Annotated in this window: 56 protein-coding genes; 32 read left to right on the top strand and 24 right to left on the bottom strand. The window is 72.7% G+C overall.

What is annotated here, in order from left to right; genetic code table 11:
• Positions 1 to 351 precede the first annotated feature (351 nt).
• Complete coding sequence (locus AC07BS_RS17165) at positions 352 to 1,806, top strand: MFS transporter (protein WP_478932931.1); 1,455 nt, start codon at positions 352 to 354, stop codon at positions 1,804 to 1,806.
• A gap of 27 nt (positions 1,807 to 1,833) precedes the next feature.
• Here the strand turns inward: AC07BS_RS17165 and AC07BS_RS17170 are convergent, their stop codons facing one another.
• The gene (locus AC07BS_RS17170) at positions 1,834 to 2,949 is read right to left on the bottom strand and encodes a diaminopropionate ammonia-lyase (protein WP_478932933.1); all 1,116 of its coding nucleotides are present in this window, start codon (positions 2,947 to 2,949) and stop codon (positions 1,834 to 1,836) included.
• 95 nt (positions 2,950 to 3,044) lie between these two features.
• Between AC07BS_RS17170 and AC07BS_RS17175 the strand changes: the two genes are divergently transcribed.
• On the top strand, positions 3,045 to 3,962 hold the full coding sequence (locus tag AC07BS_RS17175) for a LysR substrate-binding domain-containing protein (RefSeq protein WP_478932935.1): 918 nt from the start codon (positions 3,045 to 3,047) through the stop codon (positions 3,960 to 3,962).
• 10 nt (positions 3,963 to 3,972) lie between these two features.
• On the opposite strand, the gene AC07BS_RS17180 is transcribed toward AC07BS_RS17175, so the two are convergent.
• Positions 3,973 to 4,554 carry a 50S ribosomal protein L25/general stress protein Ctc gene (locus AC07BS_RS17180; protein WP_478932937.1) on the bottom strand — a complete coding sequence of 194 codons (582 nt, stop codon included), beginning with the start codon at positions 4,552 to 4,554 and terminating at the stop codon, positions 3,973 to 3,975.
• A gap of 220 nt (positions 4,555 to 4,774) precedes the next feature.
• Here AC07BS_RS17180 and AC07BS_RS17185 point away from each other — a divergent pair, with 220 nt between their 5' ends.
• Positions 4,775 to 5,566 carry a maleylpyruvate isomerase family mycothiol-dependent enzyme gene (locus AC07BS_RS17185; RefSeq protein ID WP_478932939.1) on the top strand — a complete coding sequence of 264 codons (792 nt, stop codon included), beginning with the start codon at positions 4,775 to 4,777 and terminating at the stop codon, positions 5,564 to 5,566.
• Positions 5,567 to 5,599: 33 nt separating this feature from the next.
• Here AC07BS_RS17185 and AC07BS_RS17190 read toward each other — a convergent pair whose 3' ends face one another.
• Positions 5,600 to 6,031 (bottom strand): cupin domain-containing protein, encoded by a 432-nt coding sequence (locus AC07BS_RS17190; RefSeq protein WP_478932941.1) that lies wholly within the window; start codon positions 6,029 to 6,031, stop codon positions 5,600 to 5,602.
• Between the two features lie 243 nt (positions 6,032 to 6,274).
• Here AC07BS_RS17190 and AC07BS_RS17195 point away from each other — a divergent pair, with 243 nt between their 5' ends.
• Complete coding sequence (locus AC07BS_RS17195) at positions 6,275 to 6,817, top strand: RICIN domain-containing protein (protein WP_478643309.1); 543 nt, start codon at positions 6,275 to 6,277, stop codon at positions 6,815 to 6,817.
• An 80-nt stretch (positions 6,818 to 6,897) separates the two neighbouring features.
• Here AC07BS_RS17195 and AC07BS_RS17200 read toward each other — a convergent pair whose 3' ends face one another.
• From AC07BS_RS17200 to AC07BS_RS17210, 3 genes are read right to left on the bottom strand one after another with little or no spacing between them, the layout of a single operon-like run.
• A complete protein-coding gene (locus AC07BS_RS17200) occupies positions 6,898 to 7,941 on the bottom strand; it encodes a serine hydrolase domain-containing protein (protein ID WP_478932943.1) in 1,044 nt (347 codons plus the stop codon).
• Positions 7,938 to 9,257, bottom strand: a complete 1,320-nt coding sequence (locus AC07BS_RS17205; RefSeq protein WP_478932945.1) for a UDP-N-acetylglucosamine 1-carboxyvinyltransferase — start codon at positions 9,255 to 9,257, stop codon at positions 7,938 to 7,940. The genes AC07BS_RS17200 and AC07BS_RS17205 overlap by 4 nt, the downstream gene beginning before the upstream one ends.
• Positions 9,258 to 9,260: 3 nt before the next feature.
• Complete coding sequence (locus tag AC07BS_RS17210) at positions 9,261 to 10,001, bottom strand: LbetaH domain-containing protein (RefSeq protein ID WP_478932947.1); 741 nt, start codon at positions 9,999 to 10,001, stop codon at positions 9,261 to 9,263.
• Between the two features lie 565 nt (positions 10,002 to 10,566).
• On the opposite strand from AC07BS_RS17210, the gene AC07BS_RS17215 reads away from it, so the two are divergent.
• The 3 genes from AC07BS_RS17215 to AC07BS_RS17225 all read left to right on the top strand — a co-directional run bounded on the left by AC07BS_RS17215 (position 10,567) and on the right by AC07BS_RS17225 (position 13,715).
• Positions 10,567 to 11,784, top strand: a complete 1,218-nt coding sequence (locus AC07BS_RS17215) for a twin-arginine translocation signal domain-containing protein (protein WP_478932948.1) — start codon at positions 10,567 to 10,569, stop codon at positions 11,782 to 11,784.
• A gap of 72 nt (positions 11,785 to 11,856) precedes the next feature.
• On the top strand, positions 11,857 to 12,822 hold the full coding sequence (locus AC07BS_RS17220) for an SMP-30/gluconolactonase/LRE family protein (protein WP_478932950.1): 966 nt from the start codon (positions 11,857 to 11,859) through the stop codon (positions 12,820 to 12,822).
• A gap of 80 nt (positions 12,823 to 12,902) precedes the next feature.
• Positions 12,903 to 13,715, top strand: coding sequence for a nucleotidyltransferase domain-containing protein (locus AC07BS_RS17225; RefSeq protein WP_478932952.1), 813 nt, complete (start codon positions 12,903 to 12,905; stop codon positions 13,713 to 13,715).
• A 20-nt stretch (positions 13,716 to 13,735) separates the two neighbouring features.
• Here the strand turns inward: AC07BS_RS17225 and AC07BS_RS17230 are convergent, their stop codons facing one another.
• The 6 genes from AC07BS_RS17230 to AC07BS_RS17255 all read right to left on the bottom strand — a co-directional run bounded on the left by AC07BS_RS17230 (position 13,736) and on the right by AC07BS_RS17255 (position 20,732).
• Positions 13,736 to 15,190: a transcriptional regulator gene (locus AC07BS_RS17230; protein WP_478643304.1), complete on the bottom strand. Its 1,455-nt coding sequence runs from the start codon at positions 15,188 to 15,190 to the stop codon at positions 13,736 to 13,738.
• Positions 15,191 to 15,316: 126 nt separating this feature from the next.
• A complete protein-coding gene (locus tag AC07BS_RS17235) occupies positions 15,317 to 16,186 on the bottom strand; it encodes an arylamine N-acetyltransferase family protein (RefSeq protein WP_478643301.1) in 870 nt (289 codons plus the stop codon).
• A gap of 123 nt (positions 16,187 to 16,309) precedes the next feature.
• On the bottom strand, positions 16,310 to 17,017 hold the full coding sequence (locus AC07BS_RS17240) for a ribonuclease H family protein (protein ID WP_478643300.1): 708 nt from the start codon (positions 17,015 to 17,017) through the stop codon (positions 16,310 to 16,312).
• Between the two features lie 75 nt (positions 17,018 to 17,092).
• On the bottom strand, positions 17,093 to 18,367 hold the full coding sequence (locus tag AC07BS_RS17245) for a hypothetical protein (protein WP_478932955.1): 1,275 nt from the start codon (positions 18,365 to 18,367) through the stop codon (positions 17,093 to 17,095).
• A gap of 107 nt (positions 18,368 to 18,474) precedes the next feature.
• Complete coding sequence (locus tag AC07BS_RS17250) at positions 18,475 to 20,628, bottom strand: PP2C family protein-serine/threonine phosphatase (RefSeq protein ID WP_478932957.1); 2,154 nt, start codon at positions 20,626 to 20,628, stop codon at positions 18,475 to 18,477.
• Positions 20,629 to 20,657: 29 nt separating this feature from the next.
• On the bottom strand, positions 20,658 to 20,732 hold the full coding sequence (locus tag AC07BS_RS17255; RefSeq protein ID WP_381671703.1) for a 50S ribosomal protein bL37: 75 nt from the start codon (positions 20,730 to 20,732) through the stop codon (positions 20,658 to 20,660).
• Positions 20,733 to 21,005: 273 nt separating this feature from the next.
• On the opposite strand from AC07BS_RS17255, the gene AC07BS_RS17260 reads away from it, so the two are divergent.
• The gene (locus AC07BS_RS17260) at positions 21,006 to 22,004 is read left to right on the top strand and encodes a LysR family transcriptional regulator (RefSeq protein WP_478932959.1); all 999 of its coding nucleotides are present in this window, start codon (positions 21,006 to 21,008) and stop codon (positions 22,002 to 22,004) included.
• Positions 22,005 to 22,037: 33 nt separating this feature from the next.
• Here the strand turns inward: AC07BS_RS17260 and AC07BS_RS17265 are convergent, their stop codons facing one another.
• Positions 22,038 to 22,979 carry an amidohydrolase family protein gene (locus AC07BS_RS17265; protein ID WP_478932961.1) on the bottom strand — a complete coding sequence of 314 codons (942 nt, stop codon included), beginning with the start codon at positions 22,977 to 22,979 and terminating at the stop codon, positions 22,038 to 22,040.
• A 196-nt stretch (positions 22,980 to 23,175) separates the two neighbouring features.
• On the opposite strand from AC07BS_RS17265, the gene AC07BS_RS17270 reads away from it, so the two are divergent.
• The 3 genes from AC07BS_RS17270 to AC07BS_RS17280 all read left to right on the top strand — a co-directional run bounded on the left by AC07BS_RS17270 (position 23,176) and on the right by AC07BS_RS17280 (position 24,304).
• Positions 23,176 to 23,619, top strand: a complete 444-nt coding sequence (locus AC07BS_RS17270; protein WP_478643292.1) for a hypothetical protein — start codon at positions 23,176 to 23,178, stop codon at positions 23,617 to 23,619.
• A gap of 166 nt (positions 23,620 to 23,785) precedes the next feature.
• The gene (locus AC07BS_RS17275) at positions 23,786 to 23,968 is read left to right on the top strand and encodes a hypothetical protein (RefSeq protein WP_478643290.1); all 183 of its coding nucleotides are present in this window, start codon (positions 23,786 to 23,788) and stop codon (positions 23,966 to 23,968) included.
• A 39-nt stretch (positions 23,969 to 24,007) separates the two neighbouring features.
• Positions 24,008 to 24,304 carry a hypothetical protein gene (locus tag AC07BS_RS17280; RefSeq protein WP_478643288.1) on the top strand — a complete coding sequence of 99 codons (297 nt, stop codon included), beginning with the start codon at positions 24,008 to 24,010 and terminating at the stop codon, positions 24,302 to 24,304.
• Between the two features lie 48 nt (positions 24,305 to 24,352).
• Here AC07BS_RS17280 and dmpI read toward each other — a convergent pair whose 3' ends face one another.
• Positions 24,353 to 24,535, bottom strand: a complete 183-nt coding sequence (gene dmpI / locus AC07BS_RS17285) for a 4-oxalocrotonate tautomerase DmpI (RefSeq protein ID WP_478643287.1) — start codon at positions 24,533 to 24,535, stop codon at positions 24,353 to 24,355.
• A 114-nt stretch (positions 24,536 to 24,649) separates the two neighbouring features.
• Positions 24,650 to 25,597 carry a LysR family transcriptional regulator gene (locus AC07BS_RS17290; RefSeq protein ID WP_478932964.1) on the bottom strand — a complete coding sequence of 316 codons (948 nt, stop codon included), beginning with the start codon at positions 25,595 to 25,597 and terminating at the stop codon, positions 24,650 to 24,652.
• 126 nt (positions 25,598 to 25,723) lie between these two features.
• Here AC07BS_RS17290 and AC07BS_RS17295 point away from each other — a divergent pair, with 126 nt between their 5' ends.
• The 3 genes from AC07BS_RS17295 to AC07BS_RS17305 all read left to right on the top strand — a co-directional run bounded on the left by AC07BS_RS17295 (position 25,724) and on the right by AC07BS_RS17305 (position 28,085).
• Positions 25,724 to 26,323 carry a DUF1707 SHOCT-like domain-containing protein gene (locus AC07BS_RS17295; RefSeq protein WP_478643283.1) on the top strand — a complete coding sequence of 200 codons (600 nt, stop codon included), beginning with the start codon at positions 25,724 to 25,726 and terminating at the stop codon, positions 26,321 to 26,323.
• 104 nt (positions 26,324 to 26,427) lie between these two features.
• Entirely contained in the window at positions 26,428 to 27,471 is a 1,044-nt protein-coding gene (locus AC07BS_RS17300) for an alcohol dehydrogenase (RefSeq protein WP_478932967.1), read from the top strand.
• On the top strand, positions 27,468 to 28,085 hold the full coding sequence (locus AC07BS_RS17305) for a GOLPH3/VPS74 family protein (RefSeq protein ID WP_478643278.1): 618 nt from the start codon (positions 27,468 to 27,470) through the stop codon (positions 28,083 to 28,085). The genes AC07BS_RS17300 and AC07BS_RS17305 overlap by 4 nt, the downstream gene beginning before the upstream one ends.
• A 30-nt stretch (positions 28,086 to 28,115) precedes the next feature.
• Here AC07BS_RS17305 and AC07BS_RS17310 read toward each other — a convergent pair whose 3' ends face one another.
• Positions 28,116 to 28,475: a hypothetical protein gene (locus tag AC07BS_RS17310; protein WP_478932969.1), complete on the bottom strand. Its 360-nt coding sequence runs from the start codon at positions 28,473 to 28,475 to the stop codon at positions 28,116 to 28,118.
• 118 nt (positions 28,476 to 28,593) lie between these two features.
• Here AC07BS_RS17310 and AC07BS_RS17315 point away from each other — a divergent pair, with 118 nt between their 5' ends.
• On the top strand, positions 28,594 to 29,616 hold the full coding sequence (locus AC07BS_RS17315; protein ID WP_478932971.1) for a hypothetical protein: 1,023 nt from the start codon (positions 28,594 to 28,596) through the stop codon (positions 29,614 to 29,616).
• On the opposite strand, the gene AC07BS_RS17320 is transcribed toward AC07BS_RS17315, so the two are convergent.
• Entirely contained in the window at positions 29,567 to 30,424 is an 858-nt protein-coding gene (locus AC07BS_RS17320; RefSeq protein WP_478932973.1) for a methyltransferase domain-containing protein, read from the bottom strand. The genes AC07BS_RS17315 and AC07BS_RS17320 overlap by 50 nt on opposite strands.
• Positions 30,425 to 30,615: 191 nt before the next feature.
• On the opposite strand from AC07BS_RS17320, the gene AC07BS_RS17325 reads away from it, so the two are divergent.
• From AC07BS_RS17325 to AC07BS_RS17340, 4 genes are all read left to right on the top strand, one after another.
• Positions 30,616 to 31,536, top strand: coding sequence for a zinc-binding dehydrogenase (locus AC07BS_RS17325; protein ID WP_478932975.1), 921 nt, complete (start codon positions 30,616 to 30,618; stop codon positions 31,534 to 31,536).
• Positions 31,533 to 32,546, top strand: coding sequence for an alpha/beta hydrolase family protein (locus AC07BS_RS17330; RefSeq protein WP_478932977.1), 1,014 nt, complete (start codon positions 31,533 to 31,535; stop codon positions 32,544 to 32,546). Before AC07BS_RS17325 ends, AC07BS_RS17330 begins: the two co-directional genes overlap by 4 nt.
• Before the next feature lie 292 nt (positions 32,547 to 32,838).
• The gene (locus AC07BS_RS17335; protein WP_478932979.1) at positions 32,839 to 33,561 is read left to right on the top strand and encodes a transglycosylase SLT domain-containing protein; all 723 of its coding nucleotides are present in this window, start codon (positions 32,839 to 32,841) and stop codon (positions 33,559 to 33,561) included.
• Between the two features lie 129 nt (positions 33,562 to 33,690).
• Positions 33,691 to 33,903 (top strand): hypothetical protein, encoded by a 213-nt coding sequence (locus AC07BS_RS17340; protein ID WP_478639364.1) that lies wholly within the window; start codon positions 33,691 to 33,693, stop codon positions 33,901 to 33,903.
• 4 nt (positions 33,904 to 33,907) lie between these two features.
• On the opposite strand, the gene AC07BS_RS17345 is transcribed toward AC07BS_RS17340, so the two are convergent.
• Positions 33,908 to 34,258, bottom strand: a complete 351-nt coding sequence (locus AC07BS_RS17345) for a carboxymuconolactone decarboxylase family protein (protein ID WP_478639361.1) — start codon at positions 34,256 to 34,258, stop codon at positions 33,908 to 33,910.
• A 154-nt stretch (positions 34,259 to 34,412) separates the two neighbouring features.
• Here AC07BS_RS17345 and AC07BS_RS17350 point away from each other — a divergent pair, with 154 nt between their 5' ends.
• Together AC07BS_RS17350 and AC07BS_RS17355 are read left to right on the top strand one after the other, a co-directional pair.
• Positions 34,413 to 35,282 carry a LysR family transcriptional regulator gene (locus AC07BS_RS17350; RefSeq protein WP_478932981.1) on the top strand — a complete coding sequence of 290 codons (870 nt, stop codon included), beginning with the start codon at positions 34,413 to 34,415 and terminating at the stop codon, positions 35,280 to 35,282.
• 83 nt (positions 35,283 to 35,365) lie between these two features.
• Entirely contained in the window at positions 35,366 to 35,965 is a 600-nt protein-coding gene (locus tag AC07BS_RS17355) for a TIGR03086 family metal-binding protein (RefSeq protein WP_478639358.1), read from the top strand.
• A 68-nt stretch (positions 35,966 to 36,033) separates the two neighbouring features.
• Here AC07BS_RS17355 and AC07BS_RS17360 read toward each other — a convergent pair whose 3' ends face one another.
• Positions 36,034 to 36,393 carry a hypothetical protein gene (locus tag AC07BS_RS17360; protein WP_478639357.1) on the bottom strand — a complete coding sequence of 120 codons (360 nt, stop codon included), beginning with the start codon at positions 36,391 to 36,393 and terminating at the stop codon, positions 36,034 to 36,036.
• 640 nt (positions 36,394 to 37,033) lie between these two features.
• Here AC07BS_RS17360 and AC07BS_RS17365 point away from each other — a divergent pair.
• The 4 genes from AC07BS_RS17365 (at position 37,034) to AC07BS_RS17380 (ending at position 42,604) form a co-directional block, all read left to right on the top strand.
• Positions 37,034 to 37,288, top strand: coding sequence for a hypothetical protein (locus tag AC07BS_RS17365; RefSeq protein ID WP_478639355.1), 255 nt, complete (start codon positions 37,034 to 37,036; stop codon positions 37,286 to 37,288).
• Entirely contained in the window at positions 37,285 to 38,220 is a 936-nt protein-coding gene (locus AC07BS_RS17370; protein ID WP_478639353.1) for a sigma factor-like helix-turn-helix DNA-binding protein, read from the top strand. The genes AC07BS_RS17365 and AC07BS_RS17370 overlap by 4 nt, the downstream gene beginning before the upstream one ends.
• Positions 38,217 to 39,134 (top strand): hypothetical protein, encoded by a 918-nt coding sequence (locus tag AC07BS_RS17375; protein ID WP_478639352.1) that lies wholly within the window; start codon positions 38,217 to 38,219, stop codon positions 39,132 to 39,134. Before AC07BS_RS17370 ends, AC07BS_RS17375 begins: the two co-directional genes overlap by 4 nt.
• 65 nt (positions 39,135 to 39,199) lie before the next feature.
• A complete protein-coding gene (locus AC07BS_RS17380; RefSeq protein WP_478932985.1) occupies positions 39,200 to 42,604 on the top strand; it encodes a hypothetical protein in 3,405 nt (1,134 codons plus the stop codon).
• Between the two features lie 40 nt (positions 42,605 to 42,644).
• On the opposite strand, the gene AC07BS_RS17385 is transcribed toward AC07BS_RS17380, so the two are convergent.
• Positions 42,645 to 42,893, bottom strand: coding sequence for an SCO4226 family nickel-binding protein (locus AC07BS_RS17385; RefSeq protein WP_478639347.1), 249 nt, complete (start codon positions 42,891 to 42,893; stop codon positions 42,645 to 42,647).
• A 314-nt stretch (positions 42,894 to 43,207) separates the two neighbouring features.
• On the opposite strand from AC07BS_RS17385, the gene AC07BS_RS17390 reads away from it, so the two are divergent.
• Genes AC07BS_RS17390 through AC07BS_RS17400 form a run of 3 tightly spaced genes read left to right on the top strand, consistent with a single transcriptional unit; the run spans position 43,208 to position 45,103 of the window.
• On the top strand, positions 43,208 to 43,750 hold the full coding sequence (locus AC07BS_RS17390) for a DUF6232 family protein (protein WP_478639346.1): 543 nt from the start codon (positions 43,208 to 43,210) through the stop codon (positions 43,748 to 43,750).
• Between the two features lie 27 nt (positions 43,751 to 43,777).
• Entirely contained in the window at positions 43,778 to 44,182 is a 405-nt protein-coding gene (locus tag AC07BS_RS17395) for a hypothetical protein (RefSeq protein ID WP_478639344.1), read from the top strand.
• A gap of 42 nt (positions 44,183 to 44,224) precedes the next feature.
• Positions 44,225 to 45,103 carry an endo alpha-1,4 polygalactosaminidase gene (locus AC07BS_RS17400; RefSeq protein WP_478639343.1) on the top strand — a complete coding sequence of 293 codons (879 nt, stop codon included), beginning with the start codon at positions 44,225 to 44,227 and terminating at the stop codon, positions 45,101 to 45,103.
• A gap of 37 nt (positions 45,104 to 45,140) precedes the next feature.
• On the opposite strand, the gene AC07BS_RS17405 is transcribed toward AC07BS_RS17400, so the two are convergent.
• The 3 genes from AC07BS_RS17405 to AC07BS_RS17415 are packed head-to-tail and all read right to left on the bottom strand — an operon-like array spanning position 45,141 to position 49,056.
• The gene (locus AC07BS_RS17405) at positions 45,141 to 46,739 is read right to left on the bottom strand and encodes a S41 family peptidase (RefSeq protein ID WP_478639341.1); all 1,599 of its coding nucleotides are present in this window, start codon (positions 46,737 to 46,739) and stop codon (positions 45,141 to 45,143) included.
• Positions 46,736 to 48,289 carry an amidohydrolase family protein gene (locus tag AC07BS_RS17410; protein ID WP_478932989.1) on the bottom strand — a complete coding sequence of 518 codons (1,554 nt, stop codon included), beginning with the start codon at positions 48,287 to 48,289 and terminating at the stop codon, positions 46,736 to 46,738. Before AC07BS_RS17410 ends, AC07BS_RS17405 begins: the two co-directional genes overlap by 4 nt.
• Entirely contained in the window at positions 48,289 to 49,056 is a 768-nt protein-coding gene (locus AC07BS_RS17415; RefSeq protein ID WP_478932991.1) for a uracil-DNA glycosylase family protein, read from the bottom strand. Before AC07BS_RS17415 ends, AC07BS_RS17410 begins: the two co-directional genes overlap by 1 nt.
• Before the next feature lie 226 nt (positions 49,057 to 49,282).
• Between AC07BS_RS17415 and AC07BS_RS17420 the strand changes: the two genes are divergently transcribed.
• Complete coding sequence (locus AC07BS_RS17420) at positions 49,283 to 49,831, top strand: hypothetical protein (RefSeq protein ID WP_478639335.1); 549 nt, start codon at positions 49,283 to 49,285, stop codon at positions 49,829 to 49,831.
• 384 nt (positions 49,832 to 50,215) lie between these two features.
• Positions 50,216 to 51,505, top strand: a complete 1,290-nt coding sequence (locus AC07BS_RS17425) for a phosphatase PAP2 family protein (protein ID WP_478639435.1) — start codon at positions 50,216 to 50,218, stop codon at positions 51,503 to 51,505.
• 182 nt (positions 51,506 to 51,687) lie between these two features.
• On the opposite strand, the gene AC07BS_RS17430 is transcribed toward AC07BS_RS17425, so the two are convergent.
• A complete protein-coding gene (locus tag AC07BS_RS17430) occupies positions 51,688 to 51,927 on the bottom strand; it encodes a hypothetical protein (RefSeq protein WP_478639333.1) in 240 nt (79 codons plus the stop codon).
• Positions 51,928 to 52,240: 313 nt separating this feature from the next.
• Between AC07BS_RS17430 and AC07BS_RS17435 the strand changes: the two genes are divergently transcribed.
• Together AC07BS_RS17435 and AC07BS_RS17440 are read left to right on the top strand one after the other, a co-directional pair.
• Complete coding sequence (locus AC07BS_RS17435; protein WP_478639332.1) at positions 52,241 to 52,459, top strand: hypothetical protein; 219 nt, start codon at positions 52,241 to 52,243, stop codon at positions 52,457 to 52,459.
• Positions 52,460 to 52,521: 62 nt separating this feature from the next.
• Positions 52,522 to 53,094: a TetR/AcrR family transcriptional regulator gene (locus AC07BS_RS17440; protein WP_478639331.1), complete on the top strand. Its 573-nt coding sequence runs from the start codon at positions 52,522 to 52,524 to the stop codon at positions 53,092 to 53,094.
• Positions 53,095 to 53,254 lie beyond the last annotated feature (160 nt).

Raw genomic sequence — 53,254 nt, forward strand, 5'->3', positions numbered from 1 at the left:
AACAGGACGCGAGCCCCCGAACCACCCCCCCCCCCCCCCCCTTCCTCCCCCCCCCCCCCCCCCCCCCCCCCCCCCCCCCCCCCCCCCCCCCCCCCCCCCCCCCCCCCCCCCCGGGACGAGGGGCGGCACCGACGGCACCGACGGCACCGACGGCACCGACCGCACCGACGGCACCGACCGCACCGACGGCACCCGTCCGGCCGCGCCGGGGCGCGGCCGATCCGGGGCCGCTTCGCGCCCGCACCGATGTCGCCGCCGCCCACGGGCCGTACCCGCGTGTATGCGTGGACTTCCCGCCCACGCGACCGGCCCCCTTCTCCTCCCTCCCGTCACCACCCGAAGGGCACCACGTTGTCCACCACCCACCCCGCCCCCGACCGGACGGGTCCCACCGGACGCCTGCGCACCGTGACGCTCGTCGTCCTGCTGGCCGCGTTCATGGACCTGCTCGACGCGACCATCGCCAACATCGCCCTGCCCGCGATCCGCGCCGACCTCGGCGCCTCGCCCGCCCAGACCGAGTGGGTGCTCGCCGGCTACACCCTCGCCTTCGCGGTCGGCGTCATTACCGGCGCCCGCCTCGGCGACCTCTACGGCTACCGGCGCGTCTTCCTCATCGGCATGGCCGGCTTCACCGCCGCCTCCGCCCTGTGCGGCGCCGCTCCCGGCCCGGGCACGCTCATCGCCGCCCGTGTGCTGCAAGGGCTCTTCGGGGCGGCGATGATCCCCCAGGTGCTGTCGCAGATCCAGCTGCTGTACGCGCCCCACGAACGCGGCCGCGCCATGGCCGCCTTCTCCTCCCTGTCCAGCCTCGCCGCGGCCCTCGGGCCGATCCTCGGCGCCCTGCTCCTGGAATCCGGCTGGCTGGACCTCGGCTGGCGCGCCGTCTTCTGGATCAACGTCCCCATCGGGATCCTCGCCCTGCTCGCGGCGGCCCGCGTCCTGCCCGAGGCCCGGGCCACCGACCGGCCCCGCCTCGACGTGCCCGGCGTGGTCCTCTCCGCCGCCGGCCTGCTCCTGATCCTCTATCCGCTGACCGTCACCAGCGACCGAGGCCACTGGCCCGCCTGGGGCTACGCGGCCGTCGCGCTCGGCGTCGCCGTCCTGGCCGTCTTCCACCGCTACCAGCGGAGACTGTCGGAGGAGGGCCGCTGCCCGCTGGTCGAGGTCTCGCTGTTCCGCATCCGCTCGGTGGGCGGCGGGCTGCTGGTCGTGTTCCTGGTCTTCCTGCCGATGATGGGCTTCTTCTTCACCCTCCTGCAGCTCCTCCAGGCCGCCCTCGGGTTCAGCCCGCTGACGGTCGGTGTACTCATGCTCGCCTGGCCCGTCGCCAACGCCGCCTTCGCGACCCTGGGCGCCACGCTCCTGCTGCCGCGCATCGGCCGCGCCACCGTACAGCTCGGCGTCGTCGTCATGGCCGCCGGCCTCACGGTCCTCGCCCTGACCTCGCGGTCGGCGACGGCGGGCACCCACTGGGCGGTCTTCGTCCCCGGCGTCCTCGTCGCCGGCACCGGAGCGGGCCTGGCGGTCGCGCCGCTGGCCCAGCTCACGCTCCAGGAGGTGCCGACGCGGCACGCCGGCAGCGGCTCCGGACTGTTCAACACCGTCATCCAGGTCGCCGCGTCCCTCGGGGTCGCCTTCTTCGGGACGCTGTACTTCAGCCCGCAGCCCGACCGCGTCCACCAGGTGCCGGACGCCGCGGGGCCGGCGTTCGCCACGACGATGTGGGTGAGTGTCGCCCTGCTCGCGGTCACGTTCGCGCTCACGTTCCTGCTGCCGCGCAGGGCCGGTACATCGGCGGCGTGACGCCGGCGTACCGGGGGTGCGCCGCCGTTACAGGCCGTACGCCGTGCCGTGCGGGTTGGCGGCCGCGCCCTCGGTGTTGAGGAGGACGACCGTCGCGTCGGGGCGGAGCCCGAGGGCGGCCCTGCGGCCCCCGGTCTCCAGGGCGGCCCGGAGCCCGGCGAGCGAGGCCGAGCCGCACGGGCCGCTGGAGACGCCGAGCGCGGCGAGGTCCTGGCCGGCCCTGGCACTCCGGCCGTCGGTGACGGCGACAGCGGCGGTGAGCCCGTCGCGCAGCAGCGGCCAGGCCAGGGTCGACGGCGTGCCGCATTCGAGGCCCGCCATGGTGGTCATGCCGGTGGCCATGCTCGTGTGCTCGCCGCGCAGCAGCGAGTTGAGCACGCAGGGGGCGGCCACGGGTTCCACCGAGAGCAGCGCCGGGGCGGGGCCGGGGGAGTTCGCGTAGTGGGTGACGGCGGCCTGGGCCAGCGAGCCGACGCCGACCGGTACGACGACGAGGCCGGGCCGCGGCGCCCCGGCGGCGGCCAGCTGCTCGTCGATCTCCCGGAAGAGCGTCGAGTAGCCCTCGACGACCCAGCCGGGGACGCGTTCGTAGCCCGGCCAGGCCGTGTCCTGGACCAGCAGCGCGTCCGCGTCCCCGGCCACGGCGGCGGAGGCCGCGCGCACGGCGTCGTCGTACGAGCCGTCGACCCGGGTCACCCGGGCCCCCTCGGTGGCGATCGCGGCCACGGCGCCCAGATGGACGCCCGCCGGGACGAAGACGTGCGCGTGGTGCCCGACCAGCCGGGCCGTCCGGGCCACCGCCCGGCCGTGGTTGCCGTCCGTGGCGGTGACGAGCGTTACCAGTCCATGGCCGTCGCGCTCGGAGAGCGCCCGGTGAACGGCCCAGGAGGCGCCCAGGACCTTGAACGCGGGCAGTCCCAGACGGTTCGACTCGTCCTTCACGAAGAGGCGTCCCACACCCGACCCCCGTGCGAGTGTGGGAAGTTCGATGAGCCGCGTCGCGGCGTAGCCGGGCAGGGAGGCGTGGAACTCCCGTACGGCGGCGGGCGCGGGCGCGGGGTGGGGCAGTCGCACCGGAACGGCCTGCGCGGACGGTCGCGCGTACCACCGGTCCTCGGCGACGGAGGGCTGTTCGTTGATCACCTCTTCACTCTGCGCCTCCCGATTCCCTTCGGTCCAGCGCATGTTCCCGATCTATATTCGTCACGAAAACCGAACAGTTGGGGAGCGGGGGACCGGTGGCGGGGACGACGTTCGATCTGCACAAGCTGCGGCTGCTGCGCGAGCTCAAGCATCGGGGCACGCTCGCGGCCGTCGCCGCCGCGCTGGCGTACAGCCCCTCGTCCGTCTCCCAGCAGCTCTCGCAACTGGAGGCGCAGGTCGGCGTGCCGCTCCTGCGGCCGGTGGGGCGGCGGGTACGGCTGACGGCGCAGGCCGAGATCCTGGTGGCCCACACCGAGGCCGTCCTGGAGCGGCTGGAGCGGGCCGAGGCGGACATCGCCGCCTCGCTGCGGGGCCTGACCGGCACCCTGCGGATCGCCTGCTTCCAGACCGTCGCGTTCGCCCTGATGCCGACGGTGCTCGCCCTGCTGCGCGACGCCCACCCGGGGCTGCGGGTCCACCTCACGCAGGCCGAACCCGAGCAGACCCTGCCCGCCCTGCTGGCCCACGACTTCGACCTCGTCGTGACCGAGGACTACCCCCGGAACCCCGGACCCCGCCCGGCGGGCCTGGAGTTCGAGGAGCTGTGCGAGGACCCGATGCGCCTGGCCACGCCGCCCGGCCTGGACCTGCCGGCCGGGCCGGCGGACCTGCGCGACCGGCCCTGGGTCCTGGAACCGGAGGGGACGGCCGCCCGGCACTGGGCCCTCGCGGTGTGCCGGACGGCCGGTTTCGAGCCCGACGTACGGTTCGAGTCCGCCGATCTGCTGCTCCACGCGCGTCTCGTCGAGGAGGGCCACGCGGTGGCCCTCCTCCCGGACCTGCTGTGGAACGGCCGTCCCCCGACGGTCGCCCTCCACCCGCTGCCCCCGGGCCTCCACGCGCGCACGATCCTCACCGCGGTACGGGTCGGGAGCAGCCGCCACCCCGCCGTCGAGGCCTGCCGCGACGCGCTGCGCCGGGCGGCGGCCCGGGTGGGGGAGCCGCGGTCCTGAGGTGACGTGACTACACGGACGCGGCCGTGTCGTCGTCCTCGCTGGTCTCCTCCGTCTGCGTGGTGACGACCTGGAGCACGGCCGCGGTCCCGTCGACCGCCAGCGACACGCCGGGCGGGAGCGGGATGTCCGCGGCGTGGATGGTGTGGCCCGCGTCCAGGCCGGCCACGGAGACGGTGACCGACTCGGGGATGTGGGTGGCCTCCGCCTCGACCGGCAGGGCGTTCATCAGGTGCTCCAGGAGATTGCCGCCGGGGGCCAGGTCGCCCTCGGTGTGGATCGGCAGCTCGACCTGGACCTTCTCGCCCTTCTGCACGGCCAGGAAGTCCACGTGGACCAGGAACCTGCGGATGGCCTCGCGTTGCACGGCCTTGGGTATGACGAGTTCGCGTTCGCCCTCGATGTCGAGGTCGATCAGGACGTTCGGGGTCTTCAGGGCCATCATCAGCGTGTGGCCGTCGACCGTCACGTGCTTGGGCGCGGCCCCGTGACCGTAGACGACTCCGGGAACCTTGTTCTCCCGGCGGGCGCGGCGGGAGGCGCCCTTGCCGAAGTCGGTCCGTAGTTGGGCGGTGAGCTTCATCTCGGCCATTCCAGCACTCCTCGTACGACGCGTAAGACTCCGCCGGCGTTCCTGCTGGTTGTTCGCCGCCGACGGGCGGACAACTCCCCGAGGGTAACCGGGAGATGCCACATGAGCACCAGTGCCTGCCCTACCGGCCGGTGAGCGGGATCACCAGTGTGACGCGAGGGAAATTGACGGGGTCGGCCGCGGAGGTCTACTTTCGAGCCAATACTTGAGAGTCTGAACCATGCAGGTCATGAAAGGCGCCGCCATGCACCCCGCCGACCACCTCCGGGCCGTCGCGCACGAGACGGCCGCGTTCGTCGCCGCCGTCGAGGACGCCGACCTCGCCACCCCGGTGCCCACCTGCCCGGAGTGGACCCTGGCCGACCTGACCCGGCACACCGGCAGCGTCCACCGCTGGTTCACCATCCTGCTGCGGCAGCGCGTCCAGCGGCCGCCGACGAGCCGCGACGTGGACCTGCGCCTGCCCGAGCGCCCCGAAGACCTGCCCCGCTGGCTGGCCGAGGCCGCCGCCGAATCGGCCGACACCTTCGCGGCCACCGACCTGGACGCCCCCATGTGGGCCTGGGGCGCCGACCAGCACGCCCGGTTCTGGGTCCGCCGCATGCTCTTCGAGACGCTCGTGCACCGGGCCGACGCCGACATCGCGCTGGGGCGCACGCCGCACATCGACCCCGCGCTCGCGGTGGACGGCATCGACGAGTTCCTGACCAACCTGCCGTTCGCCACGCTCTTCGCGCCTCACACCGCCGAACTGCGCGCCCCCGACCGGACCATCCGCTTCAGCTGCACGGACACCGCGGACGGCGACCGGCTCGTCCGGCTGCGCCCCGACGGCTTCGGCCTGATCACCGACACCACCGGACCGGCGGCGGAGGCGGACGCGACGATCCGGGGCACGGCGGCGGACGTGCTGCTGCTCCTCTACGGCCGCCTGGACCGCGAGAGCGACGCCTTCCAGCTCCTGGGAGACCGCGACCTGCTGGCCCACTGGTTCACCCACTCGGCCTTCTGACGCGACGGGCCGCGCCGGGACCCGCCCATGGGATCAGCCGACGCCGACGGTCAGTGGCGCGAGGCGGGTCTCCAGCCAGCCCGGCAGGTCCAGCAGACGCACCCCTTCCTGCTCATCGGGGTCGGTCCGGGCGACGAGGCAGACCATGTCCTCGTCGCCGTTGTTGACGGGCATGTGGGGAGTGTCGGCGGGGATGTGGAGGTAGTCGCCGGCTTCGAGCACCAGATGCTCGGCCAGGCCCTCGCCGTGCCACACCTCGACCCGGCCGGACTGGATGAAGATGGCCGATTCATGGCCCTCGTGCAGGTGCGGACGCCCCCGGGTGCCCGCGGGCATCACGAGCCGGTGGAGGCACAGCGCCCGTGCCCCCGCGGACTGGGCGCTGACGCCCACCCCGAAGGTGCCGCCCTGGACCCCCTCGTACTCCCCGGTACGGACCACCGTGCAGTGCTTCTGATCTGTCATGCGCGCAGTACAGCAGCGCGCCGACGACGCTTGATCATTTCGCGCCAAGTGCGGCCGGGACGAGGACGGTGCGTCGACCGGCGGTGTCATCCCGCCAAGTTGCCCGGGCCCCATCCGACGACTCCCCTTCCCCGGGGAACGTCTATAGCCTGCGGCGTGGCCGGGGCCCCTCGACGGGCGCCGGACCGCACGGCACGTACGGCTCATGACCCAGGAACGTCCGTCACACGACGAGGGGGACACATGAAGTCGCGCTACCGCCTGCCGGGAATCCTGGCGGCCGCCGCAGCAACGCTCGTCACCTCGGGGATCGCCGACGCCTCGGCCGCGACCCCGGACAGCAGACCCGGCCCGAGCGGCACCGCCGCCTACGGCTGGGTCCGCAACGCCAACAGCGCCCACTGCCTCGCCGTACCCGGTGGCAGCACCCAGAACGGCATCGGCCTCATCCAGTGGGGCTGCGGCAGCTGGCGTGACCACTACTGGCAGTTCGAGTACGCGTTCAACAGCGGAGGCCGCAACTACTACCACGTCCGGAACCTCAACAGCCAGCAGTGCCTCGCCGTACCGGGCGCCAGCACGGAACCGGGCACCCAGGTCATCCAGTGGCCCTGCGGCACGTGGAAGGACCACTACTGGGGCATCGAGTACACGGACCGCGGCACGCGCCTGGTGAACTGGAACAGCGGCCAGTGCCTGGCCGTCCCGGGCGCCAGCACCGCCCAGGGCGAGAAGGTCATCCAGTGGCCCTGCGGCACGTGGGCGGACCACTACTGGAACTTCTAGCGCCCCCACCACGACCGACGACGCGCCCGGCGGACCGCTCCGCCGGGCACGTCCACGCATACCGCTGGGCGTCCATCGTCCTATGACTCGTCGCTGAGGGCCTTGAGGGCGAGGGCGCGCAGCGGGGCGAGGCGGGTGCGGTTGCTCTGGTGGTGGTATACGGCGTTGGTGCAGATGGCCAGGTACCGGCCGGTCGCGGGGGAGAGATAGAGGCTGGTGCCGGTGAAGCCGTGGTGGTAGGCGATGCGGCCTTGGTCGGTGACGATCCAGGCGAGGCCGCGGTCCAGACCGGGTTCGATCGGTACCTGCGGGTCCATACTGTCGGCCAGCCAGCGGCCCAGCGGCGACCGGTCCCGGACTCCGGCCAGCAGGGTGGAGGCGTAGGTGGCGAGGTCGGCCGGGGTGGAGAACACTCCGGCGTGGCCGGCCACCCCGCCCAGGAGCGCGGCGTTGTCGTCATGGGGAAGGCCCCACAGGCGTGGCGCGCCCGGGAAGCGCTGCTCGGTCGGAGCGACCTGTGGGCCTCGGGCCACCGGCCCGTAGGTGGTGGCGTGCATGCCGAGCTTCTGCCAGAACGCAGTGGCCAGGTCGTCCAGGCGCCGTCCTGCGGCCGCGGCCAAGGTGAGGCCGAGGAGGATGAAGCCGCGGTTGATGTAGCGGTGGCCGGCTCCTGGTTCGCTGATCAGGTCCTCGCCGCAGATCAGCTCCGCGAGGTCGGTACCCGTGTTGCGGTATTGGTCGAGGCGGGTGTCGGCGCGGAGGCCGGAGGTGTGGGACAGGATCTGCCGTACGGTCACCTTGCCGCCGGGTGCCCCGGCCGGCAGGTGAGACAGGATGTCCCGGACGGGAGCATCCAGGGGAAGCTTTTCGGCCAGGGGCGAGCCGGCCAAGGGCCAGGTGGCGACGACCTTGGTCAGGGAAGCCAGGTCGTAGAGGGTGTCCGGGGCGGGGCGGCTGTCGCCGCATTCGGAGGCGACCACGCCGGAGGTCAGGTAGGACGGCTGTCCGTCCCCGGTGCCGTAGGCGATGACGCCGCCGGGGACCGTACCGTCGGCTGTCATGAGGTCCAGACAGTCGCGGAGTTCGGCGACGGTCGTGCCTCTCCAGGGCAGGGTGCTGGTCACGGCATCTCCTCGTCGATCGTCAGCCGGGCACCGAGGGCGGAGAGCTTGGGCAGCAGGCTGCCGTATCCGCGCCGGAGGTGGTACATGCCGCGAATCGTAGAGGTGCCTTCGGCCGCGAGAGCGGCAATCACCAGCGCGGTGACGGCCCTGATGTCCTCGCCTGCCACGTCGGCAGCGGTCAGACGCGCGGGGCCCCTGATGGTGATCAGCGGACCCTCGGTGTTGACAGCTGCACCGAACGCTCGCAGAGGCTCGGCGTGGGTGCGGCGTCGGCTGTAGACCCGTTCCTCGATCCGGGAGACGCCGACGGCCTGACTCAGGAAGGCCGTGAGCTGAGGCTGCACGTCGGTCGGGAACCCAGGATGCGGCCCCGTGGCCAAGTGCACCGCTCGGGGCTCGGCCACACACCGGGCCCCAGTTCCATGGTCGATGGGCAGGAGTTCGATTCCTGCGTCGGCGAAGACGGCGAGCAGCCCATCGGGGAAGGCGTTGAGAGGAATTCCCTTGAGGTTTACGCGGCCGTGGGTGATGGCTGCGGCGAGTGCCAGAGTAGCTGCCTCGAGCCGGTCCGGAGGGACAGCGAATGCGCCTCCCGCCAGTCGGTCGCTACCGCTGATCCGCAGTGCCGTCGTGTCGTTCCATTCGATGCCGACACCGCATTGGCCCAGTAGCGCAGCGGTGGCGGTCACCTCGGGCTCGAGGCTTGGGGACAGGATGGTGGAAGTGCCTGGAACGCGGGCCGCCAGCAGCATGGCGGTGACTGTGGCTCCGAGGCTGGGTCCCCATTGCCGGGTGGCGGCATCGGCGACGAAGGGCCGACGGCGCCATCGGGGCAGCCTTGCCCTGACCTGCTCCGAGGTCACATCGACCACTGCCCCGGCAGCTTCCATGGCGGCGAGATGGCGATCGATGGGGCGATGACAGAAGGCGTCGCCGCCGGGCAGGGGAAAGGTGACCTCGCCAGTGCGGGCGAGCAGGGATGCCGCCATGACCGCGGTCGTCCGTACCCGGCGGCCGAGCGCATCAGGAATGACCGGACGCCTTCCGCCCCTCGGCGAGATCTCGAACCGGCCGTCGACGTGCTTCACTTCGGTGCCTGTCCGGTCGAGGATCTCCGCGCAGACAGTGGTGTCGAGGATATCGGGAACCCCGGTGAGCGTGAGCGGCTCGTCGGCCAGCTGGGCAGCAGCGTAGAGGTGTAGAGCGATGTTCTTACTGCCCTGCACGGCGACACTGCCGTTCAAGGGAATGCCACCGGTTACGTACACGATGCCGCTGTTGCGCTGGACAGGGCTCGCCGAGTCGTAATGGGGCACAAGTCACCGCCCCTGGCTTCCTGTAGGGAAGAATCCTCCGACCTGGGTACGGGGGTAGAGCATGGTGCCCGCTCCGATGAGGGTTCCCGGCTGGAAGATCGTCCCGGCCGGGACGATCACGCCGTCACCGACGACTGCCCCGAACTTCGTCTGGCCGGTTCCCACCCGGCGACCGTCGAGGTGGGCGGTGACCTCCTCGGTGGCCGGCTCGGTGACGGGACCGCTGGTACAGCGCAGGCTGGTCGTGGAGACGAAGGCACCGATGCTTACTCCAAGACCGAGTACGGAGTCGCCGACGAACGACGTGTGCTTCATGAAGACGTGGCCGGTCAGCAGACTGCGGGTGATCTCCGCTCCGAAACCGATCTGGCACCCGGGTCCGATCACGCAGTGGTCACGCACCCTCGCCCCGCCACTGATCACGGTGCCTGGGCAGACCAGAACCGGGCCCGTGACGAGGGCGCCGGCCTCGATACGCGCTCCCGCGCACACCGTCACGTCACCGCGGACGGTTGCGCCGGGTTCGATCATCCCGGCCGGTTCCGGAAGGGAATGGTCGACGGCGCGCGTCAGGAGGTCTTTCACGGCCTTCTTGAGGCCGAAGACGGTTGAGCAACTGTTCAGCACTGCTCGTACCACGGGATCGGTCACCTGGCGCAGATCGATGTAGTAGCCGGGGGCGGTGCGGTGATCGAAGCGTGCGGGGTCTGCACTGACGCTCGGTGCCTCGAGCGATCGGTTCATGCGGTCCTCCTCGCGGCGAGCAGGCAGGGAGCGGACGTGGTCAGAGAAGATCCGATCCGTTGTCGGGTCCAGGGACCGCGGGTGGCACGAAAGGTTCGTGCGCCTCGGCGTGCTGGACGACGACCAGGCCGAGGAAAGTCCCGGCGACAAGGTGCAAGGCGGCCCACGAGGTGGTGAGGACGGTTCCGACCCGATCGCGGTTCGGCTCAGTGGATCCGGGCATGGGAGAGAGCACCCCTCGGCAGGTGAAGGCGGTACGGCAACTGGTGTTGGCCAGCGCTCGGTGAGCGGTACTGTCGGCCTTGGACGCCCGGCGGGGACACGTAGCAGGGAAGGACGAGCCCTGCTACGGGAAGGGAGTCTCCCGCCTGACGGCCCTTGCAGGCGCACAGTCAACCGCGACCGCGGTCTGATCCTCCGGTGCCATAAAGGGGTGCGTTTTCGCCCCAGGGGGCCGCATAGGGGGGCCGGGATCGGGCACTGGACAGTCAAAGCTGGGGGACAGCGCATGATGGCACCAGACGGCATCGGAGCCCTGTTACGTCAGCTCCGGGAGTCAGCAGGGGTGACCCGCGAGGGACAGGCCCTGGTCCTGCAGCAAGCCCAGGGCGGCAAGTGGTTCGACCCCGAGAACCTCAAGCGCTGGGAGACCGAGCGTCGTCTTCCCGTTCCTGCCTGGTACGACCTGCTGGCCAAGGGATACGGGATATCGACGGACAAGATCGCTGAAGCGGTGACAGCTTCCAAGCGGGCACGGCGATTTGAGCGGCTGGGCGCCGACGGCGGGAGAGAGGAGGACACTGAGGTGAACCGAAGGAAATTTCTGGGAGCGGCCGCGCTGGCGACAGGAACCGCTGCCCTTCCCGGCATCGCAGAAGCGAGGCAGGGCATCGATGCGGCGCTGTCCGGGTCGGACGCGGGAGATCTCGCCTACCTCGACGGGGCATTCGAGCGACACCACGGCGGGTACCACGGCCGCTCACCCAGTGACGTCCTTGAGCAGATGCGAGCAGACCTGCACCTTCTGCGGGAGGTTCTGGCTCGTCCGCACAAGGCGGGGGCTCGCGCCGACCTCGCCCGGACCGCAGCCGGTATCACCGGACTGGTCGCGATCATCCAGCACGACCGAGGAGACCAGCGTGACGCCCACGGCTGGTTCTCCACCGCCGAGCGGGCTGCTCGAGAATCCGGCGACCGTCGCATGCTTTCCTGGGTCCTGGCCAGGCACGCAATGGTCCCCCTCAACTATGGCGCTCCTCGCGCGGCGGCCGGCCTGGCCCAGCGTGCCCGCACAGCGGCCGGCAACACCCCGACCGCCGCAGCCGCACTGGCAGCCGCCGTCACCGCACGAGCACTGGCTTCGACAGGCGACCATGCCAACGCCCTGCGAGCGATCGCCGACGCCCGCGCCCTGGCCGAACGGCTGGACGGCAGTCAGGCGGCGGACACCTGGTTCGGCTACCCGCTCCAGAAGCACCACGTGCACCTCTCGCAGGCGTTCACCCTGATGGGCCGGACCCGCGAAGCCTATGAAGAACAGGAAGCGGTACTCGCCTTGACCACATCGCCCTCCGTGATGACCAGGGCTCTGGTGGCCGTGGATCGCGCCTCCTGTCTTCGAGCAGACGGTGATGCATCAGCCGCCGCCGACATGGCCGTCAGCGTGTGGCAACGGCTCCCTGCCGCCTACCAGGACGGCCTCGTACGTACCCGAGCCGAATCACTCCACCAATCCCTGACCGGTCACGCACGGCATCGACTCGGCGAAGCCCTCGCCGGCTGATCCCCTGGGAACGGGAACACCGATGCCCGCGGGCCTGGTGAGATGGGTGACGCGGACGGTACAACTGTGGCCATGATCAGACATTTACGTTCACGCTTACGTCGTCGTTCCGCCGCGGTCGTGGTGGGCCTGCTCGCCGGGGTGGTCGTGGCCGGGCAGGGCTCGGCCGGGGCGGTGTCCGTTCACCGGGTGGCTCCGGGCGCGGCCCAGGAGCGGTGCCAGGAGCCCACGCGGGTGGACGTGTTCCGGGAAGGCGGCGTACCGCTGCTGGACTGGCGCGAGAACCTCGAGTTCGACGGGCACGGCACGCTCTGGGTCTCGCACCTGGGGAAGAACCGCGTGGAGGGCTACGCCCCCGACGGCACGCTGAAGGCCAGTGTTTCCGTGCCCGGTCCCGGGGGCATCCGCCGCGGCCCGGACGGGAAGATGTACGTCAACTACGGGGTGGCGCCCATGAAGCCGTACGGCGGGCTGATGCGCTTCGACCCCACCGCCGCCCGGCCGGAGGCCGAGCGGTTCGCCGACGGGATCACGGGCGTCAACGGCCTGGCCGTCGACGGTGCCGGCAACTTCTACCTCAGCCGCGAGCTCTCCACCGGCATCGTGAAGATCCGCCCCGACGGCAGCCGGGACGAGGAGTGGACGCGCGAGGCCGCCGTCTTCGGCGCCAACGGCCTGGAGGTGGTGGGCGACCAGCTGTACGCGAGTGTCATCGTGGACCTCACCTCCCGCGTCGTACGCGTCCCCCTGGACGCCCCGGAGCGCCACAGCGTGGTCACCCGGCTCAGCCCCAACCCCCTGAACGCCAAGTTCCTGGACGACCTGACGTCCTTCGGGGACGACCTGGTGGTCGCCGGCTTCCGGGACGGTCAGCTGATCCGCGTCGACCCCCGGACCGGCCGGTCCTGCGTGCTCGTGGACGGGCTGCGGAAGCCGACCAGCGTCCGGACCGTACGCGGCTTCGGCGACCTCGACCCGCGCAGGACGCTGTTCGTGTCGGAGGCGTCCGGCCGGATCGTGAAGGTGACGGTGGGCTGACGCGGGGCCGCCGCCGACGTGGGCCGGCGCGCCGGAAATCCCTTCGCGGGAGGCCGGTCCCGTCGGGCAGACTTCGCCTGGTGGACCACGTCACCGAGATCGCGCAGCGCCTGGCCCGCGTCGACGGCGTCGTCGGGGTGTGCCTCGGCGGCAGCAGGGCGCGCGGCACCCACCGGCCCGACTCCGACGTCGACCTGGGCCTTTACTACCGCGCGCCCCTGGACACCGGCGCCCTGCGCCGGCTCGCCGCCGACCTCACCGGCGGCACGGTCGAGGTGACCGAGCCGGGCGGCTGGGGCCCCTGGGTCGACGGCGGCGCCTGGCTGGTCGTCGACGGCGTGCACATCGATTGGATCTACCGCGACCTGGACCGCGTGCACCGCGTCTGGCGGCAGTGCCGGGAGGGTCGCTTCGAGGTGGGCAACCAGGCGGGCCACCCGCTCGGGGTGTACTCGCACGCCTACGCCGGTGAGCTGGCTCTCGGCCGCGTCCTCGCGGACCCCACGGGTGAACTGACCGCCCTGCGCGGGCGGATCGGCGCGGAGTACCCCGAGCCGCTGCGCGCCGCGCTGGTCGAGGGCGCCCGGTGGGAGGTGCCCTTCACCCTGTCCATCGCCCGCAAGGGCGTGCCGCGCGGTGACGCCTTCTACGTCGCCGGCTGCCTGTTCCGCGCCGTGGGGCTCCTGGTCCAGGCTCTGCACGCGCGGGCAGGGACATGGGTGCTCAACGAGAAGGGCGCCGTGGAGGCGGCGGGACGGCTTCCCGGCGCCCCCGCGGACTTCTCGGCCCGCGCCCACGCCCTGTTCGCGGTGGTCGGCTGCACCCCGGACGAGCTCGCCGCCGTGATCGACGACGCTGAGCGGCTGGCGGCCGACGTCCTGGACCGCCTCTGATCCCCGGGCCGTAGCGGCCGTCAGCGTTCCCGGGGGCCGGCCGCGGCCACGAGGCGCTCCCGGAGATCCCGCACGGCGGGGACGGACTCCCGGGAGCGTGCCTCGCGAGCGAGGTCGAGGAAGCGCCGGCGGACCCGGGCGGAGTCGACCTGATCGCCCACGCGCAGGGCGCGCAGGCCCGCGTCGCAGGCGCCTTCGAGGTCGTCGACGACGAGGTGGGCGCGGGCCGCCGCGACGGCGTCGAAGGCGCTGGAGCGCGCGCGGGCGGGGTCACGTTCGGCGGTCGCGGTGTTGAGCAGGCCGACGGCGGTGGTGGCGTGGTGGGGCCGGCCGCTGGTGCGGGAGAGGAAGAGGAGGACCTCGCCCAGGGTGGAGCACAGCTCGGCGTGGTCGAGGTAGGCGATGTAGTCCGGCCGCCGCCGGGCGGTGTGCTCGTGGAAGATCTCCTGGGCGTGGCGGACGCCGCGCAGGGCCTCCGGGCCGTCGCCCTGGAGAGCGGCGAAGCGGGCCCCGAGAGCGTAGAGGCCGGCGCGGAGCACGGGGTGGGCGTCGTTGCGGGTGCCGTACAGGGCCAGGGCCACGCAGTCGGCGGCGAGGTCGGGCCGGCCGAGGTAGCCCCAGACGCGGGCGAGGCACTGCAGGAGGTGGGCGGTGAGGTTGCGGTCGCCGCTCTCGCGCGCGGCGTGGACGGCGAGCGTGAGGTGGCGGACGGCGGCGGGCCACTGGGCGACGTCGTGGGACATCCAGCCCACGCAGCCGGCGAGGTCGGCGAGTTCGCGGAAGAGGCGGCGGCCGGTGGCCTCGGTGTAGCGGCCGTCGCGGATGAGCCCGGTGGCCCAGGCGAGCTGGCCGGTGGCGGAGTGGAGGGTGCTGCCGCCGCCGTGGCGGTTGTCCAGCAGCCGGAAGGCGCGGGTGTAGTCGGCTATCCGCGCGGCGTCGGCGGTGCCGAGCCGGCGGCCGTGCTGCCGCCCGACGCCGGGGAGGGCGTGCGAGGGGGCGTACGCCCAGGTGTCGAGCGCGGGCAGGAGCCGCTCGGGCTCGTACGGGATCGCGGGCCGCGCCGGCCGGTCCACGGGAGCCGGTGCCCGAACCTCAGGAGGCCGTGTGCCGTCCTGGAGGGCGGCCGACGTGATGTGCGCGAGGTCGCCGAGGAGTTCGGCGGGCCCGCGGTAGCGCGTGAGGTCCTGGGGGTCGGGGTCGGCCAGCCCGAGGTCGGCGGCCGTCAGGCGCCGGCCGCAGGTGGCGGAGAAGACGGCGGCGAGCAGTTCGGGGACGGGCGGCCGCGGCTTCTCGCCGCCGAGCCAGCGCCGTACCCGCGAACCGTCGGGGTGGACGTGCGGGTAGCCGGCCCGCTGGGCGCCCCGGGTCACGGCGGTGGCCAGCCCCTTCTTGGTGAACCCGCAGATCCGGAACCAGTAGCAGAAGGAGCTCTCACCGGGCCGTGGCCGTGGCGGGGCGGGGGAGTCGGACGGCATGGCGGCCTCGCAGGGACGTGTCCGCTGGAACCTGTGCAGCAGGGACAGTAGGGCACTCCTGCTGCGTCCGGTAGCGGTTCACACAGTCCGCCACCCTTCGCTCCCCTTGGGAGAACGCGTGGGTGTTCAGGCCGAGTCGAGGTGCTCGCGCAGCCGGGCCACGTCCTCGGCGCCGATGGTGATGCCGAACTCCTCCTCCATCACGCGCCCGAAGTCGGCGGGCTCGATCTTCCGCTCGGTGGACGAGCCGTCGGGCCGGAAGGTGGTCAGGGTCGTCGCGTCCAGCCGGAGGGAGTGGGTCGCGCTGAACCGCTGGGCGAACGGCCGCTTGACGAAGGGCGAACGCGGGTGGGTGGAGACGTAGTGGCTGGCGACCACGTAGTCGATCGGGTACTGGGGGTTCAGCCTGAAGGTGTGCCGGTCCAGCCAGCTGCCCTCGCGGCGCTGGTACAGCCACCAGTTGTCGATGCCCAGCTCTCCGGGACGCCGCTCCAGCCGGAATCCCCAGCCCTCGAAGTCGACCTCGACGCCGTCGGCGAGCTCGATCGGCTCCAGCGGCCCGCTGCCGAACCCGACGTCGCACAGCCACGTCCGCTCGTCGTCGTCGGGGGTCACGGCCAGCAGCGCGTGGGTGGCGGGCAGTGCCTTGTCGGCTCCGAGCGTGACCCGCCCGTTCAGCGCGGTGAACCGGAATCCCAGCCGTTCCAGGGCCGCCGCGAACAGCCCGACGTGCTCGAAGCAGTAGCCGCCGCGACCGCCGCGCACGAGCTTCTCCTGGAGGGACTCCAGGTCCAGCCGGACCGGCACGCCCAGCATGGGGTCGAGGTTCTCGAAGGCTATCGAGGTGACGTGCGCCCGGTGCAGCCCGCGCAACGCGTCGAGCGTCGGGGCCCGTTCGCCGTGGTACCCGATGCGGTCCAGGTAGGCGTCGAGGTCGAGGAGGTCGCCACTCCAGTCGTAGGTGAAGTCCATGTGCGTCGCCATTCCTTCGTTCATCGGTCGCTCTTGATCATGAGCGTACGCGGAACACCCGCCCCGGGGTATCTGCCCAGGGCGGGTGCCTGCCTCGGCCATTGGTCCTAGGCGTTTCGCCGGGGTCGTCCGGCGGTCGCGGGCGGCTCAGCCCGCCGGCGGAGCGGCGCAGGCGAGGTGGCCCCAGCCGTCGGGGTTCTTCGTGATGGTCTCGCCCTTGGCGTACGGCTGCCCGCAGCGGCAGCGGCCGGGGAAGCGCGCCTTGAGGGAGCCTCGGGTCCGCCCGGCGGCCGAGCCGGACGACGACGTCTTGCGGGCAGGGCGCCCGGCCCCCGTACGGGCACCTCCGCCCGTGGTGGCCCCGGGCTCGGGGTCGGGCAGCGGGGAGCCGAGCGCGCTGCCCGCCTCCGTCTGCGTGCGGGCGGTGTGGCTGGCGGCCGCGTCGGCGGCGGCGTTCAGGGGGTCGCCGTCGACCCGGTGGGCCGCCACGTGGACGAAGTCGACCGTGCGGCCGGTCAGCAGCTCGTCGATGCGCACCACGAGCGCCTGGTTGGCCACCGGGGTGCCCGCGGCGGTCTTCCAGCCCTTGCGCTTCCAGCCCGGCAGCCAGGTGGTCACGGCCTTCATCGCGTACTGCGAGTCCATCCGCACCTGGAGGGGCACGCCGGGGTCGGTGGCCTCCAGCAGCTTCAGGAGGGCGGTCAGCTCGGCGACGTTGTTCGTCGCGGTGCCGAGGGGGCCGGCCTCCCAGCGGTGGACCTCGCCCGTGCCGTCCCCGATGACCCAGGCCCAGGCGGCGGGACCGGGATTGCCCTTTGACGCGCCGTCACACGCGGCGGTGATCGTTTCGTGCATCCCTCCATGGTGCCAGCCCCGGCCCGGTGCGGATGCCGCTTGTGGATGCCGCTCGGCGCGGATCGCCCTCGGCCCTCAGTGCGGGTCGCCCTCGATCCGTCCGGCGAGCGCGCGGACACCGGGCACCAGCGCCAGCCGGCGCGGGGCCGGCACGACGAGGACCAGCGCCAGCCCCAGATAGACCCAGCTCAGCACCAGCCGGGCGTTCTCGCCCGGCAGCGCGAACTGCACCCCGAACATGCAGAAGAGCAGGGTGGCCTTCCACGGGAGGAACCGCAGGTCCAGCAGCAGCACCACCGCCAGGACCGTTTGCGCCGCCGTGAGGAGGACCTCGTCCACCTGCCGCTCGACGAGGGGCAGCGCCGCCCCTCCGCCGCCGGCCAGGTACGCCAGGGGCAGGCAGCCGATGAGCAGGGTCCACTGGTTGACCTTGCTGGAGAGCAGCGCGCCGAGTCCGTCGTCGCCGCGCAGCCGCCACGCGAACACCACGGCGACGATCAGCTCGGGGGCCTCCGAGGCCAGCGGCGCCAGCCACTGCACGAGCAGGAACCGGTCGATGCCCAACGAGGCGCCGGCGTCCACCAGCGACGTCGCGAACGGCTCGGCGCACGCGAAGACCACGCCCGCCGCGATGGCGAAGACCAGCACCGTGACGGCCTTCCGCGGCCCGCCCGGCAGCAGCGCCAGCCGGGCGGGCACACCGATCAGCTCCTCCTCGTCCGTCTCGCCGCACCGGCTGATCCGGAACAGGTAGTACGCGTACCAGGCGATCAGCACGACGGCCAGGAGCCAGGAGATCTGCCTGGTCAGCGGCATGACGAAGGCCAGCAGCGCCGCCACGCCGAGGAACGCCACGTCGATCAGCCGGTGCGCGCGCAGCCGGATCCCCGGCGGGACGCCCCGCCGGCGTGCGGCGATCCAGGACGCCAGGGCGACGAGCGGCCAGCCGACGCCCACCAGCAGCCGGTTGGCGCCGGTCATGTTGGCCGCCGCGTACGCCGCGTACTCGGGGCGGCTGCCGGCGGTGTAGGCGAAGTACAGGTCCACGGCGTACTCCGGCAGCACGGCGATGAACGCCAGCAGGGCGAGCGCGAGCGGCCCGGAGATGTCCGTCCGCGCGGTCTCCGCCGCCCACATGAGCAGCACCGCCGCCGCCAGGACGCCCACCCCGAACACCGCGATCCCCACCACCGGCTCCGGGTGGACGCCGGCGAGGCGCGTCACGACCGCGGGCGTCGCCGCGGCGCACGCCACGGCCGCGCGCAGCACGGTGGCCGGGACCCCCGGCGGTACGGCCGGGGGTCCTCCTGCCGTCTGCCGGCCGTCACCGGCCGACCGGACCTCGGACATCCGCGGTGCTCACACCCTCCACGACGTGGTGCGCCTACCGCCGATGACTGCCCGCCGCGCGCGGCCGCCTACCGGGAGCCGCGGGAGTTCGCCCGGACGACGGCGCCCTACGGTGCGGCGGGCCGGTCGCGGTGCGGCCGGAGGAGGAGTACGGCGATGTCGTCGGTGTGGTGGTCGGTGGGGCGGGTGTGCTGGACGAGCCGGTCGACGAGGCGGTGGAGGGGGAGGTCGCCCGAGGCGCCGAGGTGCCGGGCCAGTCCGGCGATGGTCCGGCCGATGTCGGTGCCGGGGAACTCCACGAGGCCGTCCGTGTAGAGCGCGAGGAGCGCCCCCTCGGGCAGGGGCACGGTGGTGAGGGGGTAGGTGGGTGCGCCCAGGCCGAGGGCCAGCGGTGGTCCGGGATCGACGTCGACGGCGTGGGCGCGGTGGTCGGGGTGGCGCAGGAGCGGGGGCGGGTGGCCGGCGCTGGCGAGGGTGGCCCGGTGGTGGGCGAGGTCGAGGTGGACGTAGAGGCAGGAGACGAAGCGGTCGGCGTCCAGGTCGGACAGGTCGCGGTCGGTGCGGGTGAGGACCTGGTCGGGCGTGGCGCCGGCGGTCGCGTGGGCGTGGACGGCCGTGCGGACCTGGCCCATGAGGGCGGCGGCCGTCGCGTCGTGGCCCTGTACGTCACCGATGACCGCCGCGGCGGTGGTGTCGGTGAGGCGGATGAGGTCGTAGAAGTCGCCGCCGATGTCCATGCCGTGCCCGGCGGGCAGATAGCGCGCCGCGACGTCGAGCCCGGCCACGCTGGGCAGGGCGTGGGGCAGGAGGGTCTGCTGGAGCGCGTGGGCGAGGCTGTGCTGGGCGTCGTAGAGCCGGGCACGGTCCAGGGCCTGGGCGATGAGCCCGGCCAGCGGGGTGAGGAGGGCGCGCTCGGAGGTGGTGAAGTCGTGGGGGCGGTTGTAGGCGAGGAGGCAGCAGCCGATGGGACGCCCGGAGGTGATCAGGGGCAGGAACGCCCAGGCGTGCTTGTCGCTGATCTGCGGAGTCCTGGGGAATTGGTGGGCCAGTTCGGTGCTGTCGGCGAAGAAGCAGGCGTTGCCGGTGGCCATGGCGCGGCCGGCGGGCGTGAGGTCGGCGTCCGTGGAGAGGCCGTCGATCCGCTCGATGACGTCCTCGTCGTACCCGCGGTGGCCGATGATCTGGATGCGGCCCGCCTCGGCGGCGGACAGGATCAGTCCGTGGGCGCCGAAGGCGGGCAGGATCTGGTCGGCGACGAGGTCGACGACGTCCTGGACGCCGACGGTCTCGGTCAGCGCGGCGGTCAGATGGACCAGCAGATGCATGCGGCTGACGGTCGGGATGCCCGTGGGGAGAGCCGTGGCGGCCGGCCGCGTGCCGCCGGGGGCTGACGGGGTGCCGGTGTCCGTGGCGTCGCGGCCGGGGGTGACCAGGACGCTGACGCCGCTGTCGTCCGCGTGGAGGGTGAGGTCGAGCCATTGGTCCGGTGGGCGCAGGGCGGCCACGGTGACGGGCTCCCGGCTGCTGATCGCCGTGCGGTAGGCGTCCATGCAGGTGGCGTTGTGCAGCCAGGGCAGTGAGCGCAGCGGCCGGCTCCCCAGCAGGTGCTCCGGTGATCTGTCCAGCAGGCGGCCCGCCGCGGTGTTGGCGTAGGTGACCCGTCCTTCCGGATCGAGGGAGAGGGCGCCCAGGGGAAGGCGTTCGAGCAGGTCGGCGGCCGCGGGCGCCGGCTGCCCCGGCCGGGCTCCCGGGTGGTGCGGGGAGACGGGGCGGGGGCGGTCCGGAAGGGCCTCGGGCGGCCCGCACGCCTCCAGCACCCGGGCGACGCGCCGGGCGCTGAAGACGATGTGGGCGCGTTCGCGCAGGGTGAGGTGCACCGGGCGGCTGGGCGGCCAGAACAGGATCAGGGTCCCCCAGCAGCGGTCGGCGCCCTTGAGCGGGGCGACCGCGAAGGCGAGCCGGTAGGGGATGCTCGCCGCGGCCCGCGGATAGAGACGGGTGAACTGCTCCTGGGAGCCCACCCAGACGAGCCGTTCCTCGCGCACCGCGTCGGGGGACGGGGCACGCGAAGCGAGGCCCACCCGCCACCACGGCGCGTAGGCCTCGACCGGGACGCCGCACAGCGCGACCATGCCCAGCACCGCCGCCACCGGGTCCAGCACGTAGACGCCTCCGGCCATGGCACCGGTACGGTGCACGGCCGCCGCCAACGCCTCGCCCAGCGGGTCGGCGGTGCCCGGCCGCTCGTCGCGCCCGGCCATCCGGCGCCCCGCGCCGAGTCCCTCGTCGCTCAGGTGTTGGGTCGCTTGCCGTGATTGGCCTTCTTCTTCTTGCGGGCGCGCCTCTTGTTGCCTCGAGTGGACATGACGGATCACTCCCTGGAGCTGTGGTCACTCCCGGTGACCGGCGTATTTCGCCGGATATCAGTGTATTTGCGGCGAGTGGGCTTCGCATCGGTCGGAGCGGCCCCGGGGCCGCTCCAGGGCCTCGCGCGGCGCCACCGGGCGGCGGTGTCGGGGGTCCAGCGGGGCGGCGTGGCGAGAAAGGGGATCATGGAGACAACGGTCCCCGGTCGGCGACGGCCGGTCCAACACCTGATCAGTGGTCATTCACGCGTTTGTGTTGTTGACTGCGTCGCGTGCCGTACGACCCGGAACCCCGTTTGTTGCGAGCCTTCGCCGCAGTCGCCGAGGAGCTCCACTTCACGCGCGCCGCGGAGCGCCTGTACATCGCCCAGCAGGCGCTGAGCCGGGACGTCCGGCGGCTGGAGAAGGCCCTCGGCACCACGCTGTTCACCCGCACGACCCGGGCCGTCTCCCTCACGCCCGAGGGGGCCCGGTTCCTGCCGTACGCCCGGCGCGTCCTCGCCGCCTACGACGAACTGGCGGCGGCGCGGGCCGGCGAGAGCAGGCCGCTCCTCGTCGACGTGGGAGGGCCCGTGTCCACGGGGCAGCGGGTGATGGCCGCCGCCCGGACCGCGGCGCCCGAGCTCGAGTTCGTCGCCCGCTGCCGCAGTGGCCTGAGCGGCGCCGCCGAGCAGCTCCTCGCCGGCGGGCTCGACGTCTCCTTCGGCCGGTTCGCGGGACTGGCCCCCGAGGTGCGGGACCGCCTCGACCACCTGCCGGTACGACTGGAGCGGATGGCCGTCCTGCTGCGCGACGACCACCCGCTGGCCGCCCACGCCGAGGTGCCGCTGGGGGCGTTGCGGGGCGAGACGGTGTACGCCGGTGCCGGGAACCCCGCCACCGCGGAGTGGACCGATCTCGCCCACCGGCTCTTCGAGAGGCACGGCATCGTCATGGCCGAGCCGTTCCCCGGCATCGAGGGCGCCGAGGAATTCGTCCGGCTCGTCCGCAAGCGGGGCTGGTCGGTCCTGGCGAGCGTGGAGTTCATCGAGGTGCCGGGGATGGTGCTGAGGCCCCTCGTCGACCCCGTCCCCCTGTCGCCGGTGTCGATGGTGTGGCGGCGTGGCCTGCGCCACCCGGGCCTCGACGTGCTGCGGACGGCCGCGCGGGAGCTCGGCGCGTCCGGGCGGTGGATGCGGGCGCCCGGCTCGGGATGGCTCCCGGAGGCCGACACGGCGGCGATGGGGACCACCGGGACCAGGTCCGGGACCGGGGCCGCGGTTCAGGTGTGACGGCCCCGGACCAGGGCGTTCACGCGGCGCGGCTCACAGGCTGATCAACCCGCCGGCGTTCCGTTCGAGGATCGCGTCCACCTGCGCGTCCGGCAGCCCGCAGTGCCGGACGTAGCCGGTGGCGGCCAGGAACTCCTCGCCGGCCTGGTACGGGAAGTCCGTCCCCAGGACCAGGCGGTCGGCGCCCAGCGACTCCGCGGCCGCCCACAGCGCCGGTACGTGGCCGTGCGCCACCGTGTCGTACCACATGCGGCGCGCCGTCACGCTGGGCTTCTCCGGCAGGTCGGGGGCCTCCCACTGGTACTGGTGGTCGGCCCGGTTCAGGACCATGGGGAGCGCCCCGCCCAGGTGGGAGAGCACGATCCGCAGCCGGGGGTAGCGGTGGGGGATACCGGCCAGGACCAGGTGCATCGCGGCGACGGTGTCCTCGACGGGAGCGCCGATCATCCAGGTGAGCCGGTGACCGGCGATGAGCGGGGACTCGGCCCCGGTGCCCGCCGGGTGCACGTACAGAACACTGCCGCGCCGGTCCAGCTCCGCGTAGACGGGCTCGAACGCCGGATCCGCCAGGGAGCGGCCCAGCACCGACGTCGTCGTGCACGCGCCCACCATGCCCAGCTCGCCCAGCGCGCGCTCCAGCTCCGCCAGCGCGGCGTCGGTGTGCGGGAACGGCAGCGCCGCGAACGCCCGGAAGCGGTCCGGATGGCGCCGCACCGTCTCCGCGTAGAGGTCGTTGGCCGTCCGCGCGGCGCGCACCGCGTGCTCGCGCTCGGCGAAGTGCGGCGACTGCGGCGGCACCGACAGCACCTGGTGCGAGACGCCGGCCGCCTCCATCAGCTCGAAGCGCCCCTCCAGATCCGCGTCCGAGAGGCCCGCGCCCAGCCCGCGCTGCGTGGCCGTGTCGGTCTTGCCGTACCCCTGGAGCAGATCGAGGTAGGCGTCCGTCCACACATGCGCGTGGAGATCGATCGCCATGGGAGGCCCCTCTCGTGAGAACGCGGGAATCCGGGAACCCCGAGTACCCCCTGCCTCACGTGAACCACGGTAGTCGAGGTCGTCCGACCCGGCGATCGCCCCGGTCCCTGGGCCGTGCGGATGAGTACGTGTACCGGGCGCGATCTGAGTACGCGCCCCGAGGCCCGCGGGCCGCTCCGGAGGGTTCACTGGGCCCATGAACGACCAGCAGACGCGCGCCGACGACGAACTCCGCGAGGCCTGGGCGGCGGCCAACGCCGCGGACGCCGCCGGCGCCGCCGCGAGCGCCCCCGCCCGCCCCACCGGCCCCGACGACCGTGACGTCAACGCCTCGGGAGCACCCGTCTGGGCCACGGTGCTCGCCGTCCTGATCGTCCCCGTGGCGGTGATGTTCGGCGGACTCGCCCCGATGGCCACGGACAGCTGCGGCCCGGACCACTGCTCCGACGCCCTGAACAATGCCCTCGACGCCGTGCTGGTCGGCCTGTACGCGACCTTCTTCGTCACCCCCGCGCTGCTGCTCACCGCCTGGGTGCTGCCCCGCAGGATGCGCTACGCGACGGCACGCAGGGCCAGCGCGTGGTGCGCGCTGCTGCCGCCGGTGATGGTGGTCCTCATGGTGTTCGGCCTGCCGGAGTGAGAGGTGACGGCCCGTCGCATGGTCCGCCTATACGGTGAATGAGCCGTCCGGGTGGACATCGGGTTCGACCCCTCGCCCTTTCGGCGTGGCGCGCCCACGCTGCTCCTGAGCGCGGTACCGCGGTCGTCCCGGCACGCGGGCCGCTGTCTTCAGGAAGGAAGACATCATGTCCCCTGTCGCTTCGGGTCTCCGGACCCCGCAGGATGACGTATTCGACCTCGACATCCAGGAGCTCGCCGCGGAGGCGCCGGAATCGTTCGCGGCGACGGACGGCGGGGCGACGTGCATCGCCGTCACGCAGTGCCAGCCCGTGACGTGCATCAGCTGCCCGACCCCCGCGTGCCCCTGAGCACGCTAGGCTCCCCTGCCCATGAGCGTGGTGCGATTCGTGGGACGAGTGCGTCGGATGGACAAGCCGGTGGCGATCGCCGTCGGGCTGGGGAACCTGCTGCTGTGCGGCGTGCTCTTCATGATGGCGATCGGCGGCGGCACGCCGTTCTCCGAGGAAGCCACCACGCGCGAGCAGGAGCTCGCGAACATGGACCGTACGGCCCTGACCTACGCGTACTGGCTCGGCGGCGGCTTCCTGGTGTTCTCCCTGTTCCGGATGAAGCTGGCATGGCGCACCCACATGGCCACGATGCTCGGTCTGCCCGTCGCGCTGCTCCTGCTCCTGGTGCTGTGACGACGTGGGAGCGGCTCCCCGGCGGCCGCTCCCACCTCGGCCACCGGCCTACTTGTCGGCGGTCAGCCGGCCCGCCACGCCCCAGCTGTCGGCGGGCACTTCGTGGATCCAGACCTGCACGGCCTCGGCCGGGATCTTCAGCGAGTCCACGAACGCGTCGGTGACGCGGGCCACCAGCTCGCGCTTGAGCTCGATGTCACGGGGACCCTGCTGGATGGTGACGATGGGCATGGCGCTCTCCTCTGTCCTGGGCGTCGCACCGGCCGTTCCGGGGCGTTCCGCCGTCAGGAACAGTTCATCGCGCGGGGCCCGCTCCGACCCAGACCCGAATCGCTCTCGCAGCGATCACGATCGCTGATCGCCGCTGGTCAAAGCGATTGGAGGCAGCGGAGTCGTCGGATCCGTCAGTGCCGTCAGTGCCGTAAGCGCCAGGTCGAGCAGTGGGGACGCGGCGCCGGAGGGGACCGCCAGCTCGACGGGGAGCCGCAGCCCGGCGCCGGCGAAGGGCACGAAGGCGACCCTGGGCACACGCATGCGCCGGGCGTTGCCGTCGTAGACCACCGTCCACATGGGGGCGCCCGAGCCGATCGCGGCGAGGGTGTCCTGGAGGCTGCTGGTCGACGGTCCGGGAACGGGCGCGAATCCGGCCCGCCGGCAGCCGTCGAGGACGAGGTCGACCAGCGTCGGGTGGTTGCGGCGCTCGGTGAGGCACAGGGGCAGCCCGGCGAGGTCGCCGAGCGCGAGGCTCCGCCGCCCGGCGAGCGGGTGCCGGGCCGGCACGGCCGCCACCAACTCCTCCTTCCACAGCGGGTGGTGGACGATGCCGGGCGTACCGTTCCGCTCGGTCGGGGCGCCGCGCACGAAGGCGGCGTCGAGCCGTCCGTCGGCCAGCCGGGCGAGCCGTTCGCGTACCGGGAGCGAGACCAGCTCCACCCGTACGTCCGAAGCATGCCGGTCGACGGCGTCGAAGAGCCGGTCGAGCCGGTCCCCGAGGCCGGTGACGGTGCCGAGCCGGAAGACGCCGTCCTTCCCGCCGGCGAGCCGCGCGGCCACCGCGAGGGCCGCGCTCTCGGCCGCCAGCACGGCCCGTGCGGCGGGCAGGAACTCCTCACCGGACGCGGTGAGCCGGACCGTTCGGGGCGTCCGGTCGAAGAGCTCCGTCCTCAGCTCCCGCTCCAGCCGCCGTATCTGCTGGCTGACGGCGGGCTGACCGATCATCAGCCGCTCGGCCGCCCGCCCGAAGTGCAGCTCCTCCGCGACCGTCACGAAGTAGCGCAGCTGACGCAGTTCCATGGTGCCCCCTGCCGATCGATCCCTTCGAGGCGATCCTGCCCGAGGGGTGCGGGGCATCGTCGTCCGGGCCCTGCCCTGTCATACCTGGCGGTCGGCGGTACGGCGTTCCGTCCGTACGATTTCCGCATGACCACTGAACACCCGGAACCCGTCCCGCGCAGTGCCCTGCGCGCCTCCCACGCCGATCGCGACGCGGTGGTGGACCGGCTGCGCGACGCGGCCGCCGACGGGCGCCTCGACGCCGACGAGTTGGACGAACGGCTCACCCGGGCGCTGACCGCCAAGACCTTCGGTGACCTGGACCCCCTGACGGCCGACCTCCCGCCCGTGCCCGGCGGGGACCCGGGCCGCCCACTGATGCTCAAGGGCGGCATGCACGGCGTGGTCCGCACGGGGCGCTGGCAGGTTCCCCAGCGGATCACGGCCCACGGCGGGGCGGGCGGCGTCAAGCTCGACTTCACCCGCGCCGACTGCCGGTTCTCCACGGTGGAGATAGAGGCGTACGGAGAGATGGCGGGGGTCGTCATCGTCGTTCCGCAGGGCTGGGCGGCGGACACCGACGACGTGGAGCCCTCCCTCGGGGGCGTGCGGAACAAGACCGAGCCCGAGCGGCTCCCCGGCACCCCCCTGCTGCACCTGACCGGCCGGGGAGGCATGGGCGGCATCGTCATCCGCCACCCCAACCGCTCGGAGCGCCGCAAGCTCAAGGAGCTGGAGGCGGGCTGACCCCGGGGCGCGGCCGGGCGCGGCCCGCTTCGGCGCGCGCATCCGGCGCGGAGCTGGTGTGCTGGATGACGGGGGTCCGTCGCGCGCATCCGGGAGAGAGCCAGATGAGTACCTACCGAGCCGCGCAGGTCTCCACCGCGGGCGGTGCGTTCGAGCTGGTCGAGCGCGAGGTGCCGGAGCCCGGCCCCTGCCATGTGCGGATCGCCGTGGACGCCTGCGGGATCTGTCACAGCGACGCCTTCTTCGTCCAGGCCGGGCTGCCGGGCGTCCGCTTCCCGCTGGTGCCCGGCCACGAGATCGCCGGACGGATCGAGGCCCTGGGCGAAGGGACGCACGAGTGGGGCTGGCGGACCGGTGACCGGGTGGCCGTCGGCTGGTTCGGCGGCAGCTGCGGCCACTGCGCGCCGTGCCGGCAGGGCGACTTCATCGTGTGCCGGAACCTCAAGGTGCCGGGCTGGGCCTACGACGGCGGCTTCGCCGAGACGGTGATCGCGCCGGTCGACGCGCTGGCCCGCATTCCCGACGCGCTGGCGGCGACCGACGCGGGGCCCATGGGCTGCGCGGGGGTGACCACGTACAACGGCCTGCGGCGCAGCTCCGCCCGGCCGGGCGACCTGGTCGCCGTCCTCGGCATCGGCGGTCTGGGCCATCTGGCGGTGCAGTACGCGGCCGCGATGGGCTTCGAGACGGTGGCCGTCGCGCGCGGGGCCGAGAAGGGCGACTTCGCCAAGCGGCTCGGCGCCCACCACTACGTCGACAGCACGGCGAAGGAGAGCGTCGGGGACGCGCTCCAGGCCCTGGGCGGCGCCAAGGTCGTGCTGGCCACCGCCGCGAACTCCGCAGCCATCACGGCCACCGCCGACGGCCTGGCGCCCCGGGGCGAGCTGGTGGTGATCGGCGCGGGTCCCGAGCCCCTGGGCATCACGCCGGTCCAGCTGATCATGAACGCCACGACCGTGCGCGGCCACCCGTCCGGCACCGCGCGGGACGTGGAGGACACCATGGCGTTCAGCGCCCTCCACGGCATCCGCCCGACCGTCGAGGCCGTGCCGCTGGAGAGGGCCGCCGAGGCGTACGACAAGATGCTGTCGGGCGCCGCCCGCTTCCGGATGGTCCTCACCACGGACCGCGGCACGGACCGACGATGACCACACCACGGGACCTGATGCTGCTCAGCCTGGACCCCGCGCCCAGCGGTCCGGTGGAGCAGGGCGACCTGTCCCTCGCCCTCGCCGGAGCCGAGGTGATCGACCTGCTCGGTGCCCGGACGGTCACCCTGGACGGCGACCGGATCGTGCCGGGCGAGGCCGGGGCCCCGGCCGGGATCCTGCTGGAACGGGCCGCGTCCGAGGTGGTCCGCGAGGCGCCGTACGAGCCGGTCGGCGACTGGCTGTGGCGCAGGGGCCGCGGCCTGTCCGCCGCCTACCTGGCCGCCTTCGAGGAGGAGGGCCTGCTCAGCCGGCAGCGCCGCCACGCGCTGTCGTCCCTGGGCAGGACCGAGGTGGTGGTGGCCGATTCCGCCGAGGCCCGCGCGGCGGCCGAGCGCTGGGAGTCGCGGGAGCCCGTCCTGACCGCCCTCGCCACGGCCCTCGGGGTCCACGGCGGGGGAGGGGAGGACGCCGGCGACTCCCCGGGCGTGGGCGACGACGCGCTGGACACCGTCCTGGCCGCCGTCAACGACGCGCTGACGGAACTGGAGGCCATCCGGCAGCGCCGCGCGATCGAGCAGGCCGCCTTCGACAACATCTGGCGGGGCGGCTGAGTCCCGGCCTTGGCCTTGTCCTCCCCGGACTCACTCCGAAGGAGCGTCGTCCCCCGCCGTCTCGTCGGCCGTCGCGCGCTTGAGGGCCATCCGGGCCTTCACCAGGTCCTGCCCGCTCAGATTCGCCCACCAGGGGTGGCATCCGACGGTGGTGGCCAGGTCCCGCTCGCGGTCGCGCAGTTCGTCGACCGCCCGCCGCTGCTCCTCCGACCAGCCGTCGGTCGCCGGACGCGACGTGGGATGCCAGCGGTCGCTCGCGTCGCTCCAGCCCTCGTGGGGCTCGACGGACCAGGGCAGCTCACTGAGCAGGGCGGACAGCTCCGCGCGCGTGCGGAGCAGCATGCGCTGCGCCTCAAGGAGGTCGCTCGGGTAGTCGTACGATTCAGCCACGAAGCGAAGTGTATATACGTTCGAATCTCGATGTCTCCGCAGCTCATGGAGATGTCACACGTGATCACTCGCCCGGAGCAGTCGCAATCCGGCCCGCGGGGCGCCTAGGGTCGCGCCCATGACGAGGACCACCCCGCCCCGCCCGTTCGACGTCGAGGCGCTCTTCCCGGAGCTCGCCGCGTACCGCGGCACGACCACCCGGCTGCATCCGCGGCCCGGCCGTCCCGGCGTGTCCGACAGCTCGGTGGGCGGGCCCATGCTGTGGCCGGCGGACGAGCCGTGGCCGGTGTGCCCCGAGGCCCACGGCCGCGGCCGTGGCCGCCGCATCGAGGACGTCCGCCGGGAGCGGGAGCTCAACGCCGCCGCGTGGGCCGACGACTCGTTCACGGGATTCACCGACGAGCAGCGGCTGCTGCTGGAGGAGCTGCGCCGCACGCATCACGACCCGCGGGCGCGCGAGACCGACCCGCTGCCGCTCATCGGCCTCGCCCAGCTGTACCGGCGCGACGTCCCCGACCTCCCCCCGGGCCCGGACGGCCACGACCTGCTCCAGGTGTTCGTGTGCCCCTTCGGCGCGCACGGCCCCGGTCGCTACGAGCCGCTGATCGACCTGCGACGGCGCCGATCGGCGGAGGTCGTCGGCCCGCTGTGGACCGTGCCACCGCTGCCCCGGCTCGTCGGCTCCGACGGGTACGTGCCCGAGCCGTGCGTGCTCCACCCGGAACAGGTGACCACCTATCCCTTCGCCGGCGTCCTGCCCGAGGACCTGTGCGCCCGGCTCGACGCCTGGGACGAGGCCCGCGAGGAGGAGGCCGCGCTGTCGAAGGTCCCGCTGTCGGTCGGCTACCAGTACGACCTGTCCATCCCGCCCGGCTGGCGCGTCGGCGGGTTCGCCTCCTGGCACAGGACCGACCCGTACCCGATGGACTGCACGGTCTGCGCGACGCCGATGGAGCTGCTGCTGACCGTCGACAGCGGCGAATGGGACGGCGGCAGCCGCAGCTGGCGACCGATCGAGGAAGGGGACCACACGACCCGCCGGGACGCCACGCCCACCGAGGTCGTCCTGGCCCGCGACGAGCTCAATGTCTTCACCTGCCCCGCCGACCCCGCGCACCCGCACCGCTTGAGCCTCCAGTAGGACGACGGGCGGCCGCGCGGCGGGCGATGAGGTGGAAGTGGCGGGCGATGCTCCGGTACGGGTCGACGCGGCCGGCCGCCCACTCGGCCTCCAGGGCCTGCTCGACGTCCTCGCCGACGGGCTCGTCGCCGAGGTGGTCCGTGAAGCACCGCACCCCGTACCAGCAGCGCGTCCGGACATCGTGCCCGGCGAGGACCCGGGCGACCCGCTCCCGGCTCACGCCCCGGCTGAGCACGCCGAGGCGCCCGTGCTCCACCGGCCCGCGCAGCGCCTCCAGGACACCGGCCCAGTCCCGTTCCAGCCCCGGGCGCATGGCCAGGGCGGTGTCCTGCTTGGCGAGGACGGAGACGAGACCGCCGGGGCGCACGCACCGGGCGAGCGCGCGCAGCAACGGCTCCGGGTCCTCCAGGTACATCAGCACGCCGTGGCACAGCACCGCGTCCCAGCCGGTGCCGGCCAGCCGCGGGGCCTGTTCGCCGAGGCCATGGCGGAAGGCGACGGTCCCCGGGGCGCTCCCGGCACGCGCCTCCCAGGCCGACCGGGCCCTGTCCAGCATGTCCTCGTCCGGGTCCAGCACGGTGACGTGGTGCCCGCGGCCGGCCAGCATCCCGGCCTGGACGCCGGTGCCGCCGCCGACATCGAGCACGCGCAGCGGCCCGGCCGGCAGGTGCTCGGCCAGGGCCCGGTCGACCAGGCGGTGACGGAGCACGCCGCGGAGCGTCGCGCTGTGACGGGCGTACACGTCGGCGAGGGGCTCGCCGTCGTAGGAGTCGTCGGAGTCGTAGGAGGGGTCGAGCCAGGTGTTCATCGACCCTCCGTGCGATGCGATGCGATGCGATGTGGTGCGGTGCGATACGACTCGTGCGAAGCGCCTGCCAGTATGAGGCCCGGGAGCGGGGCCGCGCGGGAGGCGGGGCGTTGCAGGTGACAACCAAAAGTTGTCGGCCTCGCTGATGGGTTGTTGGATCGCGGGACGGCCGCCGAGGTTGCATTTCCGGCATGCGACGACTGATTCCCACGGGGGAGGCGACACGTCCGGTCGCCTTCGCCGACGTACCCCAGCCCCTCCCGGAACCCGGCGAGGCGCTCGTCAAGGTCGAGGCGTTCGCGCCGAACCGGGGCGAGACGTTCCTTCTCGAACACCCCCGGCCGGGCCTGCTGCCCGGCAAGGACATCGCGGGCCTCGTCGTGCAGGCCGCGGCCGACGGCTCGGGCCCCGGCATCGGCACCCGCGTGGTCGGCCATCCGGCGCACGGCGGCTGGGCCGAGTACGCGGCCGTGCCCACGCACTCGCTCGCGGTGCTCCCGGACGGCATCGACAGCGTACGGGCGGCGGCCCTGCCCCTGGCCGGGATCACCGCCCTGCGACTGCTGCGCACGGCCGGCTCCCTGGCCGGCCGGCGGGTGCTGCTGACCGGCGCCTCGGGCGGCGTCGGCCACTACGTCACCGAGCTGGTCGTGGCGGCCGGAGCCGAGCTGACCGCGGTGACGGCCACCCCCGAGCGCGGCGCACGGCTCGCGGAGCTGGGCGCGGAGGTGGTGCACGAGGTCGCGGCGGCCCAAGGACCGTTCGACGTCGTGCTGGAGTCCACGGGCGGACCCGCCCTGCCGATCGCGCTCGCGAAGGCACGCCCGGGCGGCACGCTCGTGTGGTTCGGCCAGGCGAGCCGTACCCCGGCCACCCTCGACTTCTTCGACCTGCTGAGCGGCCCCGAGCGGGTGACGATCCAGCACTTCCACTACGCCGGCGCCCCGTACGGCGCCGACCTCGCGGCGCTGGTGCGCCTCGTGGAACAGGGGCGGCTGCACCCGGAGATCGGCCGGATCGCCGACTGGGCCGACACCGCCGACACGTTGGTCGATCTGCGTGAGCGCCGGATACGCGGCAAGGCCGTGCTGCTGACGGGAGGAGCGCGATGAGCGCGGTCGATGCGGCCGGGTTCGCCGCCGCGTTCGCCACCGCCCAGTGGGCACGCGCCACCGGCGCGGGCGTCGACCCCCACGAGTACGGGCGCGTCACCGCAGGCCTCGCCTCCGTCGACGACTGGGGACCGTCCTTCCTGCGCACCGGCCAGGTCTATCTGGAGCGCGCGGAGCACGCGACGTCCTCCGTCTCGAAGGGCGAGTACCTCCTGACGGCGGCCCGGTGGTTCCACGTCGCCACGCTCGCGCCGTACGCGGAGGCGCCGCGTGCCGCCGCCGAGGCCGACAGCGCCCTGGGCGGAGCGCTCGGCGTCCTGGAGCCGGGAGCGCGACGTGTGAGCGGCGAGGGGTTCACCGGCTGGCTGCGCGGCCCCGCCGACGCGCCCGGCACCGTGGTCGTCGTCCCCGGCCTGGACTCCGCCAAGGAGGAGTTCCTCGACCTGGTGTCCGCGCTGCTGGCCAGGGGACTGGCCGTGTTCGCGATGGACGGCCCCGGTCAGGGCGCGCTCGCCGCCACGACGACCCTCCGCCCGGACTACGAGCAGGTGGTGGGCCGGGTCGTCGACGCCCTCGGCGTCGCGCGCGTCGGACTGGTCGGCCTCAGCCTGGGGGGCTACTTCGCGGCCCGGACGGCGGCCCTGGAGCCGCGCGTGGCGGCGGTCGCGACCGTCAGCGGCCCCTTCCGCCTCGACTGGGAGGAACTGCCCCCGCCGGTGAAGGAGATCATGGCGCGGCGCACAGGAGGGCCCGAGGCCGCCCGCGCGTTCGCCCGCCACGTGGACCTCGCCGCCCTGGCGCCGCGCATCGCGGCCCCGCTGCTGGTCGTGGACGGAGGCGAGGACGTCATACCCGGCGTGACGAACGGCGAGTCACTGGCCCGCCTCGCCCCGCACGGTACGTATCTGTCCGTACCGCACGGCGACCACCTGCTGGGCAACGCCCGGCCGGACTGGCTGCCCCACGTCGCCGACCACATCACGCGCGCGCTGACGGGGGTGACCACGTAGTCGGACGGTCGCGGTGGGTGGTGGATCAAGGGTGTGGGTGTGGGGCCGGGCACGTGGGCCCCGTCACATACGAGGGTGGGTCGTAGGGCCGGAGGTCCCGATTGGGGCATTCCGGGGTGTTGGGGTGGGTGTTTTACGGGGTTTGGTCGTAGGTCACACCCTTTGTCAGGGGGTTTTCGGGCCGCTAACAATGGCTGGGTCGCACGGCGCCGTCGACCGAGAAACGGCGCTTCTCTTATGCGCCACGTCCGGCCACTGCGACACAAGCGATCGGAAAGGGTTTTAGTTCCTCATGCGTTCCACCGTCTCCGGCTATACCGCTCTGTCCAAGGCCCACAAGTTCTCCGCCGCCGGTCTCGTCACGGCTGCTGGTGCCGCCGCGCTGACGTTCGCGCTGGTGCCGCAGGCTTCCGCCGCCGACGCCCACACCACCGGTGGTGTGAAGACGGTGGCGCTGAGCGCGCAGGAGTTCGGTGTGACGCAGGACGGCGAGCTGGCCAAGGCCGCCGACGCCGCCGCCACCAAGGCGGGCGTGGACGCGAAGGCTGCGAAGACCGGTGCCGAGGCGAAGGCCAAGGCCGACCGTGAGCGTGCCAGCCGTTCCATCGAGCGCAAGGCCCTCAAGCCCACCCCCGCCGCCAAGCCCGCCGCCAAGGCTGCTGCCAAGCCTGCCGCTCCGGCGAAGAAGGCCTACGCGGACAACCTGGACGGCTGGATCAGCGAGTCGCTGGACATCCTGCACTCCAAGGGCATCCCGGCCTCCTACGAGGGCATCAAGCGCAACGTCATGCGCGAGTCCACCGGCAACCCGCGTGCGATCAACGACTGGGACGTCAACGCCGTCAACGGTGTGCCGTCCAAGGGGCTGCTGCAGATCATCGACCCGACGTTCAAGGCGTATCACGTCGAGGGCACGTCCTGGGACATCTACGACCCGGTCGCCAACATCACCGCCTCCTGCAACTACGCCGCCGACAAGTACGGCTCCATGGACAACGTCAACTCCGCGTACTGACCAAACCCAGAACGCACCAAGGGCGCAGCACCCGCAAGGGAGCTGCGCCCTTTCGTATTTCCGTAGCGTCCGCCACACGCGGCGCAACCAGTGGCGCCATGCCTCGTTTGACCGGATATGAAGAGACTCGTGACCCTCGGGATCCTCGGCGCGGCCCTGCTCGGCGCGGCCGCTCCCGCACACGCCGAAGCCCGTGCCGATGCCGACACCGACGCCCTGCGCCCGGCCCGCAAGCTCGCCGGAGTCGCCACGGACACCGTCTGCGGGACCGACCTGAGAGGCGTACCGGTGGCCAGCCAGTACAGCGGGGTCGTGTCGGGGGTCTGCAAGAGCAGTATGTGAAGCCTCAGCCGTGGGCAGGCACCGCCTGGTGTCCGTGCTGCTCGTAGAGGCGGTCGGCGAGCAGCGCGTGCGCGAGCGTGCCGCCCGCCCGGACGGCGGCGGTCACGAACGCGGTCTCGGCGAGTTCCTCGGCGGTGACGCCGTGCCGGCGGGCGGCGGCGGTGTGCACGTCCAGGCAGTAGGAGCACTGGGTGACGAGCGCGACCGCCACCGAGATCAGCTCGCGGTAGCGGCGCGGCACCGCCCCGTCCTCCCGGTCGACGGCCTGCTGGAAGGCGAGCCAGGCGGCGAACTCCGCCGGGGCGCCCTTGCCGACCGAACGGGCGCGGTGCAGGTCGTCGGGGTGCTGGTACATGTGCGGACTCCTGAGGAGACGAGGCGACAAGGCCATGAAAGGGGCGGCGGCGGGCCCGTCGCCCGGCGCCTGGCACCACCTCATCGCGAGTGCCGGGGTGCGGTCCAGGACCGATGGTGGGAGGGCGGTTCCGTTCTGGGTATCGTGCCTGGTCATGGACTTGCGGGCGTTGCGCTGTTTCGTCGCCGTGGCCGAGGAGGGCCACTTCGGCCGGGCCGCGGCGCGCCTGCACCTCGCCCAGCCGCCGCTCAGCCGCCGGATCCGGGACCTGGAGGCCGACCTGGGCTGCCGGCTGTTCGACCGGATTCCCACCGGGGCTCGGCTCACCCCGGCCGGCGAGGTACTGCTCGCGGAGGCCCGGGACCTCCTGGAGCGTGCTGAACGCGCTCGCGAGCGGGTTCGTGGCGCCGAGGCCGGGCGGGTCCTCGTGCTGGGCACGGTCGCCGGCGCGGGCCTGGAGGTCGGCCCGGCGGCACTGGCCGCCCTGCGGCGCGACCGCCCCGGCGTACGGGTACGCCTGCGCGAGGCACCGATCACCGACCCGACGGCCGGGCTGCGCGAGGGGTGGGTGGATCTCGCGCTGACCCGCCTGCCGTTCGACACCGCGGGCCTGACGGTCCGCCCGCTCGGCGAGGAGCCGGTGGTGGCGGCCGTCCCCGCGGACGACCCGCTGGCGGCGCGCGCACGCCTCGGCGTCGCGGAGCTGGAGGCCCGACCACGCTTCCGCCTGCCGCCCGGAACCGACGCCCGGTGGCGTGCCTACTGGCTCGCCGCCGAGGAGGACGCGCCCGGCCCGGTGGTGGCGTCGGTCGAGGAGTGCCTGCACGCCGTCGTCTGGGAGGGCGCGGTCGGTCTCCTCCCGGCCGGGGCCGCGCGGCGGCACGCCCGCCCCGGCATCGCCTACGTGCCCGTCGACGACCACCCGCCGAGCCGTATCGTCACCGCGCGCCGGGCGGCTGTGGCCGACCCGCTCGTCGACGCCCTCGCCGGCGCTCTCACCGAAGCCGCGCGGCACGTACGGTGACGCGGTGGCGGTGGCCGGAAGCGATTACATCGAGGTCCGATTCCCGCCAGTGGCGACGGCATCCGGTGGCAAGACTGGGCGGCATGCACGACACGGACAGCACATTGCTCAGCTACTTCGACACCGCGGCGGAGGGTTTCGGCGCTCGGTTACGGGCGGTACCGGACTCGGGTTGGGAGAACGCCACCCCGTGCACCGAGTGGAACGTGCGGCAACTGGCCGACCACATGGTCCAGGGAAGCCGCATCTACACGTCGCTCCTGCGCGGCGGCAGCGGCGCGGACTTCATGGCGAGCCTGGGCCAGGAGGCGCTCGACGGCGACCCGTCGGCCACGTACCGCGACGCGGTGGCCGAGTGCCGGGCGGCCTTCCGTACGGCCGGCGCTCTCGACCGGATCGTCGACTACCCGTTCGGCCCCGTCCCCGGCCGTCAGTTGCTCGGCCTGTACGTGGTGGACGCGATCACGCACACATGGGACCTCGCCCGCGCGCTACGGCTCGACGAGCGCCTCGACGCGGGCACGGTGCGCTGGATCCTCGACAACTTCGAGTGGATCTACCACGGCGTCAGCGAGAGCCCGATCGTGGACAGCGACCAGTACTACGGGGCGCCGACGAACCCGCTGTCGTCGGACGCGTCCGAGCAGGACCGCCTCCTTCACATGATGGGGCGCACGCTGTAGAGCGCGGCGGGCGGACTCCCCGGGAGGAGTCCGCCCTCAGCGGCGTGGGGCGGCCGGCCGGGTGGTCGTCAGGCGTACCAGCCCCAGTGCTTGACGCGCTTGTAGCCGCCGTCGGGGCAGTACATGCTGATGCCTCGGCGGTCGCCGAGCCAGGGCCCGTTGTTGTAGTTGAGCTGCTTGGAGTAGGAGCCCTTCTTGCACTGGATGCTCGCTCCGTAGCGAGCCGGGCCGTGGCCGTCGCACCAGATGTTGGCCGAGGTGCTGGTCTGCCAGTTGGTGTGGCACGTGGGGCCCTTGACGAGCGGCCGGCTCTGGGCGACGTTCCTGTCGGTGGTCGGCGCGGCCGCGCCGGCCGCGGGTGCCAGGAGGAGTCCGGCACCGAGGGCCACCGCGGCGGCGGTCGCCGGGACCCGGGCGTTCCATCGCATGATCGAGATCCTTCCCTGAGGGGATCGCTTCCGGTGTGTCCGGACGAACGGACCTGGTGCGCGTCCGGACACCGACGAGCTTCCGGCCTGCCGGCCCGCAGCCGCCAGTGAAGTCCTCTCGGTTGGGACATCGTGGGACGTCCCACTCGCTGACCAGCGCGAACGCCGGTGTCCCAGAGTGATGGCGGGGACGGGGGCAGGGACGCGGCGGCCCACTGCCGCCACTGCGTCCGGCCCGTCGTCTCAGTACCGGGGCCACGTGGGGCGGCGCCCGGCCACTGGTCCGGCCGGGCGCCGTGGGTCGCGGTCTCCTTTGAGTCGGCACGGAGGCCGCGCCTTCCGGACAGGAAGGGTTTCCCGACGCTCGAGGCGTCCTCGTGCCCCAGCATCCTCCGCCGGTGCGTGTCCGCGACGGAATGGGCGAAGTTCGCCCCTCAACGAGTTGTTATGCGGCATCCTTTGCCGGCGCATGTGCCGCGCGGGACCGATGTTCCCGGCTTCCATCCGATTGTTCCGTGATTTTGCGATCACATGACGTGCTCGGTCGTGTGCCTCCATGCTGTCGTCTCAGCCACCCGGGGCGCGCGTCGGCACCGCGCTCCAGGAGGTCTTCCGGACATTCATGCAGGAGAGGTTTTCCATGCTGAGGAAACAGATGTGGGCCGTCGTCATCGTGGTGACGGTCCTCGCGTGGACCGTGGTGATGGCCACGCTCGGCCAGGCCGCGGCCGTCGCCACACTCGTGCCGTCGCTGGGGCTGCTCGTCCAGCAGATCTTCCAGGCCACCGCCGGGACCGGCACTGGGCCCAGCGCCGGGAACACGTCCGTCGACACGGCCGAGCCGCCGGCCGCGGACCGGCACAACTCCCGTGGCGCCGAGGGGGAGACGCGGTGACGCACGGCGGGCCGGCCCGGGGCAGCGACGACCCGCTCAGTCGGCGCGGCGGCGACGATCCGCTGGGCCGGCGCGGCGACGACCCGCTCAGTCGCCCGGGACGCAAGCTCGGCCCCATCGCCGAGGGCGTGGGCACCGCCCACCGTGCCTGGCTGGAGCCGGTGCGCGCGAAGTATTTCGTCAGCGGTCTGAGCGTCAGCGACCTGGCGCAGCGTGCCGGCTGGGCGAAGTCGAAGGTGTCCGAGCTGCTGCGCGGCACCGGTCTCTATCCCACCTGGGAGATCACCTACGGACTCCTCCACGTCCTGGGCCTGCCCACCTGGCCGATGCTCCGCCTGTGGAGCGCCGCCGCGCTGGAGGCCCACAAGAAGCAGGAGTGGATCGACGGAAGCATCGAGAAGGTCGTCCTCTCCGCCGGCCCCGACATACCCCCCGTCCCGCACCGGGCGTTCGCCGACATCTACCGGCCGGCGTACACCTCGTACGCCGGCGTCTTCCTCGGCCCGGGCGACACCACCCGCGCCATCGACGAGACCTTCGACCTCCTATGGCTCCGCTGGGAGGAAGCCCTCGGCAGCGCCAACGTCCAGAAATTCGCGTGGCAGGTCCTGCGGTGCAGAGTGATGGCCCGTGCCCCGCACATCGACGGCTTTCCCCAGCTCGCCCTGGCCGCCTTCGACACCGTCGCGCTCCACCGGACCTCCGTCGCGCAGAGGTTCGCGCAGATCGAGGAATCCATCTCCCTCTTCCGGGCCGTCGGCCGTCTGCCCGAGCTCCAACTGGATGTGATCGTGCTCATGCACCTGCGCGGCATGAACTGCGGCCAGGCCGCCGACGTACTCGGTGTGTCCCAGGCCTTCATCCGCTCCGTCCACCGCCACGCCAGGCGCTCCCTGACCACCGCCCTCGACATCGGAGAGACCCGCCAGTGACCATCATCGACGAATTCCTCGCCCGGGCCCTGTTGCGCCAGCACGCCCGCACCAGGCCCGACGTCGTACCGGTCCGCGCGTACGACTCCACCGCGGCCGGGGGTGACGACGCGCTGCCGTGGCCGCCCCCGCCCGAGCCCGAGGGCCGCCACGACACCCTGCGCGGCTTCGCCCACGACCTGCACGCCCTGTGCGAGACGGTGGTCACCCACACCGCCGTCGCCTCGTTGCAGCGGTTCATCACCGACCGGCTGCCCGAACCCCGCGGAGCCCTCGTCCTGGGCTGCATCCTCCAGTTGAAGGACGACGACAGCAGCCGCCTGTGGTGGCAGTACGCCGCGGGCGCCGGCGACGACGTCGCCATCTACTGCCTCTACCTCCATCACCTGTCCCTCGGCGAGGACGACGCGGCCCGCTGGTGGCGGGACCAGATGCGTACCGACACCCAGCCCGCGGAACCCTCCGCCGAACAGACCCTCACCCTGCCCGACGGAAGCGGTGCCCCACGTACCGACTCCAGCATCTCCACCGTCCTGCGCGTCCTGTGCCAGCTCCTCAACCGGGCCGACCTTCCTCCCCGGCCCCGCACCGAGGCCGTCGACGCCGTCATGAGCTTCGTGCCCCAGGCCGTCGCCGCCGGCCATGTCCACAACGCGGACCTCGATCTACCGCTCCCCGGCCCCTTCTTCGCGGAACGTCTCGCCTGCCTCCTCGCCGCCGCGTCCTTCCTCGACGACGCACAGCTCGACGATCCGGGCCGGGGGGCCGCGGCCCCCCTCCCACGTCCCACCGAAGCACCCCACCTCGACCGCCGGCCCACCTCTCCGCCGGACCCGGCGCCACGCCCGGACCACGCGCGCACCCAGCAGATCAGACCGGGTGAAGTCGCCCGCGGCGGCTTCCGGTGGATCTGAGCCGCCGCGGCCCGCCCGGCGAATAAGGATTAGGCCCGAGCGCGCTTGTCCAAGAGAATCCCCGCGTGACCCAAACGACCGACAGCACCGCCTCCGCCCTCGCCGACGGCCTCCTGGCCGCGATCGACCCGCTGCCCTACCCCCGCCGCGCCCGGCACATCGCCCTGTGGGCGCGCGAGCGTGCCGTGGCCGGCGAACTGAGCGCGGTCCTGGCGGAACTGTCGCGGCGCGGCGCGTACGAGCACCGCGTCGCCGCGCTGGCCGCCGCCGCGGGCCACGACATCCACTGGCTGCGGGAGCGGCTGGCCGATCCCGACCCCCTGGTGCGGGCGCGGGCTGTGGCGGAGGTGCGTGCGGGGAGCGTGCCCGACGCCGCTGTGGTCGCGGCGCTGGAGGACGCCCCCACCGTCGTCCGGAGCGCGCTGGTGCGGGCCGTGGTCGCCGGGCGGCGCACGGAGCTCGCCGACGCCTTGATCCCTGTCCTGCGGGAGCGGTGGGGTGACGCCGAGGCGGTACGGCTGCTGCCGGCCTGTGGCCCGGAGACGGTCGGCGAGCTCCTTCCCGGCCTCTTCCACGCGGTCGTCCGATGGACGAACCTCGCCCGGTACCACTCCTCCGCCGTCCTCGACGAGGCCGAACGCAGGCTCACCGCCAGGTCCGAGGACAACCGGGAGGGCTGGTGGCGCCTGCACGCGACGGCCGTCGCGGCAGCCGTCGACACGGCCCCCTCGCGCGTGCTCGACCTGCTGGAGCGGCTGTGCCCCGGGCCGCTGCCCGAGCGGATCCACCGGCGGCTGGGACAGCTGGCCGCCACCGACCCGGAGGCCACGCTCCGGCTGCTGCTCGCCCCCGGCCGGGCGGAAGCGGACCTGCCGCGGGTCCAGCGGCCCGTGCTGCGCACCCTCATACGCCACCGGCCGCCCGGCTTCGACGATTTCGTCCGGGCGCTGGCCCACAACGAGCGGCCGCTCGTCCGCCTGCTGAAGCTCATGCCGCCCTCCGAGCGCTCCGCCTGCTACGACACCGCGATGCGCGGACGGCCCACGCGCTTCGCGAGCCTCTCCGACGCCCTCCTGGAGGTGCTGCCGAGGGAACGCCGGCAGGCCGAGGCGCGGCGGATGGCGGCGCAGGCCCACGAATACGGGGGGCACTTGCGGCTGGTCCTGTCGGCCGTGTCCTTCCTGCCGGTGGAGGAGGCGCGCGAGGAACTGCTGGCGGCCACCCGCCGCTCCGACGCCACGGAACGGGCCTACGCCTACCCGCTGCTGGTGCGCAACGCCGCCCTCACCCGCGACCCGTCCGCCGTGACGGAGCTGCTCGCCGGCCTGCGACGGCTGCGCAACGAACAGGAACCCGTACGGGCCCACGCCCTGAAGGCCATCGCCGCGATCCGCCCCGCGCTGTTCGCCGCCGAGGCGGCGCCCCACCTGGAACGCCTCGCGACGGACACGCTGGAGGCCCGGGACTTCTCCTGGAACGACCACCGCGCCCTGAGCGACCTGGCCCGCGCGCTGCTGCGCGAGCACGCCGCCGGCACGGGCGAGGAGCTGACGGACTGGGCCTACCGCACCCTCGCGCGGCTGCCCGGAGCCTCCGGAAGCTTCGGCGAGCACACGCTGCGGAAGGGGCAGGAGCACGAGCTGTTCGAGGCGCTGCGCCCGTCCCTCGAAGCGGCCGCCGGCCACGCCGACTTCACCGAGGCCCTCCGCCTGGCCGCGGCGCTCGGCGACCGCGCGCACGACATCGCGGGGCTGCAGTCGCTGCTGCGGCGCTGCGTCGAGCACGGCACGGCCGATGACGGGCGCAGGGCCGCCGACCTCTGGCTCGACGATCCCCGCACCCGCGACGACCGCATCGTCGAACTGCTCGCCCTGGACCCGTCGACGGCCACGTTCCCCGCGGTGATCGGTGCCCTCGTGGTCCGCCGCACCGACCTGCTCGACGTCCTCCTCGGCGACACCCCGCCCTACGGCCGCTTCCTCACCAAGGACCGGTACTGGCTGCCGCCCACCGGTCGGCACTCGGCCTTCTGGCTGCCGCGTCAGCAGGCGGCCGCCGCACGGGTGCTGGAGCGCACGGTGGCGGACACCAGCCTCCGCGTCCACGAGCGCGTGTACGCGCTGCGCCTGGCCGCGTACCTCCCGGAGCACGGCACCGACCTGCTGACGCGCTGTGCCGCGGACGGCGAGGTGCCGATCGCCGAAGCCGCGCTGGCGGCCCTCGGACGCACCGCCGACCCGGCCCGTCACCTGCCGCTGCTCCTCTCCCACGTGGGCGGGGACCGGGCGCGGGTCGCCGTCCCCGCCGCGTCCCGGGCGAGCCGGTACGCCGCGCCGTCCGGCCTGTCGGAGACGCTCCGCGGCCTGCTCACCGCGACCGCCGGGGTGAAGGTGACCAGCCGCAAGGAGGCCGCGAGGCTCGCCGCGTGCCGGCTGCCCGCGGAGCACGCCGTCACCCTCCTCGCGGAGGCCATGACCGTGCCCGGCCAGCACCACGACGTGCAGGCCGCCTGCGTCACGGTCACGACGGGGCTGCTGGCCCACGAGGCGGCCTGGGGGCTGCTGGAGTCCGCCGCCTCGGGGCGGCCGGAGCTGCGCCGGGCCGTCCTCCGTCCCGTGCCCGGTGACCTGCCCGAGCGATACCGGCGCCGGTACGCGGGCCTGGTGCGGACGGTGTGCGTCACGGACGACCCCGAGGTCGCGCGCGAGGGCTACAGAACGCTCGGAACGTGGTCGCACTGGGCACCCGAGGCCATGGACCTGCTGGTCGCCGCCGTCACCGACCTGGACAACCGGGCGAGCTGGCGGTCCGCGGCCCGTGCCCTGTGCTCCTACGTCGCCTACGCGCCCTCGGGCACACCGGACCTCGCCCCTCTCACCCGCGCCCTCACCGCGCTGATCGAGGCGGACTCCCTCCCCGGCACGCCCGACGCCGAGGAGGACCGCGACCGGCCCGCCTTCCGGCGCGTCCAGCACCTGACCACGATCCTCGCCGAGCTGGGCGGCGGCTGGCAGCGGCGCACGGTCGGGGCGGCGGCGCCGGTCGTCGCCGACCTCCTCACCGCCGCGGGCCCCTACGCGCCCGAAGCCGCCTCCCTCCTGGCCCACACCGTCGACCCGCACGCGGGACCGGACGAGCTCGCGGCACAACTGACGCGTCTCGCCCGGGTCCACGAGGGCCGCCCCGCCCTCGCCGTCCGCACGGCCGACACCCTGATCGCGCGCATGCGCATGGGCCGCCGCGGCGACGACACGGCGCTGCTGCACGCCGCCGGCGTCCTGACCGCCGACGGGGGCCACGCGGCCGGGCTGTTCGCCCTCGCACTGACCGTGTCGGGCAATCGGCGCGGCGCTTCGGACGGCGGCGTCGACTGGACCACCGCACGGCGCGACCGGCTGCGAGCACTGCGCCGGCACCCCCACGCCGAGGTACGGGACGCGGCTCTGAGGACGGTCACGGCGGAGGAGTAACGGCTGAGGAGCAGACGTTCACGTCATATGGGGACGAGGTTCACACCGTGAGCGAGATGGGATGGATCTCGCTCGCGGGGTGCCCGCTGCGGGTGTGGACGCGCTGCACGGCCTCCGCCGACGGGGCCTCGGACAAGCAGTAGACGGTGCCCGAACCCGGATCGGCCCACGCCTGCTTGAAGTGCACGCCTTCCGCGGCCTCGTTGGCGAGGTCGGCCTTGTGCGCGGCCGACAGCTGGTCGGCCGTGATCCCCTTCATCCCGGTGTGGACGTCCATGAACGTGGCCATCGCGGCGCACCTCCTGATGTCGTTCGGCCTCTCTTCTCCCCTCCATCGTCACTCGGCACGGCGGCCGGCGCCGCCGTGGCCGGACGGCCGCTACGCTACGCGCCGGTAGGGGAACGGGACCGGCCCCGACGGAATCGGAAAAACGCGCGGCGAATCGAAATATTCCGCTCCGTCCACGCCATGCATCCCTCCTGTAACAATCCGAAACCAAAGGCTTGTTGGCCGCCTTTCCGACGAGCACACTGCTCCTCGTCGCGTTCCGCTGACAGCCCGCGCATCGCGGCATCCTGTAACACGCGCATCGGGGGAGCCGTATGGCAAAACGCTATGTCGGCGAAATCATCATCAGTCGAAGAACCGTCCGGATCGGACATGAGGTCTATCCGCTCGCGACCATCTCGCGGGTGCAGACCGTGCACATCGTCCGGCGCGGCCGGAGCTCGACCTTCTACCCACTGCAACAGCTTCTCGTCCTGGTGATCGTCGTCGTGGCGATCCGTGCGGGAGACCAGCTCATACCCTCGCGACTGCCGCCGAACGTCGACCCGTACACCGTGGAATCGGTCCGGCGGGTGGCCGACATCGCCATCAAGGTCGTCGGAGTGGTGGCTCTCTATCCGGTGGCAGTGCTGTGCTACCGGGTATTCCTGAGAAAAACCCGCTACGCGCTTCTTCTGGAGACCGCGGGAACGCAGTACACCGCACTGTCCGGGACCGATTTCGCCGAGATCCAGCGGATCAAGGCCGTCATCGTCGATGCCATCGAGAATCCGCCCGTCCAGGCGACCTCCGTGCGGGTGCACGGGGATGTGGTGATGGGCGACAAGGTGGGCCGGGACCAGTTCAAGAGTGGCTGACCACTCCTGTCGAAGGGCGGTAGGAAAATGGCTCGCTACGGCTACGGATACGGATACGACGACGGGGACGACGGAGAAGGCGGCCATGTTCACGGAGACGTGGTCCACGGGGACAAGGTGGGCCGCGATCAGTACAAGGCCGGGGACAACGCCCGCATCACGGTCACGAACCAGGAGGGTGTCTCCCACGCCGACCTGGAGGCCGCGATCGCCGAGCTGCGCACCTTCGTGGTCGAGTTGACCCACGAGGGACTCGTCGACCGCCGTGGCACGGTCATCGACCCCGGCGGTGTCGTGGCGGCCGTACAGTCCCGCTCCGGCCGCCTCCAGGCCCTCACCCGCGCGGTCGCCGGCGGCGCGCGCGACGCCGTGCTGTCAGCCGTACAGGGTGGAGTGGCCGCGCTGGTCACGGGGCTCGTACGGCCGGCGTGACCGCCGTCCGGCAGGCGACCGGCGGGAACGTAAGGTGCCTGCGTGTCCCTTCTCCGTTCCCGCATCATTTGCGCCGCCATGGTCCTGTCCACGGCCTTCGTCACGGCGTGTTCCGCCACCGGATCGCACCGGAGCGACAGCTCTCAGGAATCCGCACCCGACCCCGGCACCGACGGCCCCGAAGCCGGGGCCTCGGCGCGGGTGCGGCTGCCGCGTCCGAACACCGTCTTCGACTACCAACTCGGTGGCGCGTACGCGCCCGCCGGTACGGTACGGGCGGTCTCCCGTGACAGCGGGGCCAAGCCGGCCGACGGGCTCTACAACATCTGCTACGTCAACGCGTTCCAGACGCAACCGGGCGAAGCCGTCGACTGGTGGAAGAAGAACCACCCGGACCTGCTCCTGAAGAACGACGCCGGGCATCTGGTCATCGACGAGGACTGGGACGAGCCCCTTCTCGACATCTCCACCCCGGCCAAGCGCGAGGCCCTGATGAACATCGTCGGTCCCTGGATCGACGGCTGCGCCGCGGCGCACTACGACGCGGTGGAACCGGACAACCTCGACTCGTACGAGCGGTCCGACGGCAGGCTCACCGCCCAGCACGCGGCTGCCTTCGCCCGGCTCCTGGTCGCCCGGGCGCACCGGCGGAACCTGGCCGTCGCCCAGAAGAACACCACCGACCTGCTGTCGCAGCACGCCCGCATCGGTTTCGACTTCGCCGTCGTCGAGGAATGCGGACGCTACAAGGAGTGCCCCGAATTCAGCCGTGCCTACGGAGCCAGGGTCTTCGACATCGAGTACGGCAAGAAGGACTTCGGCGCCGCGTGCCGGGCGTGGGGGAAGGAGCTGTCCATCACCCTGCGCGACCGGGGGGTCAGCCCTGCCGGCGCGAACGGCTACGTGTACGACTCCTGCTGAGCGGACGCGTCGGCGGCGGCTCGCCGCGGCCGTGGACTCAGGCGAGCAGCGCGGCGGCCGCCGCCAGCAGGTCGTCGTTGTGCCCGGTGACATCCCGCTCGGTCAACAGGTGCAACTGGTCCGCCCGCACGCCGAGATCCTCCAGTGGGACGTCCACGTTGCCGCGAGCCCGCGTGGCGCGCCGCAGCGCCACGCGGAAGCCGGCGCCGCGCGGCAGCTCGCCGAGCAGCTCCGGCAGCCACACGCGCAGCAGCTCGTGCGTCCACACGTTGGCGCCGCCGGCGCCGGTCCGCCACGCGGTCCCCAGGACGGGCCCGAGGCCGTTGTCCTGGAAGCCGGCGGCGAAGATGTCGGCGGCCGAGTAGGACAGCGCGTCGGTGATCAGGACCTTCGGGCCCGTGTAGCGCGGCAGTCCGGCGGTGATCGCCCCGGGGTCGGTGAGCGGGAATCCCTGCGAGTACACCTCGCCGGTCTCCACCGCGGCGCGGATCGAGCTCGTCCAGACCCGGAACCCCGGATTGGACCGCGCCAGCGCCAGCGCGGCGCGGGTGGTCGACAGCGAGAAGCTCACCGGGACGACGGGATCCCCGCTGAGGATCTGCAGGACGGACTCCGCGGCCGGGACATGGCCTCCCGGGTTGCCGCGGATGTCCACGACGAGCCCTCCCTCCGGAGCGCGTGCCACGACCCGCGCCACCTGCTCGGCGAACAGCCGCGCGCCCGGGACGTTGAACGAGTAGACGCGCAGGTAGCCGTAGGGACGGCCGCGATACCGACGCGTGCGGTAGGCGACGACGCTGCGGAAGGCTCGCGCCGCCGAACGCCGCGCCTGGGGCGGTGCGAACAGCGTGCGCTTGATCTGGCGCGTGGCCTCGGCGCCGGCGTCGATGCCGAGGTTCGTCGCGAGCGTGGGCACGGGGTCCTGGGCCCGCCCCGCGTGCTGGTCGGCGGCGCGCACACGCCACGGGAGGCGCGTCTCCAGGAGGCCCGTCCCTTGGCGGCTTCCCGGGGCCGGGCGGTAGGACAGCAGCACCCAGCGCTCGTCCGGCGGGGGACCGGTCCGCAGCGGACGCAGCGTCAGCGCCTCCAGCCCGCGCGCCAGGCGGGCGTCGGGGTTGGAGCCCGCCTGCGCGGCCGCGTTGCGCTCGATCGCCCGCTCGATGGGGACCCCGTTCCAGGCTTCCAGCTCCGCGCCGCGAGCGAAGCCCGCGTGCTCGAGCGACTCGTCGATCCTGGACACGATGTGGTGGGGCGTCCCGTCGGGGTCGATGTAGCGCTCGACGAGGAAGCCCAGTGTGGCCACATGGCCGCGGTACGGGTCGGGCAGCTGGTAGACGGTGTGCAGGTCGCGCAGTTCCCGGAAGACGGCCGCGAGTTCGGAGTGGAACTGCGGCTCGCTCAGCGGTGGGAGGCGGCGCTCCAGCAGGCGCAGGCGCTGCACCGGATCCGTGGCGTGCATCGCCCGCTTGAGCGGGAGGTGGACGTAGAGCTCCTCGAGCAGGAGCCGGGCGGCGGCCACGAGCTGATAGCGGGCCGCGAGCGGCAGCGGGTCGGCGCCGACCCGGTCCATGAACTCGTCCAGCCCGATCGAGTCCGGCAGGGTCCGGGCCGGCGCCGCGACCGCCGGCCGCCTCACGCGTAGTACTCCGCGAGGTGCTGGAGCTGCGGCACCCCGCTACGGGCCACGGCGGCGAAGTAGGCCGCGTCGTGGGTGAGCGGGTCCAGAGGCGGGATCACCAGGTCCGGCGGGACCTCGCCGGCGGCGGCGAAGGCACCCACATCGCCCTCCGGCATGTCGCCGAAGAGGGCCAGCGGCGCCTCGGTGTCGTCCAGCGGCCCGCCCCAGGCCGCGAGCGCGTCCTGCGCGCCGTGCCAGGCGGCCACCGGATCGGCACGCACCTTCTCGAGCGCGCGCTTGACGCCCGGCCAGTCGAGCTGTGCGTCGATCCGGCCCGGCTGACGCACCGACACCCGGCGCTTGAGCCCGGCCACCGTGATCGCGTCGGTGTCCGTCGCCCCGGCGGCGGTCATCAGCGCCGGCGTCCCGTAGAACGGCCGCCCGCGGACCAGCACCAGCCGTACGTGGCGCTCGGTCGCGTCGATCAGGTTGCGGTACACATCCTGGGTCGGGTCGTGGTGTTCGAGCACGAGCAGGTCCGCGGCGCCGCCGCGTCCCAGTCGCCCCACCTGGGGTCCCCAGGCGGTGGCCAGCGCGTCACCGGGGTTCGCGGTGACCATGTCGCACAGGTCGCGGTCGCCGAAGTGGCCGCCGAGTTCGTGGCGGTTGACGGCGTCGGCGACCTTGAGCTCGCCGAGCACGTGCTTGGTCCCCGACGGCGACCAGTCGGAACCGAGGGCGATCCGCAGCCCGCGCTCGTGCGCCTCGACCACGTTCGTCGTGTCGTGGTAGAGCCAGTAGTTGGAGAACGGCGACCACACGAGGGTGCCCTTCTCCTCGGCGTTGATCGCCACCACCGCGTCCTGCCACTTCGTGAAGTCGGCGGTGGTCAGCGCCGTGCCGTGCACACCGATCAGACCCGGCTTCAGACACGGCTCGAGGTCCTCGAACTCGCGGTGGACGATCGACCCGACTCGACCCTCCGCGACGTGGTAGATCAGCACGCGCGTGCCGTCCAGCATCGGCGCCCGGTCCTCGCGCAGCACCTCGGCGTCGAGCTGGAGCGCCGAGGTCAGCACCATGTCGGCGCCCGCCGGCAGCTTCTCGTTGTCGATGATCCGCAGCAGCCAGCCGTCGACGGGACGCGTCGAGACGGGGGCGCCCTGGATGGCCGTGGTCCCGCCGATCAGCGCCTTGACCTCGACGTACTTGATCAGCGCCTCGGGCGCGGTGTGACCGAGCACCTTGGTGGGCCAGGTGACCGAGGTGGAGTAGCCGGGCGGGTGCTCCTCGTCGACCCAGCGGTCGTGGTGGAGATAGGGGACGCCGACGGCCTCCCACAGGGGGAGGGTGTTGTAGGCGATGTGGTTGTGGAGGTCGATCAGGCCGGGAAGGATCAGCGCGTCCGTGTCGATCCTCGGCGCGCCGGAGAACCCCGCCGGCGGGTCCTGCCCGGCCGACCGCACCGCCGCCAGCCGACCGTCGTCCCCGACGTACACGGCGCCGGGGTCGATGATCCGGTGGTCGCTGTCGAAGGTGACGACCGTCCCGAGCAGCACGAGCGCCATCAGCCCGGCGCCTTCCACACCAGCGTGTGCCCGTCGTCCGGCGACGGCCGGCCCACCGCGTTCTGCGTACCGTCCGTACCGGCCCGCACCCAGGCGTCGTCGCCCAGGAACCCCGGCACGCCGAAGGGCAGGTCGCGGCGGGGGATCGCGCTGTAGTCGGAATCCTCGAAGACGCCGCCGTAGGAGGGCCCGGTGTTGTCGCCGTCGTCGTCCGGCGTCACGATCGCCCGCAGCCGCGTGACGGCGTCGCGCCAGCCGTCGAGCAGCGCCGCCGCGTCATGGCTGGACGGATGGGGTACCTCGACGAGCTCGACCTGCGGCCGTGCGTCCCACAGCCGCACCGCCTCCTGGGCCATGAACCCCATGGCGACGACGGCCTGCAGCGTCGAGCCCGTCGCCCGGTCGTAGACCGCGTTGCGCCACTGGAGCTGCGCCGGCTCGTCGAGCCGGCCCTTCACCGCCATGGCCTGGTCGGGGTGGACCGCGTACGCCCACGCGTTGAGGCAGACGTAGGAGCGGGTGAGCCCGAGCTTGGTGAGGAAGCCCTGCACCCGCTGTCCGGCGTTGCCGACGAGGGTGCGCCCGGCGACCCGCTCGGTGGGCCCGGGATCCGAGGCCACGATCAGTACGCGCGCCGAACCGTCGAGCCGGCCGCGGTAGAAGACCGGCCCCCAGTCGTACCAGAACGCCGCCTTGTCGGGCGGATCGGGCACCTGCGCGAACAGGGCGGCGAACGGTGCCGTCGGCCCCCGGTCGAAATCCGGCATCGGTCGTCGCCTCCTCGCCGTGGTCCCGGCGGCCTCCGCCTCCGGCGTCGCGCCGGCGCACGGGGCACGCGGCCCGCCCCCAGCGTGCGCCGCCGCCGGGCGTCCGGCACCCGGAGAGAGGCCGTCCGGACGTACGGGGCCGGGACCTCGCCCGGCCCGCGGTGGTGTTTCCGTCCCCTTCCGCCGGCGAAGTATCGAAAGGGATGGCGTAGCGGAAGGGGAGACCATGACCGTGATCGTCGGGCTCGTCCACAACGGGCGGGTGCACCTGGGCGGGGACTCGGCCGGCGTCGCCGACTACCACCTCACCGTCCGACGGGACCCGAAGATCTTCCGCAACGGCCCCTACGCCATGGGCTTCACCACCAGCTTCCGCATGGGCCAGCTGCTGCACCACGCGTTCAAGGCGCCCGAGCCCAAGGGCGACCTGGACCGGTTCATGACCACCGTCTTCGTCGACAAGCTGCGCACGTGTCTCAAGGACGGCGGCTGGGCGCGCAAGGACTCCGAGCAGGAGAAGGCCGGGACGTTCCTCGTCGGCATATACGGCCGCCTCTTCGCCGTCCACGACGACTACCAGATCGAGGAGTCCGCCGACGACTACGCGGCCGTCGGATGCGGCGACGAATTCGCCCTCGGCGCGCTGCACGCCACCGCGGGTCTGGGCCTGAAACCACGCGCCCGCCTGTCCCTGGCCCTTCAGGCCGCCGGCCACCACAGCGCCGGCGTCAGCGCGCCCTTCACCTACGTCACCGCGCGCAAGCTCCCGGCCTGACGGTCCTGCCGGTCCCGTCCCGCGTCACCGGCGCGCTCCGACAGGTGAGCCGTCGCTCCCGAGCGCCCGGTCGACGCTGCGAGCGGCCGCCCCCGCCTTCCCGGTCGCCGTGACGGCGCCGATCACCGTCCTGAGGCTCCTGAGGTTCCTGAAGCTCCTGAGGCCGATACGGCCTGATCGGGCGGTCATTTGAGATGACCCCCGGCCACTCCGATAGCATGTTCGGGCTCACGATGATCACACTCATCGCCTGTTCTTCATCAGAAAAACGCCATCCAGCACGACGGACAACCCACTTAATCGACGTCTAGTAAATCGGCCGAATAATTGATATCGATAGACAACCGCAGAAGTAATTTCGCCGCGTGGCGTCAACCGCGGACGATACTGTGGGCCACGGCGGGCGTGGTGGCCCTCGGATTCCTCATAGCGCTGGAGATAGCCGCACGGCACTACGGCCTGCCGGGGCCGATGACGAATCAGGCGAAAGAGGTGATATTCGCTCCCAAGTCGGGGCCGCTGCTGTACGCCGGTATGGCGTTGATGATGGTGGTGCTCACCTGGCGGGAAAGACTCGTCGCGGCCGGTGTCGCGATCGGCATCGACCTCGTCTTCATACTGGTGCGGTGGGCGCTCGACATCAAAATGGCCCACGGCCATTTCTTCGGCAACGGCGCGTTGTGGGTGGTTCTGGGCTGTGCGGTCATCGCCGTCACGCGGCGCACCGGCCGGGAGCGGGCCCTGCTGCTGAAGGGCGTCGGGCTGGGTCTGCTGCTGGTGGCCGGCCGCAAGACCGGTGACACCTGGCTGCTCATCACGTCGAAGACCCGCCCGACCGTGCTCGACCAGTACCTGGCGACCGCGGATCACGCGCTGGGCGACCCGTCGTGGCTGGTGGGCCGGTTCGTCAGGGCCACCGGGACGATCGGTGAGCACCTTCTCGACTACGTCTACATCCAGCTCGCGGTGGCAGCGGTCGTCGTCGCGCTGTACCAGCTGCGCAACGTGGCGACCGAGCGCCGCTTCCCGACCCACCACCTGGTGCGCACCTTCCTGGTGATCGGCCTCCTCGGACCGGGCATCTACATGATCTTCCCGGTGGTCGGGCCGATCTTCGCCTACGGCGCCGACGGTGGGCACTGGGCGGTGGCCGACCTGTGGCCGAACACCGCGCCGACCGGTCTCCCGCACCACATGCCCTTCGACGAGACCACCCCGCGCAACTGCATGCCCAGCCTCCACACGGCGTGGGCCACCGCGATCTTCATACATTCGCGGAAGGGCCCGCGCATTCTGCGATTCTTCGGCGCGTTCTGGCTGATCACCACGCTCGGTGCGACGCTGGGATTCGGTTACCACTACGGCACGGATCTCATCGCCGGAGTGGTGTTCACGCTGACGATCGAGGCGGCTCTGCGCGCTCTCGCCCGTGGCTGGGACCGGTCGGGAACCCAGCTGGTCGCCTACGGCGCGGCGGTCTTCACCGCGCTCCTGGTTTCCTACCGCTATCTGTCGGTGGAGATGGCCGAATATCCGTGGGTATTCGGTCCGCTGATGATTCTGGCGATGGTCTCGGTGATCTACGGCTACATACGGACCACGAAGCGGTGGGAATCGGCGCCGCCGATGTCCGTACCGGCGCAGCGACGGGAAAGGCAACCCGAACCGGTGTGAGTCGTGTGCCCGACACCGGGCCGTTGTCGTCCGAGGAGGCCCTCGTCATGGTGAATGCCGTGGCGGGGGCCTCACCCGTACCGGGTGCGCCGTGGCCTGCGGCCGCCTGTGGCGCTCGCTCCGACGACGGTGCGCGGCACCGGGCCGATCCAGGCGCTGCCCGCCGCAGGGCAGTACGGCTCCTAGTCGCCACGATTTCGTGAACGTCCGGCCTCGCGTGTGCCGCCGAGCAGGCCGAGTGAGTTCAACAGGGTGGTGCACAGGGACATCCACGCGATGAACGCGCCTCCGCCGCACAGCATCGCACCGGCGGTACGGGTACCCGCGGCATGGGAAAGGACGCCTGCTACGACGGCGATGAGTAGCGAAGATACAAACGCCAAGGCCACGAGCAGCATCTGAACGGCGAATGTGGTCCGCACCGGTCGATTCCTTCCAGGAGAGGGGTCGACCAGTCGGCAAGCAGCCTCAGCCCGACCACCTGGTGATGGTCTGCTGAGACTCCTGCGGCGTTTTAGAGACTCATCTTCACTTGTCGTCGAGTTGAGCGCACCGCCCCCGTGGGACGCCGCTCGCGCTCCTGACATACCCCATGCCCGGCCGTCAGGCCTGGGCACAGCGAGAAGCGTAGCGGGGCGAAGCCATGACCACCATGGGCCATGACCGGACCGGCTGTACCCCCGGGACGGAGCAGCAGCGCGTGCGGACCCGGTCTGCGGCCCGCACAGTGGTCGTATGGCTGACGGCCCGCGCATTGTCGTCTACCCGCCCGACCACACCGGCGGTCGGCGGGTACGCGCTGACGGAGACATCCTGGGCATGGCCTACACGCTGCGCGACCTCGATGAATTCCTGCGCCGCGCGGGCCTTGAGGTCGGGAGCTACGACATCACCGATCCCGCACTCGTCGAATGGCGAGGGGGCGGCCCGGACGAGTGGGGCCTGCCGGGATAAGGGCCGACCGTATTGATCGATCGCCTCAGGCGTTCGCGCAAGCCGGTGCTACGCTCCGGAGCATGGGAAACCGCGAAGCCCTGCTGACGGGCGCGAAGGCGTGCCTGCGGCAGAAGGGGTACGACCGCAGCAGCGTCCGTGACATCGCCACCGCCGCCGGAGTGAGCATGGCCGCCATCGGCTACCACTACGGCTCCCGCGAGGCGCTCCTCAACCAGGCCCTGTTCGACATCCTCGACGAGTGGGGCGACGCGATGGGCCGGGCCCTCGTCCCCGACGCCGACGGCTCCACCAAACGGCACTTCGCACAGATCTGGCAGAGCCTGATCGACGACTTCGGCGCCCACCCCGACCTCTGGCTGGCCTCGATGGAACTGTTCATGCAGGCCCAGCGCCAGCCCGACCTGCGCACCGCGCTGGCCGACGGCACCGCGCAGGGCCGCCGGGGCATCGCCGCGATCCTCAAGGGCGTCCCGGAGGAGACCGTCGCGCAGGAGGACGTACGGACGCTCGGCAGCGTGCAACTCGCCCTCATGTCGGGCGTGATGATCCAGTACCTCGGCGACCCCGCCACCGCCCCGAGCGCCGACGAGATCCTCCAAGGGGTGCGTGCCCTGGCCGAACTCGCCCGCTGAGGCGACAGCCGCCGCGCCCCGCTCTCCGGCGTGACGGACCGGGGGGGGGGGGGGGGGGGGGGGGGTGGCGCGCAACCAGCACAACCACCCCCCCCCCCCCCCCCCCCCCCCGCGTGCTGGTGCCCCCCCCCCCCTCCCCCCCCTCGCACGCGCGCGACCC

This window comes from Streptomyces sp. NPDC044063, assembly GCF_056434285.1.

Excerpts from the sequence above, each read along its gene's own strand:
- AC07BS_RS17270 (WP_478643292.1), top strand. The coding sequence starts at position 23,176 with ATGAACGACCAGCAGACGCGCGCCGACGACGAACTCCGCGAGGCCTGG.
- AC07BS_RS17240 (WP_478643300.1), bottom strand. The coding sequence starts at position 17,017 with ATGCACGAAACGATCACCGCCGCGTGTGACGGCGCGTCAAAGGGCAAT.
- AC07BS_RS17325 (WP_478932975.1), top strand. The coding sequence starts at position 30,616 with ATGCGACGACTGATTCCCACGGGGGAGGCGACACGTCCGGTCGCCTTC.
- AC07BS_RS17320 (WP_478932973.1), bottom strand. The coding sequence starts at position 30,424 with ATGAACACCTGGCTCGACCCCTCCTACGACTCCGACGACTCCTACGAC.
- AC07BS_RS17395 (WP_478639344.1), top strand. The coding sequence starts at position 43,778 with ATGGCTCGCTACGGCTACGGATACGGATACGACGACGGGGACGACGGA.
- AC07BS_RS17335 (WP_478932979.1), top strand. The coding sequence starts at position 32,839 with ATGCGTTCCACCGTCTCCGGCTATACCGCTCTGTCCAAGGCCCACAAG.
- AC07BS_RS17210 (WP_478932947.1), bottom strand. The coding sequence starts at position 10,001 with ATGAACCGATCGCTCGAGGCACCGAGCGTCAGTGCAGACCCCGCACGC.
- AC07BS_RS17235 (WP_478643301.1), bottom strand. The coding sequence starts at position 16,186 with ATGAACGAAGGAATGGCGACGCACATGGACTTCACCTACGACTGGAGT.
- AC07BS_RS17220 (WP_478932950.1), top strand. The coding sequence starts at position 11,857 with ATGATCAGACATTTACGTTCACGCTTACGTCGTCGTTCCGCCGCGGTC.
- AC07BS_RS17185 (WP_478932939.1), top strand. The coding sequence starts at position 4,775 with ATGCAGGTCATGAAAGGCGCCGCCATGCACCCCGCCGACCACCTCCGG.
- AC07BS_RS17435 (WP_478639332.1), top strand. The coding sequence starts at position 52,241 with ATGGCTGACGGCCCGCGCATTGTCGTCTACCCGCCCGACCACACCGGC.
- AC07BS_RS17245 (WP_478932955.1), bottom strand. The coding sequence starts at position 18,367 with ATGTCCGAGGTCCGGTCGGCCGGTGACGGCCGGCAGACGGCAGGAGGA.
- AC07BS_RS17440 (WP_478639331.1), top strand. The coding sequence starts at position 52,522 with ATGGGAAACCGCGAAGCCCTGCTGACGGGCGCGAAGGCGTGCCTGCGG.
- AC07BS_RS17230 (WP_478643304.1), bottom strand. The coding sequence starts at position 15,190 with ATGCCGTCCGACTCCCCCGCCCCGCCACGGCCACGGCCCGGTGAGAGC.
- AC07BS_RS17195 (WP_478643309.1), top strand. The coding sequence starts at position 6,275 with ATGAAGTCGCGCTACCGCCTGCCGGGAATCCTGGCGGCCGCCGCAGCA.
- AC07BS_RS17295 (WP_478643283.1), top strand. The coding sequence starts at position 25,724 with ATGACCACTGAACACCCGGAACCCGTCCCGCGCAGTGCCCTGCGCGCC.
- AC07BS_RS17390 (WP_478639346.1), top strand. The coding sequence starts at position 43,208 with ATGGCAAAACGCTATGTCGGCGAAATCATCATCAGTCGAAGAACCGTC.
- AC07BS_RS17265 (WP_478932961.1), bottom strand. The coding sequence starts at position 22,979 with ATGGCGATCGATCTCCACGCGCATGTGTGGACGGACGCCTACCTCGAT.
- AC07BS_RS17250 (WP_478932957.1), bottom strand. The coding sequence starts at position 20,628 with ATGGCCGGGCGCGACGAGCGGCCGGGCACCGCCGACCCGCTGGGCGAG.
- AC07BS_RS17385 (WP_478639347.1), bottom strand. The coding sequence starts at position 42,893 with ATGGCCACGTTCATGGACGTCCACACCGGGATGAAGGGGATCACGGCC.
- dmpI (WP_478643287.1), bottom strand. The coding sequence starts at position 24,535 with ATGCCCATCGTCACCATCCAGCAGGGTCCCCGTGACATCGAGCTCAAG.
- AC07BS_RS17180 (WP_478932937.1), bottom strand. The coding sequence starts at position 4,554 with ATGGCCGAGATGAAGCTCACCGCCCAACTACGGACCGACTTCGGCAAG.
- AC07BS_RS17190 (WP_478932941.1), bottom strand. The coding sequence starts at position 6,031 with ATGACAGATCAGAAGCACTGCACGGTGGTCCGTACCGGGGAGTACGAG.
- AC07BS_RS17300 (WP_478932967.1), top strand. The coding sequence starts at position 26,428 with ATGAGTACCTACCGAGCCGCGCAGGTCTCCACCGCGGGCGGTGCGTTC.
- AC07BS_RS17365 (WP_478639355.1), top strand. The coding sequence starts at position 37,034 with ATGCTGAGGAAACAGATGTGGGCCGTCGTCATCGTGGTGACGGTCCTC.
- AC07BS_RS17290 (WP_478932964.1), bottom strand. The coding sequence starts at position 25,597 with ATGGAACTGCGTCAGCTGCGCTACTTCGTGACGGTCGCGGAGGAGCTG.
- AC07BS_RS17355 (WP_478639358.1), top strand. The coding sequence starts at position 35,366 with ATGCACGACACGGACAGCACATTGCTCAGCTACTTCGACACCGCGGCG.
- AC07BS_RS17330 (WP_478932977.1), top strand. The coding sequence starts at position 31,533 with ATGAGCGCGGTCGATGCGGCCGGGTTCGCCGCCGCGTTCGCCACCGCC.
- AC07BS_RS17410 (WP_478932989.1), bottom strand. The coding sequence starts at position 48,289 with ATGGCGCTCGTGCTGCTCGGGACGGTCGTCACCTTCGACAGCGACCAC.
- AC07BS_RS17305 (WP_478643278.1), top strand. The coding sequence starts at position 27,468 with ATGACCACACCACGGGACCTGATGCTGCTCAGCCTGGACCCCGCGCCC.
- AC07BS_RS17415 (WP_478932991.1), bottom strand. The coding sequence starts at position 49,056 with ATGCCGGATTTCGACCGGGGGCCGACGGCACCGTTCGCCGCCCTGTTC.
- AC07BS_RS17275 (WP_478643290.1), top strand. The coding sequence starts at position 23,786 with ATGTCCCCTGTCGCTTCGGGTCTCCGGACCCCGCAGGATGACGTATTC.
- AC07BS_RS17420 (WP_478639335.1), top strand. The coding sequence starts at position 49,283 with ATGACCGTGATCGTCGGGCTCGTCCACAACGGGCGGGTGCACCTGGGC.
- AC07BS_RS17315 (WP_478932971.1), top strand. The coding sequence starts at position 28,594 with ATGACGAGGACCACCCCGCCCCGCCCGTTCGACGTCGAGGCGCTCTTC.
- AC07BS_RS17350 (WP_478932981.1), top strand. The coding sequence starts at position 34,413 with ATGGACTTGCGGGCGTTGCGCTGTTTCGTCGCCGTGGCCGAGGAGGGC.
- AC07BS_RS17345 (WP_478639361.1), bottom strand. The coding sequence starts at position 34,258 with ATGTACCAGCACCCCGACGACCTGCACCGCGCCCGTTCGGTCGGCAAG.
- AC07BS_RS17360 (WP_478639357.1), bottom strand. The coding sequence starts at position 36,393 with ATGCGATGGAACGCCCGGGTCCCGGCGACCGCCGCCGCGGTGGCCCTC.